55 protein-coding genes and 3 pseudogenes (1 of these 58 running past the window's edge) are annotated in these 57671 nt (G+C 37.5%); 10 read left to right on the top strand and 48 right to left on the bottom strand.

Annotation, left to right across the window (positions count from 1 at the left end; genetic code table 11):
* Positions 1-10 precede the first annotated feature (10 nt).
* A complete protein-coding gene (locus AC3ANL_RS12190; RefSeq protein WP_488329466.1) occupies positions 11-778 on the top strand; it encodes an IclR family transcriptional regulator in 768 nt (255 codons plus the stop codon).
* Positions 779-1536: 758 nt separating this feature from the next.
* Here the strand turns inward: AC3ANL_RS12190 and AC3ANL_RS12185 are convergent.
* Positions 1537-2376: a fumarylacetoacetate hydrolase family protein gene (locus AC3ANL_RS12185; protein ID WP_488329465.1), complete on the bottom strand. Its 840-nt coding sequence runs from the start codon at positions 2374-2376 to the stop codon at positions 1537-1539.
* A 171-nt stretch (positions 2377-2547) separates the two neighbouring features.
* Here AC3ANL_RS12185 and AC3ANL_RS12180 point away from each other — a divergent pair, with 171 nt between their 5' ends.
* Entirely contained in the window at positions 2548-4359 is a 1812-nt protein-coding gene (locus AC3ANL_RS12180; protein ID WP_488329464.1) for a V4R domain-containing protein, read from the top strand.
* Between the two features lie 46 nt (positions 4360-4405).
* Here the strand turns inward: AC3ANL_RS12180 and AC3ANL_RS12175 are convergent, their stop codons facing one another.
* The 8 genes and pseudogenes from AC3ANL_RS12175 to AC3ANL_RS12140 all read right to left on the bottom strand — a co-directional run bounded on the left by AC3ANL_RS12175 (position 4406) and on the right by AC3ANL_RS12140 (position 10892).
* A complete protein-coding gene (locus AC3ANL_RS12175) occupies positions 4406-5179 on the bottom strand; it encodes an SDR family NAD(P)-dependent oxidoreductase (RefSeq protein WP_488329463.1) in 774 nt (257 codons plus the stop codon).
* A 58-nt stretch (positions 5180-5237) separates the two neighbouring features.
* On the bottom strand, positions 5238-6488 hold the full coding sequence (locus AC3ANL_RS12170) for an MFS transporter (RefSeq protein ID WP_488329462.1): 1251 nt from the start codon (positions 6486-6488) through the stop codon (positions 5238-5240).
* A 67-nt stretch (positions 6489-6555) separates the two neighbouring features.
* A complete protein-coding gene (locus AC3ANL_RS12165; RefSeq protein ID WP_488329461.1) occupies positions 6556-6807 on the bottom strand; it encodes a hypothetical protein in 252 nt (83 codons plus the stop codon).
* Between the two features lie 101 nt (positions 6808-6908).
* Positions 6909-7574, bottom strand: a complete 666-nt coding sequence (locus AC3ANL_RS12160; RefSeq protein ID WP_488329460.1) for a lecithin retinol acyltransferase family protein — start codon at positions 7572-7574, stop codon at positions 6909-6911.
* 168 nt (positions 7575-7742) lie between these two features.
* Positions 7743-8360, bottom strand: coding sequence for a thermonuclease family protein (locus tag AC3ANL_RS12155; RefSeq protein WP_488329459.1), 618 nt, complete (start codon positions 8358-8360; stop codon positions 7743-7745).
* Between the two features lie 107 nt (positions 8361-8467).
* Entirely contained in the window at positions 8468-8761 is a 294-nt protein-coding gene (locus AC3ANL_RS12150) for a hypothetical protein (protein WP_488329458.1), read from the bottom strand.
* A 171-nt stretch (positions 8762-8932) separates the two neighbouring features.
* Positions 8933-9604: pseudogene (locus tag AC3ANL_RS12145) on the bottom strand (DnaB-like helicase C-terminal domain-containing protein).
* Between the two features lie 283 nt (positions 9605-9887).
* Complete coding sequence (locus AC3ANL_RS12140; protein ID WP_488329457.1) at positions 9888-10892, bottom strand: DnaD domain-containing protein; 1005 nt, start codon at positions 10890-10892, stop codon at positions 9888-9890.
* Positions 10893-11268: 376 nt separating this feature from the next.
* On the opposite strand from AC3ANL_RS12140, the gene AC3ANL_RS12135 reads away from it, so the two are divergent.
* Positions 11269-12180, top strand: coding sequence for an IS3 family transposase (locus AC3ANL_RS12135; RefSeq protein WP_488329456.1), 912 nt, complete (start codon positions 11269-11271; stop codon positions 12178-12180).
* 81 nt (positions 12181-12261) lie between these two features.
* Here the strand turns inward: AC3ANL_RS12135 and AC3ANL_RS12130 are convergent.
* The 3 genes and pseudogenes from AC3ANL_RS12130 to AC3ANL_RS12120 form a co-directional block, all read right to left on the bottom strand.
* A pseudogene (locus tag AC3ANL_RS12130) lies at positions 12262-12912 on the bottom strand (YdeI/OmpD-associated family protein).
* A 554-nt stretch (positions 12913-13466) separates the two neighbouring features.
* Positions 13467-13910, bottom strand: a pseudogene (locus AC3ANL_RS12125) (endonuclease I family protein).
* Positions 13911-14045: 135 nt separating this feature from the next.
* A complete protein-coding gene (locus AC3ANL_RS12120; protein WP_488329455.1) occupies positions 14046-14270 on the bottom strand; it encodes a hypothetical protein in 225 nt (74 codons plus the stop codon).
* 877 nt (positions 14271-15147) lie between these two features.
* Between AC3ANL_RS12120 and AC3ANL_RS12115 the strand changes: the two genes are divergently transcribed.
* The 4 genes from AC3ANL_RS12115 to AC3ANL_RS12100 all read left to right on the top strand — a co-directional run bounded on the left by AC3ANL_RS12115 (position 15148) and on the right by AC3ANL_RS12100 (position 16623).
* Positions 15148-15438 (top strand): erythromycin esterase family protein, encoded by a 291-nt coding sequence (locus AC3ANL_RS12115; RefSeq protein ID WP_488329454.1) that lies wholly within the window; start codon positions 15148-15150, stop codon positions 15436-15438.
* On the top strand, positions 15431-15658 hold the full coding sequence (locus AC3ANL_RS12110) for an erythromycin esterase family protein (protein ID WP_488329453.1): 228 nt from the start codon (positions 15431-15433) through the stop codon (positions 15656-15658). The genes AC3ANL_RS12115 and AC3ANL_RS12110 overlap by 8 nt, the downstream gene beginning before the upstream one ends.
* Positions 15659-16169: 511 nt before the next feature.
* Positions 16170-16367 carry a hypothetical protein gene (locus AC3ANL_RS12105; protein ID WP_488329452.1) on the top strand — a complete coding sequence of 66 codons (198 nt, stop codon included), beginning with the start codon at positions 16170-16172 and terminating at the stop codon, positions 16365-16367.
* Between the two features lie 121 nt (positions 16368-16488).
* Positions 16489-16623: a helix-turn-helix domain-containing protein gene (locus tag AC3ANL_RS12100; RefSeq protein ID WP_488329451.1), complete on the top strand. Its 135-nt coding sequence runs from the start codon at positions 16489-16491 to the stop codon at positions 16621-16623.
* A gap of 118 nt (positions 16624-16741) precedes the next feature.
* Here the strand turns inward: AC3ANL_RS12100 and AC3ANL_RS12095 are convergent, their stop codons facing one another.
* The 29 genes from AC3ANL_RS12095 to AC3ANL_RS11955 all read right to left on the bottom strand — a co-directional run bounded on the left by AC3ANL_RS12095 (position 16742) and on the right by AC3ANL_RS11955 (position 45632).
* The gene (locus AC3ANL_RS12095; protein ID WP_488329450.1) at positions 16742-17818 is read right to left on the bottom strand and encodes an AbrB family transcriptional regulator; all 1077 of its coding nucleotides are present in this window, start codon (positions 17816-17818) and stop codon (positions 16742-16744) included.
* Between the two features lie 45 nt (positions 17819-17863).
* Positions 17864-18088, bottom strand: a complete 225-nt coding sequence (locus tag AC3ANL_RS12090) for an isocitrate/isopropylmalate family dehydrogenase (RefSeq protein WP_488329449.1) — start codon at positions 18086-18088, stop codon at positions 17864-17866.
* A gap of 245 nt (positions 18089-18333) precedes the next feature.
* Positions 18334-18747 (bottom strand): aconitase family protein, encoded by a 414-nt coding sequence (locus AC3ANL_RS12085; protein ID WP_488329448.1) that lies wholly within the window; start codon positions 18745-18747, stop codon positions 18334-18336.
* A 460-nt stretch (positions 18748-19207) separates the two neighbouring features.
* Positions 19208-20182: an electron transfer flavoprotein subunit alpha/FixB family protein gene (locus AC3ANL_RS12080; protein ID WP_488329447.1), complete on the bottom strand. Its 975-nt coding sequence runs from the start codon at positions 20180-20182 to the stop codon at positions 19208-19210.
* Positions 20183-20196: 14 nt separating this feature from the next.
* Positions 20197-20967, bottom strand: a complete 771-nt coding sequence (locus AC3ANL_RS12075) for an electron transfer flavoprotein subunit beta/FixA family protein (RefSeq protein WP_488329446.1) — start codon at positions 20965-20967, stop codon at positions 20197-20199.
* A gap of 40 nt (positions 20968-21007) precedes the next feature.
* Positions 21008-22381: an MmgE/PrpD family protein gene (locus tag AC3ANL_RS12070; protein ID WP_488329445.1), complete on the bottom strand. Its 1374-nt coding sequence runs from the start codon at positions 22379-22381 to the stop codon at positions 21008-21010.
* A 43-nt stretch (positions 22382-22424) separates the two neighbouring features.
* Positions 22425-22820, bottom strand: coding sequence for a PaaI family thioesterase (locus tag AC3ANL_RS12065; RefSeq protein ID WP_488329444.1), 396 nt, complete (start codon positions 22818-22820; stop codon positions 22425-22427).
* 207 nt (positions 22821-23027) lie between these two features.
* Positions 23028-24212 carry an acyl-CoA dehydrogenase family protein gene (locus tag AC3ANL_RS12060; protein ID WP_488329443.1) on the bottom strand — a complete coding sequence of 395 codons (1185 nt, stop codon included), beginning with the start codon at positions 24210-24212 and terminating at the stop codon, positions 23028-23030.
* A gap of 749 nt (positions 24213-24961) precedes the next feature.
* Complete coding sequence (locus tag AC3ANL_RS12055; RefSeq protein ID WP_488329442.1) at positions 24962-26239, bottom strand: TRAP transporter large permease; 1278 nt, start codon at positions 26237-26239, stop codon at positions 24962-24964.
* A gap of 2 nt (positions 26240-26241) precedes the next feature.
* Positions 26242-26787 carry a TRAP transporter small permease gene (locus AC3ANL_RS12050; RefSeq protein WP_488329441.1) on the bottom strand — a complete coding sequence of 182 codons (546 nt, stop codon included), beginning with the start codon at positions 26785-26787 and terminating at the stop codon, positions 26242-26244.
* Positions 26768-27820, bottom strand: a complete 1053-nt coding sequence (dctP, locus tag AC3ANL_RS12045; protein WP_488329440.1) for a TRAP transporter substrate-binding protein DctP — start codon at positions 27818-27820, stop codon at positions 26768-26770. The genes AC3ANL_RS12050 and dctP overlap by 20 nt, the downstream gene beginning before the upstream one ends.
* Positions 27821-27973: 153 nt before the next feature.
* Positions 27974-28447, bottom strand: coding sequence for a PrpF domain-containing protein (locus tag AC3ANL_RS12040; protein WP_488329439.1), 474 nt, complete (start codon positions 28445-28447; stop codon positions 27974-27976).
* Positions 28448-28676: 229 nt separating this feature from the next.
* Positions 28677-29114 carry an acyl-CoA thioesterase gene (locus tag AC3ANL_RS12035; protein ID WP_488329438.1) on the bottom strand — a complete coding sequence of 146 codons (438 nt, stop codon included), beginning with the start codon at positions 29112-29114 and terminating at the stop codon, positions 28677-28679.
* A gap of 169 nt (positions 29115-29283) precedes the next feature.
* Positions 29284-30060, bottom strand: a complete 777-nt coding sequence (locus tag AC3ANL_RS12030; RefSeq protein WP_488329437.1) for an enoyl-CoA hydratase-related protein — start codon at positions 30058-30060, stop codon at positions 29284-29286.
* A gap of 28 nt (positions 30061-30088) precedes the next feature.
* Complete coding sequence (locus AC3ANL_RS12025) at positions 30089-31309, bottom strand: CaiB/BaiF CoA transferase family protein (RefSeq protein WP_488329436.1); 1221 nt, start codon at positions 31307-31309, stop codon at positions 30089-30091.
* Positions 31306-32538, bottom strand: a complete 1233-nt coding sequence (locus AC3ANL_RS12020) for a CaiB/BaiF CoA transferase family protein (protein WP_488329435.1) — start codon at positions 32536-32538, stop codon at positions 31306-31308. The genes AC3ANL_RS12025 and AC3ANL_RS12020 overlap by 4 nt, the downstream gene beginning before the upstream one ends.
* Positions 32539-32560: 22 nt before the next feature.
* Positions 32561-33946, bottom strand: a complete 1386-nt coding sequence (locus AC3ANL_RS12015; protein WP_488329434.1) for a sigma 54-interacting transcriptional regulator — start codon at positions 33944-33946, stop codon at positions 32561-32563.
* A 72-nt stretch (positions 33947-34018) separates the two neighbouring features.
* Positions 34019-34774, bottom strand: a complete 756-nt coding sequence (locus tag AC3ANL_RS12010; protein WP_488329433.1) for an SDR family NAD(P)-dependent oxidoreductase — start codon at positions 34772-34774, stop codon at positions 34019-34021.
* Positions 34775-34794: 20 nt separating this feature from the next.
* The gene (locus tag AC3ANL_RS12005; RefSeq protein WP_488329432.1) at positions 34795-35556 is read right to left on the bottom strand and encodes an SDR family NAD(P)-dependent oxidoreductase; all 762 of its coding nucleotides are present in this window, start codon (positions 35554-35556) and stop codon (positions 34795-34797) included.
* A 26-nt stretch (positions 35557-35582) separates the two neighbouring features.
* Positions 35583-36734, bottom strand: coding sequence for a thiolase family protein (locus AC3ANL_RS12000; RefSeq protein ID WP_488329431.1), 1152 nt, complete (start codon positions 36732-36734; stop codon positions 35583-35585).
* A gap of 13 nt (positions 36735-36747) precedes the next feature.
* Entirely contained in the window at positions 36748-37140 is a 393-nt protein-coding gene (locus AC3ANL_RS11995; RefSeq protein WP_488329430.1) for a Zn-ribbon domain-containing OB-fold protein, read from the bottom strand.
* Between the two features lie 177 nt (positions 37141-37317).
* The gene (locus tag AC3ANL_RS11990) at positions 37318-37746 is read right to left on the bottom strand and encodes an aromatic-ring-hydroxylating dioxygenase subunit beta (protein WP_488329429.1); all 429 of its coding nucleotides are present in this window, start codon (positions 37744-37746) and stop codon (positions 37318-37320) included.
* Positions 37743-37925: a hypothetical protein gene (locus tag AC3ANL_RS11985; protein WP_488329428.1), complete on the bottom strand. Its 183-nt coding sequence runs from the start codon at positions 37923-37925 to the stop codon at positions 37743-37745. The genes AC3ANL_RS11990 and AC3ANL_RS11985 overlap by 4 nt, the downstream gene beginning before the upstream one ends.
* A gap of 681 nt (positions 37926-38606) precedes the next feature.
* A complete protein-coding gene (locus tag AC3ANL_RS11980; RefSeq protein ID WP_488329427.1) occupies positions 38607-38894 on the bottom strand; it encodes a hypothetical protein in 288 nt (95 codons plus the stop codon).
* A 172-nt stretch (positions 38895-39066) separates the two neighbouring features.
* On the bottom strand, positions 39067-39603 hold the full coding sequence (locus AC3ANL_RS11975; RefSeq protein WP_488329426.1) for a TRAP transporter small permease: 537 nt from the start codon (positions 39601-39603) through the stop codon (positions 39067-39069).
* Positions 39604-39701: 98 nt separating this feature from the next.
* A complete protein-coding gene (locus AC3ANL_RS11970) occupies positions 39702-40739 on the bottom strand; it encodes a TRAP transporter substrate-binding protein (RefSeq protein ID WP_488329425.1) in 1038 nt (345 codons plus the stop codon).
* Positions 40740-40810: 71 nt separating this feature from the next.
* Positions 40811-42091 carry a TRAP transporter large permease gene (locus AC3ANL_RS11965; protein WP_488329424.1) on the bottom strand — a complete coding sequence of 427 codons (1281 nt, stop codon included), beginning with the start codon at positions 42089-42091 and terminating at the stop codon, positions 40811-40813.
* A 28-nt stretch (positions 42092-42119) separates the two neighbouring features.
* Positions 42120-43343, bottom strand: a complete 1224-nt coding sequence (locus tag AC3ANL_RS11960; protein ID WP_488329423.1) for an MFS transporter — start codon at positions 43341-43343, stop codon at positions 42120-42122.
* Positions 43344-43724: 381 nt separating this feature from the next.
* A complete protein-coding gene (locus tag AC3ANL_RS11955) occupies positions 43725-45632 on the bottom strand; it encodes a sigma 54-interacting transcriptional regulator (protein WP_488329422.1) in 1908 nt (635 codons plus the stop codon).
* Between the two features lie 295 nt (positions 45633-45927).
* Between AC3ANL_RS11955 and AC3ANL_RS11950 the strand changes: the two genes are divergently transcribed.
* Genes AC3ANL_RS11950 through AC3ANL_RS11940 form a run of 3 tightly spaced genes read left to right on the top strand, consistent with a single transcriptional unit; the run spans position 45928 to position 50685 of the window.
* Positions 45928-46821 carry a carbon-nitrogen hydrolase family protein gene (locus AC3ANL_RS11950; protein WP_488329421.1) on the top strand — a complete coding sequence of 298 codons (894 nt, stop codon included), beginning with the start codon at positions 45928-45930 and terminating at the stop codon, positions 46819-46821.
* Positions 46822-46832: 11 nt separating this feature from the next.
* Complete coding sequence (locus AC3ANL_RS11945) at positions 46833-48911, top strand: hydantoinase/oxoprolinase family protein (RefSeq protein ID WP_488329420.1); 2079 nt, start codon at positions 46833-46835, stop codon at positions 48909-48911.
* 1 nt (position 48912) lies between these two features.
* The gene (locus tag AC3ANL_RS11940) at positions 48913-50685 is read left to right on the top strand and encodes a hydantoinase B/oxoprolinase family protein (RefSeq protein WP_488329419.1); all 1773 of its coding nucleotides are present in this window, start codon (positions 48913-48915) and stop codon (positions 50683-50685) included.
* A 60-nt stretch (positions 50686-50745) separates the two neighbouring features.
* Here the strand turns inward: AC3ANL_RS11940 and AC3ANL_RS11935 are convergent, their stop codons facing one another.
* The 7 genes from AC3ANL_RS11935 to AC3ANL_RS11905 all read right to left on the bottom strand — a co-directional run.
* Complete coding sequence (locus AC3ANL_RS11935) at positions 50746-51570, bottom strand: HpcH/HpaI aldolase/citrate lyase family protein (protein ID WP_488329418.1); 825 nt, start codon at positions 51568-51570, stop codon at positions 50746-50748.
* Positions 51571-51627: 57 nt separating this feature from the next.
* Entirely contained in the window at positions 51628-52818 is a 1191-nt protein-coding gene (locus AC3ANL_RS11930) for a CaiB/BaiF CoA transferase family protein (RefSeq protein WP_488329417.1), read from the bottom strand.
* 20 nt (positions 52819-52838) lie between these two features.
* Entirely contained in the window at positions 52839-53336 is a 498-nt protein-coding gene (locus AC3ANL_RS11925) for a MaoC family dehydratase (RefSeq protein WP_488329416.1), read from the bottom strand.
* Positions 53337-53369: 33 nt separating this feature from the next.
* Positions 53370-54530, bottom strand: a complete 1161-nt coding sequence (locus AC3ANL_RS11920; protein ID WP_488329415.1) for an acyl-CoA dehydrogenase family protein — start codon at positions 54528-54530, stop codon at positions 53370-53372.
* A complete protein-coding gene (locus AC3ANL_RS11915; protein ID WP_488329414.1) occupies positions 54527-55915 on the bottom strand; it encodes an MmgE/PrpD family protein in 1389 nt (462 codons plus the stop codon). Before AC3ANL_RS11915 ends, AC3ANL_RS11920 begins: the two co-directional genes overlap by 4 nt.
* 413 nt (positions 55916-56328) lie before the next feature.
* Positions 56329-56961, bottom strand: a complete 633-nt coding sequence (locus AC3ANL_RS11910; RefSeq protein ID WP_488329413.1) for an isochorismatase family protein — start codon at positions 56959-56961, stop codon at positions 56329-56331.
* Positions 56962-56984: 23 nt separating this feature from the next.
* Positions 56985-57671: the end of a hydantoinase B/oxoprolinase family protein gene (locus tag AC3ANL_RS11905; protein WP_488329713.1), read on the bottom strand. The gene runs 1071 nt beyond the window's last position; the window shows 687 of its 1758 coding nt (coding positions 1072-1758); its start codon lies off the right edge, out of view; its stop codon occupies positions 56985-56987.

Here is a 57671-nt window from a genome sequence, read left to right as displayed (position 1 = left end):
GAGGTGCAATATGCGTGAAGTTAAAATGGGATCCATTCGTTCTATTGATAGAGCCATTGATATCTTACAAGTATTTGATACAGAGTATAAATTTTTTACTCTAGATGAAATTTCCAAAAAAACCAACCTCCCAAATTCTACGGTTTATCGGATATTGTGTACATTGGAGAAAAGAAGATTAATTCAATATGACCAAAAGAAATCTGCTTATCACCTAGGATTAAAGCTAGTGGAATTTGGTTTGATTGCTTCTTCCCTTTTCAATATTCAACAAGTAGCAGAAGATGAACTAATTGAGTTTCAAAATAAAACTAAACAATCCGTCATCATGGCTGTTAAATTAGAGGATGAGATTTTATATGTTTTTAGTAAAGAAAATGAACAGGGGTTAAAGTTTTCTTCAACTGTAGGCCAAAGAAGACCGATCACTTATGGATTATTAGGACCGATATTATTGGCGTTTTCTCCGCAAAGCCAAATCGATAGAGTCCTAAGTTTCCCAATTCTCCCTCAGACACCATATACTATCATTGACAAAGGTAAATGGTATCAAAAACTTGAAAACATACGGAATGAAAAAAGCTATATCGACATCAATTTTACAACTATTGGAGTTGCTGGGATTGGTGCACCTATTTTTGGCGTGGCCCAAAATGTAATAGCTGCACTTGGAGTCATGGGCCCTACTTTTCAAGTGGAGGATAAATTAGAGGAATTTAAGGAGCTAATTTTAGAAACGGTTGATAAAATATCTCGTAAAATGAGAATTAGTGAGTAACAAGTTAAAAAAGAATGAGACCTGATCTTCATTAAGTATGAGAAGAAACTATATTATTAAATAGAAGCAAGGGATCTAAAAACAGATAGGTGCCTGGCACGATCCGAAATTTGGAAGTTGTCTGACACCTGATTTTATATTTAATAAAACCATCTTTTGAATAAAAAGTCCCAAAGACAATAGTTTACAGCAGTTGATTTAATCCTTAATTTTAACAGGAGAGCGCCGCATATAGACTTTCTGAAGAACTAGATCGATTAACTTCAATAATCTTATAACCATCGTACCCATTAATAGAAAGATTGCATTCACTAATCATGTATGTTGACACTTGATTTTTCATTACTACTCATCCTTTCTTTTTGTTCTCCCAGAAGCAATATATGATGGGGAACCTTGTATAGCTTGTGTAAAAAATGTATAAAATCCCTATCATTTTCATCCTTTTCCCCGAAAAACAAAAAACACCTACAAACATTGGTATATCAACGTTTGTGGGTGTTTTATCGTTTCTCAAATAAACTCGATTTGATCAAAAAATACCGGTGGTCGGGGTCGAAATAGCCTCATAACCACTGGAGAAATGGGGTCAGTCCCAATGTCATCAACTTAAGATTTCATAAAATGTAATGGCACATTAAGTGTCATAGAATCGTAGGAAATTTACACCCATAAGGGTCCTAAATTTACTTTTTCCATTCGTTCATGAAACCCTTTTAAAGTTTTATTGATAATCATACTTGACCATTTCCCCCTTATTATTTGTAATCAACACTTACAGAAAATTTTCCAATTCTTTCAATATGAATTTGAACATGATCCCCTTTTTCAATAGGACCTACTCCTTCTGGTGTGCCCGTGGTAATGATATCGCCAGGCTCTAGTGTCATTACAGAGGAGGCAGCTTCAAAGAATTTAAAACAGTCATAAATTAAATCTTTCGTATTAGCAAATTGACGCAAATCTTCATTTACCCACAATTTAATCTCCAGTTCATTTGGGTTTGAAATCTCATCCGAAGTAACAATCCATGGACCAATTGGTGTAAAGGTATCAAATGATTTTCTCCACGGGCGGTCTTCTTTACCACGAACCGTAATGTCCATTAGAGCAAAATAACCAAAAATATATTTATGAGCTTCAGATGCTGGTATATCTTTGGCTTTTTTTCCTACAACAAAGGCTAGTTCTGCTTCATGATCTGTTCTTCGATCATAAAATGGAAGTTTAATCCTATCTTTCGGTCCAATGATAGACGATGGCGCTTTCAAGAAGAACCCAAGGTTTTCAATTGTGTATGCTGCATTATTAAACTGCTGATTCATTTCATCTTGATGTAAGAAATAATTAACTGGAGCTGCAACAATTTTTCCAGGCTTAGGTACTGGAGCTTTTAGAACAACATCTTTTAGAGGATAATTTTTAGCAAAATGTAAGGATTCCTCAATTTTAGGCTTTAAATCTTGAAAATTACTCATTAATTGGATAAGAGATTCTTGAGGTTTAATAAAATTCCAAGATACAAGATTACTAATGTCATAAATCACTTCATCTTTTACAACACCTAGTTCATTGTTATTAAATAATGCAATTTTCAAGAGACTACCCCCATTTACTTGTATGTACCTTAATGTTGCCTTTTTATGATCTAAAATTTAATACTATTTTTTATGGAATACATCGCAGAAATAAATAATATTTATTGAATTTTTAGAAAATTTTGTTTAGAATCATTTATAATAGATAAATATATAGGAGGTATATGTTTTTTGAGTACCATCCCTTTTGAAGCAAATACGTCGAGAAATATTTTAATGTCACCGAATTCCTTCCTTACGTTAAGAAATAATTTAATTAAAAATATTGGAACTTATAAAACGAATGGATTTTTATTTCATTTTGGTAAAGAAATGGGAGAGGCGGCAGCAAAAGAATATTTAGAGAATAATCCTTCCTCGAAAATACAACCACGCGGAAAAAGAACACATGTTTTATATGGTCATGTAAAAGATATTATTTATACAGAGAAAGTTAGCTGGTACCCTGATGGAAGTATTAAATATATCAACGGTGTTGGAAAATGGATAGACTCTTTTGAAGCAAGGGTACATCTTCAAAACCACGGACCATCTTCTGAATGTGTCTGCCATACAATAAGTGGATTTGTAAGCGGGGCTTTGTCGTATGAATTGGGGAAATCTGTATTAACATTAGAAACAAAATGTATTGCCAAGGGGGACCCTGATTGCGAATTTGAAATTCGCTTGGAAGAGGACTGGCACTTGGATAAAAAAGAGATGTTAACAGTTTACCAGGACAGCACCATATTATCGGAGTTAGAAATGACGTATGAAGAGCTGCTTCATCATAAAGAAACCATTGAAAAAATTTCTACCTTCCATAATAAACTCACACAAAGTGTTACAGATAGACACTCCATGGATGAGGTCATCCAGTCCGCTTATGAATTTCTATTGATTCCTATTCTGATAGAAGATATGCATGGCAATCAGTTATTGCAGTTCGGGTTTACAGAAGAACAATTGCAGCATATTAAGCAAGAGAAACAGAAGCTAAATTACGAAGAAAAAATACATAACTCCGTTTACTATAAATGTCGTAGTTATTCTAAATTAGTTTCGCCGGTACTAATTAATAAAAAACATTTTGGTACCTGCTCTTTATATTACTTTTCACCCGATCTTAAGGGTGATAATGACCACCTTTATTTAGAAATCATTTCTACTGTTACAGCTCTATACCTTTTATACGAAACCGCTCAATATGAAGAACAAGTGCGTATGAAGTTTTCTTTTTTAGACCAACTGATTCACAAACAATATCATAGCATAAAAGATTTAGAGCTTTACTTTAAATTTTTGCCTTTTAACTTTCAACCCCCGTTTTCTACGGCCGTTATCAACATTTCAAAGAAGCATAATAATGACCAATTAGTCGATTTTTATGATCAGATGTTACATTTTTCAAGACTTTTTAACCAATATACTATTCCCTCAGTCTTTGCTATTACTGGGGAACAAATTATCTTATTAAATGCTCAGCATGAACATAAGAAAGAGTTTAGAGAGAAGTTTTCAATGATCCTTAATCTGATGGAAAAACGCCATAAAAACTATCAATATTCCATCGGGGTTAGCAATACTTTTAACGATTTCGCCCAATTTGAAAGCTCCTTAAAAGAAGCTAGGATCGCACAAAAATTCCCAAACAAGCAAAGGAATACGAGTTACGAAGATTTAGGAATCCTCGGTGACTTTGTTACGAACATGAGCATAAAGCAGCTTCATGAAATGGCAAAGAATATGTTAAAGGACTTATATGATTTTCAAAATCCTAAAAAGAAGGATCTACTGTATACCTTATACAGATATTTATCAAACGGACAAAAATTAAAAGATACGATGGAAGAACTTTCATTGTCTATTGGAGGGATCCAATATCGAATTAAGCAAATTGAGGCAATCATCGAAAAAAATTTAAAAAATGCCTCTAACGCCGCCTATCTCTTATTAGTGATTGAAGCGCTGATTTTGCTGGGTGAATTGCAGTTCGAGGAATAGTGCATAAAAAAAGCAAGAGTCCCCACCCTCTCGCTTTTTTTTAGTATTATTTAGCTAAATATCCTCCGTCTACATCAATATCAGTCCCAGTAACATAACTGGATTTTTCTGAGGCTAAATATAAAACTGTATTTGCAATATCAGCGGGTTCAGCGTATCGTCCTAGTGGAACTGACTGTCTAACCATTGCCTGATACTCTTCTGTTTTACCAGGTGACAATGATGATTCTACAGATCTCATAAAGCGAGTATTCGTTGGTCCTGGACAGATCGCATTTACGCGAATACCATGTTCTGCATATTCCATCGCAGCGGCTTTCGTCAAGCCAAGAACAGCGGCTTTTGAAGCGATATATGCACTTGTAAACGGCAATGCCGCTTTTGCACCAGCGGATGCTGTATTAATGATGGCACCAGATTTTTGTTGCTGCATCACTTGTAATACATATTTTAATCCATAAAACACACCTTTAATATTTATATTAACTACTTTATCAAGGGCATCCGATGGATAGTCTGTTAATAAAGCGAAGGCTCCTTCTACACCAGCATTGTTAAAGAAAACATCAATATTTCCAAATGTTTCTTTCGTTCTTTCTACATAATTAGAAACATCCTCTTCTTTAGAGACGTCAGCAGCTAGTAATAAATATTTCCCTTCCTCAAGTGACAATTCCTTTGCAGTTGCTTGAAGTGCATCGTAATTTAAGTCGACTAAAGCTACATTGGCCCCTTCTTTTGCGAATTTCCCAACTGTTTCCTTTCCGATTCCACCTGCTGCACCTGTAATAATAACAACCTTATTTGCAAATTCCATCATAATGATTACCTCCATTAAATTAGTATAATAATTGGTGAATTATATTAGAAATGATTTATTAATCATTAACTACCGGTTGAACTCCCTGAATATTAATTTTTGTTTTCTTTGGATTGGTTTCAATTAATATAAAGCCTAATAAAGCACATGCAGCAAATACTCCTACAATAATTACCATGATTACTTGGATTCCGTGATCATTTGCTAATGATCCAGCAAAACCAACTACTAAAGATCCTACCAATTGACCAATACCTTGGATTAATGAAGTAGCAGTTGTCGCAAATTTTGGAGTGACACTTTCAATTGGGATAACACTATTAAAGACAGCTGTTAGAGATAAACAAATGCCGCCGATTGCAACATAAAGGATAATTGCTAATTGACTCCCTTGCGTTAAATACAACATGAGCGGAGTTACAACGGCTAACGTATAAAATCCGATTAAGGCAGGCTTACGACCGATTCTATCAGATAAAGCTGGCACGAATATTTGCCAAAAAATAGTGATTGCTCCTGATAGAGTCATAACCAATCCCATTTTTTCCACTGGCATATGAATCCCATTAGTTAGATAGATTGGTAAATAAGAAAGTGTAATCCATATTCCTGCAAAAGCAAACATACCAATAATGAGACATGTTACAATATTCCTATTTTTAACAAGTTCCATGATGTTTATCTTTTGTTTCTCTAATGGTTTTCCATCATTTTCATTCACTTTATTACTTGGTTCCTTAACCAATTTAGCAATAAAGAAGGAAATAATTAATGTTGGTATCGCAACGATTAAAAAGGTTATTCTCCAGCTAGTCACCGTGGCCAATTGAGTAGCGATCATTGGTCCTAATGTGGAAGAAATAACTGCTGATCCTGCATAAACAATTCCCACATTACGTCCAAATTTAGTAGGACTAGAAACGGCTGCAAGGATCGTTATCATAATTGGGAGCACGGCGCCTTCGCAAATTCCCAATAAAGTTCTAATCACTAACAAATATTCAAAAGAATGAGCCATTGTTGTTAACCCACAAAATAAAGCTGTGCCTAACGTAAATACTACAAGTAATAATTTTTTTCTACCCAAACGATCGGCTAAAATCCCAAATAATGGAGCAGAAATAGAAAAACCAATCATTTGCAGCATGCTTATTTGTCCGATTTGCGCAGTATTTAATGGAATTTCCTCAACAATTAAAGGAAATAGTAAAGCTAAAGCGGATTGATCAAAGAATACAAATCCCCAACAAAGAAAAAATAGAAACGCCACTTGTTTTTCATTTTTTCTTGAATGATTTAAATCTTGCATATCTACGCCTTCTTTCTGATTAATTAATCGTTTGAAAAACTATTTACAGCTATAAAATTAACAATTGTCACCCTACATATAGAAGCCCTTTTTTTATCCCTTTAATAACTGCTTCAGAACGTGTAGATACGTCTAACTTTGAATAGATTCTTTTGATTTTGATCAAGAGCCTTTGGAATGCTTCCCTGGCAAATGGCTGGACATACGTCCCCGGCTTTTTAGATTCCGGTGTCATCTCTTCTGAAACAATCGGATTCTTACAAAAATTCGGAACTTCCTTGGGGACGGTTCTCATGGCTTTTATGTAATGGGGACACAAGAGCCCTTCCTCCTGTGCTCTTCCCCACATGATCTCGAGTCCACAAAAAAAGGCCAGGTACAAATCTAGAGGATTTGTGCCTGGCCGATTGGCGGGCCAAACTATATTCTCCAACTCTTCCTCTCAATAGATCCGAGAAAGGCGTCCACTTGATGGCTCTTGCTGAGGTCTGTTTTGCACCAAATGGCAAAATGCTCACAATTATTGAAAGCAAGATTATAATTGGTTTCTCCTAATCGTGATTTGGCTCTATTAACCGTTTCCTCTGGAGAGAAAACGGATTGTCGTTCAAACAATTTTTTATAGTCGGGTACCAAACTGGCTGTAATAGGTTTGGATTTTACTGCCATGTTTTTATACGTACAATCAAGAATAAAGAATTCATCAGCATTTCTCAGGAAGTGGTCCATTCCGGTTTCCATTATTTTATTATCTTTCATACTGATGTCAGAATGCAGAGATGTGTAGTGGATAACACGGTTATCACCAATATAGACACCATAATGTTCATATATCCCCCTGGATACTCCGATGACGTCTCCCTTCGCTAACGTTTTCTCTTCGTTTAAATCATTAAGAAAATTAGATAGTTTTTTGCTGATTTTTATCACATCTTCAATGGTATCCTTGATGTCCTCTAAATCTATGGGGCCAGTTTTGATTCTGACATTACCGTTTTCATCCTTTTTAATCCTTGGAATACCGGAAGTCGTCCTTGTTGTTGGCATACCAGGAAAAGAAGAACCAAAAATTTTCCCAAAAACCATTTTATCATCCCCTTTCGTTAATAGTTTAATTTTTCGATTAATCGTGGCTTATTCCCTTCTACAAATATAAAAAATGTCCTATTAACATGGTTTAAAGAAATTATAAAAATTTGGATTCATTCCCCATTTTTTATAAAGTTTCTTTAAATATAAAAAGTGGAGATAAAGTTACCTCCTCGGCTCACACCCATTAAAACCCCTATACGTCACATAATCTTTCCTGCTCCAAATTCTTAGTTTGTTTTTCTTTGCTAGATTCTCATTTGTTCTAAATAGTTTCAGATACTTATAAGGCGGATCCATGATATACGCAATCCGTGCATATCCTGCTTTTATCAACGTTTCTTGAACAGACTTTCCATCTACAAACACATAAGCAAGCAGTCTTCCATATGCATCCCTTGTGTTTCCCTCCTCAACCTCCAGCGATAGACTCCCTCCCTTTACTAACTCGTTATTCCTTTGGAAAGCTTCCATGGCAAAAGGTTGGACACACTTTCTAGGATTCTTCGATTCCGGGGTATCTACTAATAAATAGCGAATGGTTTCAATTCTTCCCTTTACCCTCACCCTAATCGTGTCCCCATCAATGGTTTCTATTAACGTGATCGGGATTTGATTCGTTGGGATTCCTGACGCCTCTTCTACTAGGGATTCACTATTTTGAACGCCATCTTGCTGGAACCCAATGTTATTTTGATTAACCACATCCTTCAGTTCCATTGAATGAAACGATAATACCGTTGCTGCTGCTAGTAAACTTACTGCCACTACTCTTTTTCGCATCAATTCTCCCTCTTAAAACAACCAGCTATAGCTGGATCTCATGTCCCGAAACGAAATCACACCATTTCCTCTAGCAAGCAGGTAATCTAGCGGATATTCGTGGCAGTTCAGTGGGTTTGATGAAAGGTGTTGATATAAAATTGGATTGCCTCTTGCTTGCTGTCAGCAAAGATAAAGACAAAATCCTGCTGGTCCATCTTCAGTGAGTAGATGCAAATCTTATGAAAATCTAACACATTGGTTTGAATAATTTCCGCAACTTTATTATGATCTGCTTGATTGAAGTCTATTTTAGATATGTCGTCACCTAAAGATATTTTTTGTTCTGCTAGTAAATGATGGATGTAATGGGCCAATGAGGTTTCTTCAAAACGAAAACAATCTAGGTTAAGATCTTCCACAACTATGTGATAACACTTCGAAACAAGATTTTTTTCATCCGTGGGCTTCGTTTATAATTGGCTGTTTGAAGTTTATTCAAGTGCAAGATTCTGTTCCTTAAGGTCCTCAATCGCCCCTGTATGCTCGTTGTAATTCACTGCGATGGTTCCAACTGGACCATTTCGATTTTTCTAGACAATGATTTCAAGGTAATGATCCGGAGTGTCCTTGTCATAATTTGCTTCACGATACAAGAACAAAATGACATCGGCATCCTGTTCCACACTGCCCGATTCCCGAATATCAGACATCATCGGCCGTTTATTGGCTCTTGATTCCACCGGTCGATTTAGCTGCGCCAAACAAATAACGGGGCAATCAAAATCCTTCCCCATCGACTTGAATGATTTCGATATTTCTGTTACTTGTAAATGGGCATTCCCTCCGCAAAATTGGCCAGAACTTATCAGTGTTAGTAATCGATCAAAAGGATCTGTTTCTTATTTGGAAAATTGATTCATCAGCTTTCTCGTTTTCGCCCTCATTTCGGCAATCGTTTGTCCAGCTCCATCAAAAATTTGAATATTGGTTTCAAGGAGGTCACCAATCACATCCGACCATTTATTCTTTTGATTTTGATTAAGCATTCTTTTCGGATCCCGCATTTTTGTACGGTTAAAGCCCCCTGTCGAAGCCATTAATCGTGAGGTTATCAACCTTTCAGGCATTTCTAAGGAAAAGACCAGCGGCAGAAACCCGGCCCAACCCGTCATTTTTGCAAAATGAAGCATCACATCGGTTTTTCCCATCGAGGGTCTTGCTACTAAAATTGTCACTTCTCCGCACTGAAAGCCGTCGGTCATTTCGTCAAGCTTTTTGATACCCGTTGTGACACTTTTAAATGTTTTTTGATACTCCCAGGGGGCCTCATAGATAGTTCCTAATGCTTGATGTAAGGGCGTGTGATCATCCATCTTCGTTTGGTTAATGTTATTTAATTTGGCAATGACTTTTGTAATCTCCCAATCATTCATAGCGGCCATTCTTTATGCCGTGCACTTTCCAGCTGTTCAGGTTGAATCACGATATCCTTGAGTAAGTACTCCGCCTTTATCATGCTTCCTAAGAATGCTTTTTCAGCCATACTCATCCCTCTTCACCTGCCGTAAGATCAAGTTCAAAGCTGTGGGGAATATCTCTTCCAGTTTGACACGATTCAGTTGCTTGCCTATGCTTTATTGGAGACTTTTGATTTTCCTGATAGCTATCAATTTCTTCAACGGTCAATAACGATTCATTTTTCCAGTTTTTCAGAATACCAACGATATAGTTCAGCTTTCGCTTGTTATTGGCACACGCAATCTTCATGGCTTGTACAATCATCTCTTTTGGTTGTAAAAAACGAGAATCATCCAACCAAGCTAACAGCTGCTCTTTTCCATTCACGTTTGAAAAACCAAATCCATTAGCGTCCCAAAACTCGACAATTTCTTTCACATTCTCTGTTTTTTGATGACTTTGTGATAGATTCTCGATTTTCGGATGGTTCTCTCTATTTGGAGGAAACGCTTGCTGTTGTTTTTCTTTTTCATTTTCTTTTTGTTTTTCTTTTTGTCCACCTACCGTATCACGAGACGTAAACGTATCGTCATATTCTTCATATTCAGAATCTAGATATGTATCATTTTCAACTTGGTCTGTAATTTCCTGGTCAAAAAACATCTCTTCATGTTCACAAAAGGATTGATAAAGACTTCGAATTTCTTCTTTAAGAATAGGCTCCGAAATATATTGAATAAGGGAGGTATCCTCGACCTCTTTTAATTCGTAATAAATACAATCCATGACCGGTTTACCGGCCTTACGCAGGTTATCTATCCCCCAGTTTTTAATCGCGAGTTCTCTTGTTTTTGGATTGTAACGAATCAACTTGTGATGCAGGGTAAATCGTTCCATTAACGATTGAACACTCTCTATCGAATAGCCGAGATCAAAAGCCATTTGTTTTTTGGTAATTTTATAGATCCCAATTTGAGTCGTTTGTGGATTCGTAAGCAGATAAAGGTAAAAATACTTATCCTCCGGGGTCATCTCTTCTGAAACAATTGGATTCTTCCAAAAATCTGTCCGCACCATTCGGTATCTTGCCATCTTCAACCAAATCCTTTCTTCAAATAAAATTCCATTCATAGAAGATATATAGATTTATGAAGAAAACGGACAGGATGCTTTTTATAAATATGTGAATATTTAATGACAAACTCATTCTGCTTTATGAAGAGAACAGGTTCTTCTGAAGTACAAACAGCCCTCCAATTCGGGTTAACTAACCCTCCTTTGATAGCTTCATGGAAGAAAGCTTTTCATGAGGGGGGGTTGAAGGCCTGAATAAAATTAAAGGACGGCCTTCTATGTCTGACAAAGCAAAGAACAAAAAGAGCACGGAACCAAAAGAAATGAGCTATGAACAAAAGTTGGAAAGAGAAAACGAACTCCTACGTTTAGAGGTAGAATACTTAAAAAAGTTATGAGCTTTTCAGATGGATCCGAAGGGCTATCTCGAAAAGCACAAGCAGCGTTATCATTCGAACTCAAAAAAACCTTCAAACTAAAAGATGTTATAAAAATAGTTGGTATTCCAGAATCCTCCGACCATTATCATATTAAAAACATGAAGAAGGAGAATCCAGACCAGGATTTGGAGGATATTATTCAATCCATTTTCGAAGAACATAACGGAAATTATGGTTATCGTCGTATTCGTTTAGAATTGAAAAATCGTGGAATTAAAGCGAATCATAAGAAGGTTCAACGTATCATGAATAAGCGTGGGCTCAGGGGAGATAAGTTCAGATTAAAATCACGGAGGTACAGCTCTTACAAAGGATCGACGGGAACTGTTGCCAAGAACCTTATCAATCGCCGCTTTCATACAAATGTGTGTCATCAAAAATTAACGATAGATATTACGGAATTCAAGTGTTCAGACAGTGTAAAACTATATCTAAGTCCAATTATGGATATGTTTAATGGGGAAATACTATCGTACGGGATTAGTATGCGCCCAACCTTAGAATTAGCCTTCAAACCTCTCAAGGAGGCTCTAGAAATTGTAAAAGATTCAAAGTTTAGAACAACTGTATATTCTGATCAAGGGTGGCATTATCAACATAATAAATGGGTAAAAACACTCCAAGAAAACAAGTTGTTCCAGAGTATGTCGCGAAAAGGCAATTGTTTAGATAATTCGCCCATGGAGAACTTTTTCGGATTACTGAAACAAGAAATGTATTATGGGGAAGCACTGTGCTCTTTTGAGGAATTAAAAAAGAGAATTGAAGAATATATCAATTATTATAATACCAAGCGCATAAAGCAAAAATTGGCAGGCATGAGTACGGTTCAATACCGTATCCATACCAGCCTATTAGCTGCTTAATATAAAACTCTAACTTTTCGGGGTCACATCATTATTGGATAGTGCCTGGCACTTTTTTAAGTTTAGTTAGCATTTGTGGACCTAATTTTTATTTTGCCGAAATAAATCAACCGATTTATATCCTTGTGATAAGAGTTCGACCATTTCTGCTTTTCTTTTTTCTTGTGTACTCTGTTGTTTAGCAGAAAAGATATAGCGAGCCCAACCTTTTTGATAACCTGGTGTTAATTCCCTAAAAAATTTGAGTTCATTTGGATAATCCGTTAGAACTGCTTCGATATCTTTTACATTATCCTCATAATAGGCTACAGACTGACTTGGAGCGGATGATTTCTGGGTTTTCTTTTTTTCCCGCTTTAAACCAACGACCGTAAACACATCATCCATGCCGACCATCCGCGAAAATTTTAAATCGCTTTTTTCTACATATCCTTCTTCGTCCACTTTCATGGCTGGAAAGATTTGATCTCTATGTACATAGGTTTCATACCGCTTATTCCCTTTTTTCGGATAAGCAAAAAATAAGTAGCCTTTTTCAAGTAATTGTTGCTCCTTGATGATGCTATGAGTCTATTTCACCATTTCGTCAATGGTTTCTACAAAGATGAAAATAGCATCATGGCCTCCAGATAATGCCATCTGATATCCATTAAATACTTCATAATCACTTGGTTGATTAAGAACGACCATATTTGTATACTTGGCAAGATTTAATTTGTTGATAATAGTCATCATAAACTCCTTTTCTTTACTAAATTTTATTTTATCATTTTCAATAACCTGATACACGAATAAGCCTTTACTTATTTTGCTAGTGTATAAATTAATGATGGAAGCAATTTTCCGATTGTTCCTTTATAAATATAACTGGATTCGTCACCTTCGTACTGCGGTTCGACAAAATCAGAGTTGATAAGAGCCTAAGTCGAAATGATGTTAAACCTATCAATCTTTAAATCTTTTGGAGCGGACAAAACTCCAAGAGAACTATCTTCCTAACCACTCTCAGCTAATAGCACAAGGTTTCCTCTTAATTCTTCTTAGTTGATTAGAAAAGATGTAATTTATTCACGAAGACATTCCCCTTCAATCAAAAGGAGCATGACATCTAGTATTAACTTGGGCATAAAAAAAGAATGCACTTCTTCCAACACATCAGGGAAGAATTTGCATACTTGAGCAAATAAAAACATTACATGATTACACCAACTAATGCAATCCATATCCAATTTTGTTTTAGAACGTGAGGGAATAAGGAAAAAGATAACCCCTTTCCCTCTCTTGTCCTATTCGCTAATCATTCTTTCTGCTATCTCAGGAAAGTCAATAAACGGATTCCGGTTCCCTTGTAAATCGAAGATGGCCAAGTTCCGATGCTTTTCATATAGAGACACCGGAAAGTCCTTATGCCACCTTAGTAACAGCTCCATGTTCACTAAATCGTGATTGAGAACCCCATGCTAACGGGTTAAAAAATAAAATGTGGCCCTTACGACAATTCCCTTTCCGTATTCAGGTTCAAACTTTCCTTCATCCGACTTTCCACAGCCTTCCTTAATTCCTAAAGTAAAGTTTTCCGGAACGTATTCAGGAAAATCAGCATACGGATTGTTTCCGCGGCGGCTGTTACATATGGGTTCACAGGCGAATAAATGATGCAAGTCCCCTCTCATGGGCTCTTGCTTCTTAAACCATGACTGAGGGACCACATGTTCACAATTTAATGTCATATCATTCGAAAAACTAGAAATATCACCACTTGTCGTTTGTTCAAGTATACGAATATCCTCTTCAATGACAGCAAGCGGATCCATTCCTTTCCCGGAATAGATGCTTTTAAGTTTTCCATTCTCTTGAAGATCGACCTAGGGATAAACATAACGATGCGGCGAATAATTTAGTTTATTTCGATGTGTTTTTTCTAATAAGTTCTGAAGACTGTTTCTATCAAATGAAGTATTTTTATAGTATGATTGTTGGATTTCCATGTCCTTTTGTTCCTCATAGTAGCTGCGGCTCTTGCTGTTTTCCAAATAGACTGCCCTTGCGGTCTCCCGTTCTTTGGCTAGTAATTCCATACTGTTGATCATAACCTCACCTCTTCAGGGAAAAATAGTTTTAAGAACTAGATACACATACTTTAGCTATTTCTAATAGTCACCTGCAGGATGAAATTGAGGCTTCACTGATGTTAGTAATAGTTTAACAATTTAAAATTTTATTAAATAGTTACTTATGGAGTGTTTTGTATTCTAATTTGTTTAGTTATTTTTTATTGGTTTATATTGACCTCTATGGAATTATTTTTGGAATTTGGTTAAGAAAATGTATTTCAAATTGTAGGAAAACAATGCTGGGGTATCACTACAATTACTATGCATTTTTACTTACAATTTTTGTTACAAAATGGTTATTGGCTACCTTGATGATTCATTTTTTAGGGATGACGGTCGTCAATAAGCCCTATTGGCTACTCTGATGACTCATTTTTTAGAGTGACGGTCGTCAATAAGCTCTATTGACTACCTTAATGATTCATTTTTTAGGGTGACAGTCGTCAATAAGCTCTATTGGCTACCTTGATGATTCATTTTTTAGGGTGACGGTCGTCAATAAGCTCTATTGACTACTCTGATGATTCATTTTTTAGGGTGACGGTCGTCAATAAGCTCTATTGACAATCTTGATGATTCATTTTTGGGGTTCACGGTCGTCAATTAGTCTAGTTAATTTAACAAAACCTTGCAATCCAAAATAATGTACTGTTTGGATTGGTTACACTTAATTTGATAGAAAAAGAACCGCCGCCGCGCTTCACCCATGTATGAATCCTCTGAATTTTTGCATCCTATTAAGTAATATTGATTTTTTCGGAGGGAGAAAAATGGAGAAAGTGTTTGTTGAGGCGATACGGGATTTTGCGGTACCGTTGACGATACCGAGTCGTGGAATATTCGTGACCGTCATATGGTTGAAGTCCTTAACCGAATCATGGCTTTCTTTTCCAACAAGGCAAAAGGAATGGTCTGGGAGCACAATATTCATGTAGGGAATGCCGGAGCAACGGATATGGCAGACAAAGGAATGGTCTATGTTGGCCAAATTTTAAGAGAACAAGAAGGGAACGAACAAGTATATATCGTAGGCTTTGGGACAAACCGGGGCTCTGTCATTGCAGCTGACCGATGGGGCGATGATTTTAAAAATCATGATCACGCCGCCAGCTGGAGCAGGCAGCTGGGAAGACCTAATGTATAAGGCGGGTGCGTTTGATAAGGTCTTAATTTTTAATGACAAAAACAAAGAACTCTTTAACCATCCGATTGGTCACCGTGCGATTGGAGTCGTATACAACCCGAAATACGAACATCTAGGTAACTATGTTCCATCCAGGATGTCGAAAAGATACGATGCCTTTATCTATGTTACTAACACAAATGCACTCAAACCGCTGGAAGTAGAAAGTGCCTTTCTATAGACAGAAAGTCTAGTGCCAGACTCCCGGTGAATTACTGCATCCGGGGTCTGACACCAGCTTTTTTTCGCTAGTTTTCTGCCCAAGCCCCACGGAAGGTGTACACAGCATGGCGGACTATTTGACAGTTTTCCTTTGTATATCCCCAAGGTTTCAAAAGTTCCCACGTGGTTATCTCATTATTAAGCTCCTCAACTGTTTCACCCGACATCGCCATAAATTCCCATCGTCTTCTTCCCGGCCCTCCTGGAACAATTGTGGAAGGCCGTTTAGGATCACTAAAGCTGCCAGAAATTTGGTTCCAACCTATTCTGTTATGTGGAATAATTATTAGCAGCATCAAATTTATTTCGGCAGGAAAATAATTAGGAATCAATTGAACAGATTATCCGGCAAACCCTTCCCATTTTCGGTCTTCATTTTGACGGAAACCTTTTTTCCATCGTGAACATATGAAAAATACCGGAATTGGCGTGCCGCTGCGCAAAAACTACAAAAAGATTTAACCAAGTATTTGAAAAAGCAATGGCCTAATGAATCATTTGAGATCATCATTGGCTTTGGCAGACCTGTTGAAAGTCTTCAACATTTAACAGAATCATATAAACGTACAGCTCTCGTTATTAAATATGCCTCGTTCAACCCTGATAAGATCGATTTTTATTCAGAAACTGCTGCTTGGAGCCTTACTTACAGAGGTATTATTAAATGAACCCGACGTGGCAAAAGAGTTTATTGAGAGGCACTTAGAACCGCTAAGATCATTAAAATGGAATTAAGAAATACATTAGAATGTTATCTATTAAATGAACGTCATATAAAAAGAACAGCAGATGCCTTATTTTATCCATCCTAATACACTAAAGTTTAGAATGGAAAAAATTGAAAAAGAAGATCATCTTGATTTATCTAACTATGAAACCCGCTTAAAACTCATTGCAGCATTCCGGCTGGAAAAACTATGTTAGGAATCATTTCCATTATAGTATTGCCGCAACAGTTCATCTATTCTTCGTGCACCTTCTTCCTATTTTCTTTATGACTTTTTCAAGCCGTTAAAGGCATCTTTACACGATCGTTGAGTAATTAGTTATCCTGTTGTTTTCTCTTTTTTATCCACTTTTGCAGAAATGGAGTGACTACTAGCAATATAAAAAGAATACGAAATAATTGATAACCGCTAACCATGGAAACATCAGCATTTACAACAGTTGCTGTTATTCCCATCTCGGCAATCCCTCCAGGAGCGGTACTTAGGAAGCCAGTTGCAAGAGTCATCGGTGCAGCCAGTTTCAAAACAAAGGCAAGCGCTAAAGAAGAGGCTATCAAGGAAATACTCCCTATTATTGAATAAACACCAAATATTTTTATGTTGTCGAGTAATTGAGGCTTTATCAGTAATCCTGTATTAATACCAATGGCCACTTGAGATAAGAGAATAATAATGGGCGGTAAATGGGGTGGTTGATCTCCCAAAATGATCATAACTGCTGCGGTTGCAATGAGTGGCCCTGTTAAAACGCTAGTAGGAAGTCCAATTCGTTTTCCAAAGAGGTATCCAAAAATAGAAACCAAACCATATAAAAAATATTGAACCCAGTCTCCATTAAAAAAAAGCATTGTATCAGTTGGTTTTGACACATGTAAATGGAGAGTACCCCCGGTCATGCTGTGAATGGTTATAAAAGGGACAATAAAAATAACAGACACAACACGAATGACTTGTATAATGACAACGACCGTAGGATCGATTCCCTTTATTTCTTTGCTGATGGCTAACATTTGAGTTAATCCACCAGGGATACTTCCAACAACCACGCTATCCATATCTAGTTTCAATCGGTGTGCCATGAATATCCCCAGACCTACACTAATGAACACTATGAGTGTTGTAGTAACCGCCATGAAAGGAAGCTGCTTCAAGATCTGAAGAGCTGCTTCTTTCGTAAATGAAGTCCCAATCATGTATCCAAGCAAAAGAAGAGCCATCTCAAAAAAAATAGGCGGGAAATATAAACTTCTTCTTGTGGTTAGTCGCCAAGTAGTAACTGCAGTTAAAGGACCTAATAACCATGGCAAAGGTACTTGAATAAGTAAAAATAATATACCTCCTACAAAAGCAATTCCTATGGTTTCGAACATTGATAAGTACTGTTTTTTCATTTTTTATTCTCCACTTTTATTGTTAAGAAGCTATCGTTTTCCCAACTAATTACCAACGGCTTTTAATTGCAAAATTCGGGCGGCGGTAAGTGTGGCCATCTTTTCCGTTTTTACCTTAGTAGTCCCCTCAGTATAAAAATCAGAGGTTCTATAACCGTCACTTAACACTTGATCAATGGCTCGGTTAATAGCGGCAGCTTCTTCCGGCAGGTTTAACGCTACCTCCAACATCATACAAACGGAAATGGGGGCGAAGGTTACGTATATCACCCCAGATGATGTCACCATAGCCGCTGTTAAGCAACATACCGACGAACCCTTCACTGTGCATAAAACCGATCCCGATTTCATCTACGAAAAAGAATACAATTTCGATTTGACCAATCTAAAACCGCAAGTGGCCATTCCACATAGCGTCGACAATGCGAGAGATGTGGAAGAAGTAGCAGGCATTAAGATTGACCAGATATTCATCGGTTCATGTACCGGCGGTAAATTATATGATATTGAGATAGCTACCAGCGTACTAAAAGGGAAAAAGATTCCTCCATTACGGTCAATGTTGTCCGTTCTTCCATCGACAATTCCTCTACGACTGGGCCAGAGAATTCAATGACTTTATATGTGCCAAATTCGGTGCCTAATTGCCCTAGCACATACAGGGCGGCATCCTTGGCCAAAACGCCTGGTTTTAATTTACCGTCCAAGCGGACGTTAATCACTTCTGGCACATTGAACCAAGTGCTACCATCGATTAAGATAGCAGCTACATCAGTGGCGCCCCAAGCCCAGTGGAAAAAGCTCCATATGCGCCATGGATGGCCGTATGCGAGTCGGTAATGACAATAACATTCCCCCCATTTCCGGCAGCAGGTTATGCGCAATACCTTGGTTGATGTCAATGAGATGGCAATTTTGCTCGGTGGCAAACTCTCGAAAAGACCTATGGGCTTCGGCTACTTTCAAATCACTGGCAGGTGAGTTATGGTCGAGAAAGATATAACCTTTTCTGGGACCCAGACCTTGGTACCACCCATTTCATAAAACGATGTCATGACTATTCGATAAACATCGTTTATCCCGACCAAATCAATTTTTGCAGTTATGATTTCTCCAGGATGGACCTGTTTTTGGCCGGCAGCAGCTGTCAGAAATTTGTGTATTGCAGCACATTAATCCATATTGCTTTACATCTATCGTTCAATTCTTGATTAAATTCTGGCTTTTCCCAGGTTTAATATACTCATAGCGAGTTCTTACGAGGGGGCCGAATAAATAAACCGCATAAGCTGTTACAAGTAAAAAAGCGACCAAATGGATTATTGCAAAAGGCTCCATTCGTTCCCCTCCTCTACTGTTTACTTTTCAACAATAACGAAATTTCCAATCTTATTGAGTGACTGCAACCTTCTTGAATTCTTCAATTAACAAAGGAACAACTTCAAATAAGTCTCCAACAATACCGTAATCTGCAATTGCGAAGATGTTTGCCTCCGGATCTTTGTTGATTGCTACTATAATTTTTGAATTTGACATACCTGCTACATGTTGAATAGCTCCTGAAATACCACATGCGATGTAAAGATCAGGCGTTACAACTTTACCGGTTTGTCCGATTTGCATTGAGTAGTTACAGTATTCAGCATCACATGCACCACGTGAAGCACCAACTGCTCCCCCCAATAAGTCAGCTAGTTCCGCTAATTGTTTGAAACCTTCTGCACTCTTCACCCCGCGGCCACCAGAAACAATTACCTTGGCTTCAGATAAATCGACACCAGCAGTTGTTTTACGAACTACTTCTTTAACAATCGTATGTAAATCTGTAAGTTCCACTGTTTGTGTTCCAACCGCCCCAGACCGCGATGGATCTTGTGGTAAAGCTTCAATATTATTAGGACGAATCGTGACAAATACTGTTTCCGTATTCACTTTTATTTTTTCAAATGCCTTACCTGAATAAATAGGGCGAATAAATAACGCTTCAGTCTTCTGACCCTCAACTTTTATAACATCAGATACTAGACCTGCTTGTAAACGTCCGGCTAAACGTGGTGCCACATCCTTACCAATAGACGTATGAGCTAAAAAAACTCCTTTTGGCTGCACTGATTGAATAATTTGTAACAATGCCTGAGTATAAGTTTCCGGTGTAAACTGATTTAATTCACTATTTTCTACAACGATTGCACGATCTGCACCATACTGAATCATTTTCTCTGCATACTGTTTTACATTTCCCCCCAGAACAACGGCAATAAGTTCCGCTTCATCATTCCACTGTTTTGCTGCTGCAATTGCTTCTAATGATACATTCCGTAGTTGCCCATGACGCATTTCGCCGACAATAATCACTTTATCCATGGTATATCAACTCCTTACATTACTTTGACTTTCGAGTTAATTAGTGTAACTAATTCTTGAACCTGCTCATTTAATTCACCAGATAAAATTTTTCCTGCCTGTTTAGCTTCCGGTAAATACGTTTCAACAGCTACGGTAAATCCCTCTATGTCATCTTCTTCTAAATCTAAATCGTTAAGCTCTAATGACTCGACTGGTTTTTTCTTCGCCTTCATAATTCCCGGAAGTGAAGGATAACGAGGTTCATTTAAACCTTGTTGACACGTTACAAGAAGAGGTAATGATACTTCAACAATTTCATGATCTCCTTCAACATCACGTTCAATCGTTGCGTTATTTCCATTAACCTTCAACCCTGTGATTGTAGTTACAGCATTAATATTTAAAAGTTCAGCAACTAACGGCCCCACTTGTCCTGAACCACCATCTGTTGATAAATTACCCGCTAAAATAATGGATGGTTCTTTATCTTCTAAATACTTTGCAATGATCTTAGCAGTCGAATTCGCATCTCCATTTACAATGTCTTCATCGCTAATTAATACGGCTTTATCCGCTCCCATGGCCAATGCTGTCCGCAGTTGGTTGTTAGCTTCTTCATCACCAACTGTAATAACCGTTACTTTACCTCCATGTGCATCACGCAGAACAATAGCCTCTTCTACTGCATACTCGTCATAAGGATTGATAATGTACTCGACACCATCATCTTGAATAGTTCCACCAGAAATAGTAATCTTTTCTTCCGTATCAAAGGTACGTTTTAATAAAACGTAAATATTCACTTTAAAATCCTCCTTGTCGTGTAGTGTTGAAACTTTAATTTTATAAAAATCGGCAAATCTCTTGAACGGACTCAACAGCCTCTAAATGATTCAGGCTGTCTAGCACCGATTTAGCCTGTTCATTATTTAAAGTTTTACTTACACAATCTAAAAACTTTTCTTCCAATTCATCGCTTGACAGTGGCCATTCGGCTGCACCTTTTGGCCACTTGATTTGTTCTTCGACAACTGTACTATCTTGAAGCCGGATTCTTACAATGACATGCCCTTCTTCGATTGCACTTTGTTTAATTTCAATTGATTCATCTTCCTCACGAACTACCTTTTTCATCATTTCTTGAATTTCTGGTCTTAAAACTTCTTCAGTACTAAAAGATGCTGTATTTACTTTTCCATCGTAAATCATGGCGGCAATCGGGAATTCCACACTAAATTTACCTGCTAGTCCTGTTTGAGGTAAATAGTGTATTAAAGGAACAAAGCCATTTTTTGGGGCAATAACACATATTTCTTCAATTTGTTCAGGTGTAACCTTAAACTTTTGAAGTAAGATCTTTGTACTATCTATTGCTCTGTGCGAGCCATAGCAGCATGGATATTGTTTAATAGATAATTTCGTATTGGTAATCTCAAATGATTCCCCAATCGACTCTTTTACATTTATTTCGCCTTCTTTAAGATAAAGGGCAAAGAGTCCTAATGGTGCTTCTAAAATCGCTCGATCTGCTGTAAAGCCTTTTTTGGCTAACTTTGAGGAAAAGATTCCCGAACGGGCTGCATTGCCGGCATGGAAAGGTTTCGTCATCGTTCCAAAGTTTTGACGGGAACCACTCATATGTGAAACCGCAATACCAAGTGCATGTTCAATCTGTTCTTCCGATAAATTATACAATTTTGATGCCGCGGCCACGCATCCCAAGACTCCCATCGTTGCTGTTCCGTGCCATCCGATTTTATAATGGTTATATGTAATTGCTTTGCCAATGTAAGCCATTACCTCAAAACCTACAAAATAAGCTAAAATCATATCTTTTCCTGATGCACCAACCTCTTGAGCTACCGCCATAATGGCCGGCACAAGCGCTGCACTGGGATGTGCTTGTGTAGCTTTGCTATTTACATCATCAAAATCAAGCGCATGTGACATTGTTCCATTAACCAATGCTGCTAAGGAGGCAGTTGTTTTTTGATTGTGACCCCAAATTGTTGCAGCACCCTGTGCTTGTTCTTCCTTCACTACTTCTAAAATGATTTTGCTGCAATCTTCATCTTTGCCGGCTAAAGCAACACCAATGGTATCTATAAGGGCATTTTTTATTATTGGAATTGCTTCTTGAGGAATATTTTCAAAAGTATAGTTTTGAACAAAATCAGCTACCTCTTTCGTTAAAACCTTTGTTTTACTCTGTATCATTTTCACCCTCCTCTAAATACAGACTTATCAAAAGAAACAAAAATTAATTATCTAGTTTTAAAATCATAAAAGATGCCGTTCCTAGTGCTATTAATTGATTTTTAGAATTATAAATTTCGGCTTGGGCGACTGCCAAAGTTTTCCCTTTATGTTTCATTTCACCTTTACCTATTAAATATTCTCCCGTTCCGGGTAATAAATAATTTATTTTTAATTCTGTTGTCACGATGGTTTGATTTTCGGAAAGGGTAGAGGCTACTGCGGCACCTGTAGTTGCATCGACTAAAGTGGCCAAAACGCCGCCCTGAACTGATTCATTTCTATTATATAATTCTTGAAATATATCAATCCGAAGTTCCGACTGCCCATCACCCTCTGAAACTATTTTCATCTGGATATATTCCCAGAATGGGCAATACGTATCTTTATTCATCTTCATCGATTGCTATCCCTTCTATATATCAAATACACCTTGGCGTATTGCTTTTTAATAAAGTTAAATTAGCATAATCACCCATATAGTTCGGTTTATCCAAATAAATGGTGGAATATCAATACAAGTTTGATGTGAAAAATGAAATAACTCTTTATGTAAAAAGCCATTTTCGTAGCATTTTACCAAACTTGTATTCTATTCCCCTAATATTTAGTGCGATTTAATAATGTCACGCGCAATTGACCAACGATGGACTTCTGATGGGCCTTCAACGATACGGTAAATACGTAATAAACGATACATATATTCCAGTGGTAAATCTTTCGTTACCCCTGTTCCACCGTGTGTTTGAATAGAACGGTCGACAACCTCTGTTGCCATTTCTGTAGCAAATATCTTTACCATAGAAGTTTCTTTCGCAATATTTTTTACACCTTTGTCTAATTTCATCGCTGCATCGTAAATCATTAATTTGCTCGCATGAATACTGGTATATGAATCTGCAATCCACCATTGAATTGCTTGACGGTCTGATAAATATTCACCAAAAGTTTTACGAATTTTCGAATAATCAACCATCATATTTAATGCACGAGTTGCCATTCCGACACTTCGCATTGCGAGCTCAATACGACGAACACCTAAGCGATTTTTTAATGGTTCGAAACCTCCACCAATTTCGCCTAAAACCTTACTATCATCAAGTTCAACATCATTATAGTAAACTTCGTATGGATGGAATTCCCCGATTGTTGCCATACCACGCGTTACTTCTAATCCCTTCGTATGACGATCAACTAGAAACGCAGTAATACCACCTTTACGCCCTTTTTCTGGATCTGTTACAGCTAACGTGATTAGAAAGTCTGTAGTGGCAGCACCAGAGATAAATGTTTTTTGACCGTTTAATACCCATTTACCATTCTTTCGAACTGCACGCATTTGAATAGCCCCTGCATCTGAACCTGCATTTGGTTCTGTTAAAGCTAAGTTTGATTTTTTCTCACCACGTGCATAAGGTAATAAATATTCTTGACGTTGTTCTTCATTACAACATTGAATTAAAAAGTGTAAATTCGGTGTTTCAGGTGGTAAGATAAACGGAACAATCGATTGACTTAACTCTTCCAATACGACCATTTTCGCTGTATAACCCAAACCGATACCACCATATTCTTCAGGAACATCAATTCCCCATAGACCTGCTTCTTGTGCCTTCTTTAATAAGCGAGCGTTTACATCAGGAGGTATAATCGGGTCATCACCTAAACCTCTATTTGCTTCCCGTTGAATAACCAATTCTTCTAAAGGAAGTAACTCTTTTTTCGTAAAATCTCTTACCAACTTTCGCAGCATTTGCAATTCATCAGATAATTCTAGTGTTAAATTACTCATAAATACCACCTTTCTTTTTTTAAAAATTATAATTATTAATGATGTGAATCTTATAAACATTCTATCTTTTAAAATAACTTCTTGTGATAATTATAATTATAATAAATATTGGAGTAAATAATTTTTTAAATATTATAATTATTCAAATAATTTAAATAACGGAAAATGGAATGTTTTTAATATGCAAATATTAATCAAAAAAGCATTCTGTTAATTGGCAACATGATTTGCATTTATACTCCACATAAAAAAGTGGGCGACTTCTGCTGAATAAAGTTAATAGTCAAAATACAAAGATTATATTAAAGTAAGCTTTTGCATAACCATCCATTATTCTTCTTCCGTTCTTGAATAAAGAACTTCTTTTATCTTCCAATTATCTAAATCATTTTTTAGATGCACAAAACTGGTAATATCCCACTAGGATGACCCAATCTTACATGTGTTGGATTTTCAAGCTCTGAGAGTACATCTTCAACTACCGTTCCAAGTATAAGTGCAGCAACAGCAGAACTGTCTGCTTTTATTACCTCTTTTCCAGTAATAGGTACTTAGTCTATCAGTGGAGACACCATAACTTGAAACGGTGTCATAATTGTTTTCAGATAACCTACACATATTTACCGCAATTTTCCTTATTTTATTAAAATAGTAGAAAAGCAGACTTTCACGCCTGGTCTCTTTTAGCACCGAATGTGAAAGTCCGCCTTCTGATTGTACTAATTTATTATAAAGGATATATCTTTTGACTATTTTACTGAAGATAAATTTGGTAGCCACAATGCTAATTCAGGAAAAACTGTTAATAATATAATAAATAGTGTCATTAAAATCATGTAAGGTAAAGCTCCTCTTGCCGTTGTCCCAAAACTAATGGATTTATCAACACCTTGAAGAACAAAAAGGTTCATCCCTACAGGAGGAGATATTAAGGCGACTTCCAAATTTACGACCATCATAATACAAAACCATATTGGGTCAAAACCCAACCCTGTTACGATCGGGAATAGCAGTGGAAGCGTAATAACTAAAATGGACACTGTTTCCAAAAAAGCTCCCAAAATAAATAAGAGTAGGTTTATCGCTATGAGAATGACCCATTTAGAAACAGGCAAACCTGTAACCCATGTCGTTAATGCCTGTGGAATCTGTGAAAGTGTAAGAGCATATCCCAATAGCATGGCTCCGATAATAATAAACATGATCATGGTTGAACTGGATGCTGTACTCAAAATGATTTTCTTTATATTCGAAATACTCATACATCTATAAACAAAGTGTGCAATAATTAGGCTTAAAAACACACCAAGAGCCGCTGCTTCCGTTGGTGTTACAAAACCTGAATAAATTCCTCCAAGAATTAATACAGGCAAAGAAACTCCCCATATTGATGTTCTGGTAGCTTCCCATTTTTCTGCCCAACTTGCAGGTTCCTGCTTCAAATGCCTAGTCTTAATCGAAGAATAAACGACAAAAACGAGCAAAAGCAAAATCCCGGGAACAACACCTGCCATAAATAACTTACCAATGGAGGCATTGGTGATTAATCCATAGATAATCATCGGTCCGCTAGGAGGTATTAATATTCCTAGCGTCCCCCCTGCAGCGATGGCACCTACTGCAAGTTTCTTATCATATCCTCTAGAAGTCAACTCTGGGTAAGCAACCAACCCTATCGTCATACACGTCGCAACACTAGATCCCGATATAGCGGCAAAAACCCCACAACACAATAATGTTGCTATAATCATCCCACCTGGAAGATGTCGCACCCATCTGTTTGCCATTTCAAAAAGATCTTTCCCCACCCCACTAAAAATCAGGATTTGACTCATTAGAATATACAATGGAAGTGCAGAAAACTCTTGATTATTTAATGTTTTATAAGCAATGATAGGCACTTGATTTAATGCATCTATTCCTCCAAGGAAGAATATTACTCCAATGCCTATGATTCCAAGTGCAAATGCAATTGGAAGACCGAGAAGGAGAAAAGATATCAAACCGCCTCCCATAAAAAGAGCCATTTTTACTCGCCCCCCTTTCCATTCTTGTAGTCAACCAAATTCAAAATGATGCTAAATAAAAATAATAGACCTCCAATAGGAAGAAGGAAGTAGGGTATATACATTGGTGTACGCAAAATCGTATCAGACATCGTTCCCAATACGTAGGCATGCTGAACATATTCCCAACTTTTCCATGTAAAAATAATACTAAATAGTAATATTAATAACGCAGATACTACACCCATTACTCTTCGAACCTTTGGAGAAACGTTATTAATCAAAAGATCAACATTGATATGTTCACTTATTCTTAATGTATACGGTGCACCTAGAAAACAACTTCCAATTAAAGCATAAATGGTATATTCTACTGTCCATATTGTAGGAGAATTGAATATATTTCGGGCAATAATCTCGTATACAACCATTGCTGATGAAATGACAATTAACATTCCTGCGATGAATCCGCCACCATAGATCATACGGTCAATCGCACGATACAACGCCTTGCCTATGCTTTTCTCTTGAGTCGTTACTACCGGAATATTATTCGATAGATTCTGCAAGTTTTAGCAGCTCCTCTCCGACTGCTCCCGCTTGTTTAACATATATATCCCTAACAGGTTGGGATGCTTTTTTCCACTTTGGAATATCAGCCTCAGGAACCTCGTAAATATCCATGCCAAGTTCCTTCAACTTGGTAATTGCCTCCTCATCTTTCTTCACAACTGATACGCGAATCTCATCCTGGATTTCCTTAGCTGTGCTTGACAGTAAATCCTGTGTCTTTTGAGGAAGTTTATCCCAGAAAGGTTTATTTACCGCAACAATAAATTTAACATACGAATAATTAGGAAGTGTTATATATTTACTAACCTCATTAAACTTCCTTTCATACATACTTGTAGGACCGCTCGTTGATCCATCAATAGTACCTTTTTGGAGACTCATATAAACTTCGCCCCCACCCATGCTTACAGGTGCTCCTCCTAGAGCTTTAATCAGCTCTCCCTCCAAACCAGCTGCCCGAACAGTTAGCCCTTTCATATCTTCTGGTAATTTCACGGGTTTCTTGGTGAATGTAATACCATTTAAACCGAAATCAGCAAACATGAGGATTTTTGCACCTTTTTTCTCCATTTCCTCATTCAATATTTTTCCAATCTCACCATCTACAGCTTTATTTGACTGATCTTGTGTACTTAAGGCAAACGGTACATCAAATAGGGACATTGCCGGAACAGTGCTCGACCATAACGAAGAGTGAACAAAGCCCATTTCAATTCCACCTGTTAAAAGTGCATCATTCATTTCTTTATCAGTAACTAACTGACCTGCCGGATAAAACTGAACATCCACTTTACCCCCAGAACGTTCCTTAACTTTTTTGGCAAAGTCCTCCATAGCTACAGAAAGATGATGATTTATCGGTAACGAAGAGGCCAGGCGAATCGTTGTGCTTTCGTAGTCGGCTTGACCAGTCTCTTTACTAGTTGCCTGCTCTTTATTTACTTCTTTTGTTGATGAACATGCAGATAATAACAACATCGACCATATAAGCACTATTGATAAAACTCGAAATTTATTATTATTAATCATATTATTATTACACCCTTTCAGTCGCAGATTACAAAAGTTTAATATTTTTATAATGTGATTTTTTATTACACATCTGTAAAATTTTGTTTGATAGCGGTTTCAATTTTCCCTTAACTCAAAATCAATTACTTAAATAAAAGAAAATTCATGGATCTATATCTTTAAATAAGCCCAGCCATCCATTAATCTACGTGCAGTTCTTGAAAAAGTGACCTCTTCTACAACCCACCGCGTTGAATTCTCCTGCACAATAGCGGAAATTGTTATCATCCCACTGGGATGAGCAATTTTCACCTCAGATAAAGAATCTTCATGTGTACTTGCTTGTGTATTTACAACTGTCCCCTTTATGAAGGAGGCAACAGCCGCACAACAAGCTCCCGTACCAGGGAATGCTTTATGAACTTTGTTAAAACCAACTATTCGAGCAGAGAAATCTACTTGTGAGCCTGAAATCACCTCACCTGTCGAAAAAACTTGATAATCAAGAGGCTTCCCAATCATCACTGGGTAGGGAATGAGTGTTTGATTCTCTAAACCAATTTTCTCAGCTGCTATTTTCCTAATTTCCTTAAATAACAATAACTGATGTTCCTGAAAATCCTCAGGTTTTTCCGTTCCATTCATTCCAATATCCTCTGCTTTAAAGAATACGCAAACATTGGCTAAATCTACGATTTAGATATCTATCATTCACCTTCCTCGGGATTTATACTTCCTACCACTATTTACCTCCATTTTTTTGGATTTATACAAATTGTAATTTATATAAAAAATGTTGTAAATAATTTTCTAAATATTATAAAATTTTTAATTAATATAATAATATTTAAAACCGTTCAAAGATTTATTACTTCTAACTAGACACACAATTCGACTCCTGAACTATTCCGGATTCTATTATGGCAGCCTTTATATCAAGTGGAATTGAAATTGCTTTTAACTTAGGTGCTATAGAAGCAATTGCTCTTGTTTGATATCCAATAGAAGCTATTTCTTCACCATTTACTATTTCATGTCTATATTTAATTACCTTATCTCTTAATTCCAATATTGATGTTTGTATTACTATACGATCATCAAATTTTACCGGTCGTCGAAAAGTACAGCTGGACTCAACTACGGGTATACTAATTTTATCGACAGAAATTAATTTAGAGAGTGGAAAACCAATGAATTCAAAATAGTGATGGGCTGCCTGATCCATCCATTTGTAAAAATTGGGGTTAAATACAATGCCGGCAGCGTCGGTTTCTCCCCACTCAACTTTAAATTCATACCTATGAAAATTCATTCTTTCCTTCACCCCCAACTATCTGAAGTTTTAAAAAACATTAATGCCTAAGTCCTCCAATACATAAGTAAGGAACTAGTTCATAGATTTAAAAATACATTCTAATCATTATTAAATGGAGGCCACTGTGTATTAGTAGTCTTATCGATTAAATTAAATTCTAAGTTCATTACTCACCTTTATAATTCGGTTTGCGTTTTTCAGCGAATGCTACACGGCCTTCGATACGGTCTTTTGTATCACGAAGCATACCCCATGCCAAGTTTTCAAGTGCCATACCTTGCTCTAAAGTCATTTCTATACCTTCGCTGACAGCCATCTTTACCGCGCGAACAGATAATGGTGCATTCTCACAAATCTTTTCAGCAACTTCGATGGCGCGATTTAATACTTGATCGTTTGGTACAACTTCTGCGATTAAGCCTAAGCGATATGCTTCTTGTGAATTGATACGATCAGCTGTTAATAACATTTTCATAGCTGCACCATATGGTAAACGACGTGCAATCCGTTGTGTACCCCCTAATCCTGGCATACTGCCAATTTTCACTTCTGTTAAACCATATGATGAAGATTCACCACCAATAATGAAGTCACACATTAACGCCATTTCTAAACCGCCACCCAAGCAGTAACCATTTACAGCAGCAATAATTGGTTTATATTGTTTAAATCGTGGAACAAATTCTTTTTTTCCTAAACCATTTAATGTAATTTGAGCAAAACTTTCTTTCGGAGGCATAGTTTTCTTTAAGTCAGAACCTGTGCAAAATGCTCTTTCACCTGTACCTGTAAATACAGCTACCCAAAGATTTGGATCATTCTCAAAATCATACCAAGCTGCTTTTAGTTCAATTTCTGTTTCTGGATCGATTGAGTTCATTGCTTCAGGTCGATTTAATTGAATAATTGCTACTCTTCCACGTTTTTCATAAATTAGACTCATGTTTTTCTCTCCTTGAAATGTAAATTTATTATTGAAAAATACCTTGATCTTTCAACGAAACAAATTCTTCATCACGAATTTTCAAAATATTCTTACATACATATTCAGTATCTGCCCCTAATAAAGGTGCCGATGATTGAATAGTGATTGGTGTTTCTGACAATTTAAATGGCACGTTATTATAAATCGTTTTTCCCATTTCCGGGTGATCAAGCATAATAAAGTGGTTACGCTGTCTTAATTGTGGATCTTCATCCAATAAATTTTTAGCATTTTGAATAATCCCAGCAGGTACTCCTACTTTTTGAAGGGTATGCATTACTTCTTGTGGTGTAAACATCTTCGTCCATGCATTTATAATATTGTCTAACTCGGCAGCGTTAAGCTTTCGATCGTCAAATGTCAAAAAATTCCGATTTTTCTTCAGCTCATTTATTCCTGTAATACTTACAAAAGCATTCCACTGCTCTTCTGTTTTACAAGAAATAACGCACCACTCGTCATCTCCTTTACAACGATAGGCTCCATTAGGAGCAGCATAATCGACAAAATTCCCATTACGTTTTGGGGAATTACCGTTATTAGCAGCTTCCATAACCGCAACAGCTAATACATTTAAAGCGGATTCAGTTTGTGCAAGTTCAATATATTGTCCCTTCCCTGTAAGATTGCGATAGCGTAATGCAGAAAGAATTGCAAACGCAGCATGTGTCGGGTTGGGTATATGATCTGGATAGTTCGTACCAGTTCCAATAGGTTCTCGCTCCGGTAATCCTGTTAAATGATTTAAACCAATTAAAGCATTCATCATAGCACCGAAACCTGAGTAATTTTTATGTGGTCCAGTTGTCCCTTGCATTGGCATACTAATGAAAATAATATCTTCTTTTATTTCTTTTAAAACATCATAGCCTAAGCCCCATTTTTCCAAAGTTCCAGCTGTAAAACTATTCGATACAATATCAGCAGTTTTAACTAGCTCTTTAATTAAGGTCTTTGATTTTTCCTGGCTCATGTCTATTTGGAAACTTTTTTTACTCGTGTTACGATTAGCGAAATAACCACTACGGTTTACACCTTTGACACCATCTTTAAATGGTGGCGTAGTCCGTAAAACATCAATACGTTTACCCGATTCAACTTTTATGACTTCTGCTCCGGCATCTGCCAAAATTTTTGTTGTAAATGGTCCTGCTCCTACCCAAGTAAAGTCAACAATTCTTACACCTTCTAGAGGAAGTTTCGTCATATTAATACTCCCCCTTCTTTTAATTCCTTAATTTCTTCTTCCCTAAAACCCGCTTTCATTAAGACTTCCTCAGTATTTTCGCCTAATTTCGGTGCCGGTTTACGGAGTGACCATTTCATTTCAGAAAAGAGGTATGGTGGTCCGGTATAAATAAGGTCTGCATCAACTTCTTCGTGAAATACTTTTTTGAAGAAATCTCGGCTAGTTAACTGTGGATTCTGCAATAAATCTTGTAAATCATTCACAGGACAAAGTGGTACTTTTCGCTTTTGACCTTCCTCATACATCTCTAATTTTGTTTTATCTTTTGAGAGTTCATTAAAGAAATATGAAAACTGTTCTTTAGCCTCATCTTTTCTACGCCATTCAAAATCATACCATTTGGCATCATGTAAGACTTCTGTATGTTCAATACCGCTGTCTTCCATCCATTTCACAAGATTTTGCCAACCACTAGTACTTGATAGACCAGCTGTCATAACATATATTTGTCCATCCGCACAAGGATATAATCCCCACCCGGCTTCCTTATCAGCTGCACCAGTTCGTTTACGTACAACACCTTCCAAATCATATAACTGAGCAGCATTTTCTAAAGCCATCGCCACAGATTCCTGCATTGAAACATCAATATGCTGCCCAACCCCTGTTTGATCACGGTGATAAATAGCTAACATCGTACTTACTGCTCCAAATAAAGAGGTAGAAAAGTAGCCTTGGTTTCCATATGGCAATACTGGAGATGTATCTGGATACCCTCCTAAATACATCAAGCCGCCCATCGCTACCCCAACAATATCTGTCGCTACATAATCCTTATAAGGCCCAGTCTGACCGAACGGTGTAATAGATGTCATGATTAACCTTTGGTTAATCGCTTTCAACTCTTCATACCCCAGTCCGATAGATGCCATGTATCCTGGTGCAAAGTTCTCAACGATTACATCAACTTGTTTCACAAGCTCTCTAACTATTTTTTGACCACTTTCTGTTTCAATATCTAATACAACAGATTTTTTATTCGTATTAAGATAATAGAAATACAGACTTCTTTCTTTATCTATCACATTTTGATAATACGGACCTATACTTCTAGTTGAATCTCCTTTTGAAGGTTCGATTTTGATGACTTCAGCACCTAAATCCGCAAATAGTTTAGTAGTGTAACTACCGAATTCATTTGTAAAATCTAGGATTTTCAGATCACTAAACGGAAATTTACTCAACACCAAATACCTCCCTTTTTCAGTACTAAATTTCATAATCTCGCATTTTATTATAAAGTGTCCCTAACGATACTTTTAAAACTTTTGCTGCCTGCTTTTTCCCTTTTAATGTATGTCCATAATGGTTAAGAGCTTTTATGATCATATTGCGTTCGACTTCTTCTAAGGACATAATACTCTTATTGAAATTTTCACTATATTCACTTGGCAGTTTATTCATTACAATTTTCTTCGTAATAGTTTCTTCTTGCACTTGCATGACGATTTGTCTTATAACACTCTTTAATTCTGTAACGTTACCAGACCACTCATGATGCATTAAAATTTCCACAGCTTCTTTTTCAATCTTCTTTATATTTTTTCCGAATTTTTTATTATAATATTTTAAGAAAACATTCACTAAGTTGGGGATATCCTTTTTGCGATTTCTTAATGGTGGAATATCAATACATGTTTGACTTAAATAATGAAACATCTCTTCATGTATAAACCCATTTTCATAGCATTCTTCTAAGCTTGTATTAAAAGAGGCTACTATTCTTAAATCAATCGAATAAGGAGTATGTCCACCGACCTTAAGCGCTTTCTTTGCTTTCACAGCGCTTATCAATTCTGCCTGAATAGGAATTGATAACTTATCAAAATAATCAAGATATAAGGTTCCTCCACTCGCTAGCTCTAAAAAACCAAGTTTATCTCCTATTGCCTCCGGAAAAGCATTTTTCTCATAACCAAAAAGTCTGTATTTAATCTCGTTATCCGTTAGTTCTGTACAATCAAAGCGGATAAACGGTTTATTATTACGAGAGCTGTGTAAATGAATCGCTTCCGCTAACATATCTTTCCCAACTCCCGGTTCACCTTGAAGAACAATCGGCACATGTGAATCAGCGATTTTTAATATTTCTGCTACAATACCTTTCATATTTTCTTCTTCTGCAACAATATCTGAAATGACATATCGAGCAGTTTGACGGTAAATTTCAACCAGAAAGGATTGTTGCTGATTCAAACGAATCGATAAATCCACCACTTGCGAAATATCTTTCAAAATCAGTACAGCGCCTACAAATTCTCCATCAATGAACAGCGGATAACCACTTGTAATTGCTTTTCCTTCTTTACCTGGGGTAGTTGTCAAGGTATTTATTTTAGGTCTTTTCGTCCGTAGGACTTCGGCTAATACGCCTTCTGGATTTACTTCGATAATATTTTTATACAGGCGTTCACTAATATCTAACCCCGACATTTTGTGAAAGTTTTGATTGACATAATGTACGAACCCCATTTCATCACAAACCTCAATACCTTCTTCCATTGATTCAAGAACGGGTTCAAACAATTTCATTTTTTTATTTAGAGAACCTACTATTGTTTCCATAATTAAAAGTTCATTGCTGTTATTATTCATAATCAATCCGCCTTTTTTCAAATTCCGGAAGTATTGAGGTAGGATAAAATTACCCAATAGTAATGAGAGTGCTTAACTAGCAGGTGCTGCAAATAAACTTTTCCCTCCGCATGCATACATTACTTGACCCGTAATATAGGATGCTTCTTCCGCACAAAAGAACTTAGCTAAATTCCCAATATCTTCTATAGTACCTACCTTACCAGATGGTTGTGCTTGTAGTAAACGTTCTTTTACTGCTTCATCTAACTTATCAAATAGTGATGTTTGCACTAATCCAGGTGCAATACAGTTTACTGTAACACCATATTTCCCTAATTCAACAGCTAAAGAACGAGTTAAACTGACTACCCCACCTTTTGATGCCGCATAATTTGCCTGCGCAAACCAACCTAACCAGGCACGTGACGCAATATTAACAATACGTCCATAGTTCTGCTCACGCATGTAGTCTGAAGCAACTTTTGAACATAAGAATGTTCCTTTTAAGTTAACATCAATGACTAGATCCCAATCTTCTTCGGTCATTTTCTTTATACTTTTATCACGCTCTATACCAGCATTGTTAACTAAAATATCAATTCGTCCAAATGTTTTAACTATTGTTTCAAACATTTGCTTTACTTCCTCCATTTTTGTAATGTTAGCTACGATTCCGATTGCGTCGCCGCCTTGCGCTTTGATTTCATCTACCGCTTGGCTGACACGCTCTTCGTTTAAATCATTAATGACAACCTTGGCTCCGACTCTAGAAAAGTTTTTGGCAATACCAAAACCAATGCCTCCAGCTGAACCCGTAATAAGTACTACACGATTATTAATATTCATTACATGTTACCTCCCTTGAATTAAACGGATAAAGAAGAGAATAAACTCTTGCCTCCACAAACAAATAATGTTTGACCAGTAATATAACTAGCTTCATCTGAAGCTAAATATGCGACACTATAACCGATATCTTTAGGCTTACCAATAGAACGAGTTGGTTGCATATTCATTAAATTATCCTTTACTTCTTGTGGGTTACTTTCAAATAAAGGCGTTTGAATAATACCTGGACAAACAGCATTTACAGTGATTTGATATTTTGCAAGCTCTAAGGCTAATGTTCGGCTTAAACTGACCATCCCTCCTTTTGATGCTGCATAATTTGATTGTCCCTTACCACCGAGCCATGCACGTGATGAAATATTGACAATTCGACCATATTCTTGCTTAATCATATGATGTGAGGCCGCTTGACAAGTTAAAAAAGTCCCTTTTAAATTTGTGTCTAAAACTTTGTCCCAATCTTCTACCGAAAGGCCTCGAATTGTTTTATCACGAGCGATTCCTGCATTGTTAACTAAGATATCAATTTTTCCTAGTTGTTTTACGGCCTCATCAATTAAATATTTCGCTTGATCTGGATTCGTAATATCAGCTTGAATTCCAATCGTCTTATCTTCACCATATTTATTATTAATTTCATTTACAACTTGATCAATTCGCTCTTGATTAACATCATTAATAACAACCTTGGCACCTTGGCTTGCTAATTCATGCGCTATTCCCTCACCAATTCCTTGACCTGATCCAGTGATTACTGCGATTCTATTTTGCACACCCATTAAGATTTCACCTCATTATATGTTAATTAGCTTACGGCTGAGAAGATATGAACCCCACAAGCCCCATTATCTACTCCAGAAATACCTCCACCCGTTACATGTGTTAAACCATAACGCGGGTTGTTCACTTGACGTTTACCAGCCTGCCCCGTTAACTGCCAGAACATTTCTACAATTTGAGCCACACCTGTAGCTCCTAGGGGGTGTCCTCTGGAAATCAATCCCCCACTAGCATTTACAGCTACCTGTCCATCAATATAACTTTTACCATCTTTTATGAATTCCACGCCTTTTCCATGTTCACAAAAGCCCATTGCCTCATAATATAAAATTTCAGCAATCGTAAATGCATCATGTAATTCGACAAGATTTATATCCGATGGTTTTAATCCAGATTGATCGTAGGCTGTATGTACAGCACGATACGTAATCTCAGCCCAAGTTAAATCGCGGTAGCCTCCTTTAAATAATCCGGAAGTAATAACAGAAGCTTCTGTTTTAATCGAAACATCCGAGAATTCTTTTGCACGCTCGGTAGCACAAACAAGTACCGCTGCCGCACCATCACCGCTGTTAGCTGAACATTGTAATAATGTGAATGGATCTGCAATTAAACGAGACTCCATGACTTCCTCTAAAGTAACTGACTTTTGGAATTGCGCATACGGATTAAGGGCACCATTCGCACGATTTTTCACTGAAACTAAAGCAAGGTCTTCTGAGCTTGCATCAAAATCATACATATAACGTTTTGCACGCATCGCATAAACGCCTGGCATTACAATACCGTGATTTCCTTCAATTTCATTTGGCGGAATTGGAAGGGCACCACCACCAAGTGCTGTTAACTTTTCTACACCAACAACTAGTGCTACATCGTATAAACCACTTGCAATGGATTGGTAGGCTAGATGATAGGCTGTAGCTCCACTTGCACAAGCATTTTCAACATTATAGACAGGAATACCAGTCATACCTATTTCCTTTAAATAGCGTTGAGCCGGTAAAGGTCCACCAAGACTGAAAACATTTGAACCATATACAGCATCAATTTTCCTACGATCTACGTTCATATTTTTCAAGAGCCCAACGACCACATCTTGACCAAGCTCCTCCAGTGATTTTTCACTTTTTCCGAATTTGACCATATTTGCTCCAACTACTGATACACTACGCATATTAATCCTCCACCTACTTTACTTTAAATTTATAACTATATATTTCCGTTCCGTCTGCTTCCTTGCCAATTCTACCGAAAATCGTTTCCACTTTGCTTCCAAATTGAATATCTTCGCCTACAATTTGTCCACAAACTCGTACATTTCCGGGATAATCAATATATGCAATATTAAGTGGTGCATCAAAACGTTTACTTGTAACTGTTAAAGTGGTGAAAGAATAAACTTCTCCTTCTCCTTCTAATTCTTTAATTTCATTTTCTTGACTAAAACAATTCGGGCAAACCCCTTTTATCGGGAACCATTTACTGCCACACTCTTGACATTCACTTACTAATAGTTTTACTTCAGAGCCTTCGCGAACCATCCAGCCCTCACCGAAGACTTGTGCATGTTTAGTTTCCATACTATTTCCTCCAATCTCTTTTATAAAATTTTGAAACATTTTAATTTTTAAAAACTCAAGCTTAACATATGCGAATATCAATCACCTCTCTATAGTTTTCGGAATAATGCATTAATTATAAATTTTATACAAAATTTATAATTTTTTAATTATTCTGTTACAATTATTATAATTAAATCAAAAGCTTGCGTAAATATAATTTGAAAATTTATAATGTTTTGAAAAAATATAATTAGCAGATAATAAGCTACCAAAATAAGTGCCAGGCACTTGTTTTGGTAGCTTATTGAGTCTTAAAAAAAGCAAATGGCGCTGCCTTGTAGCCGGGTTTTCTACCCAAGCAGATTTTGTGTATAATCGATTCACTCTTGCAGTTAATGACATTTTTGTATCTTCAAAAAAGGCACTATCATCAGCTAAATCGATGACATCAAGCCCTCCTTCTACAGTCTCCCGCAGCGGCATTCGATAAACAATGTCATCTGTTAATAAATTTAACCAGTCCTTTAATTTCCGATGATCCAAAAGATAGGACTCTTGATAGAGGAAATTCGTAATCTCCAATTGGATTTCAGGCGTTATTTTGTTTATCAATTCGGAACTCATTTCGATTTCTCCTTTACAAACATGCCTTTCGAAATATAGTCTAGCCAATGCTCATGCATACTTCTGGCAATCGCATCAAGATAGGTTGTCGGATACGCAGTCCCAGGGCACGGAAAATTATCATCTGGCTCAACTAGTCCCAGTCCCATTAAATAGTTATTGACATTATTGTAATTCAACTCTTTATCCCGAATCATCAAGCCTTGACTTAGCTCAACAATCCGAGCCCAGTTTTCTGTATCATCCTGTTCAAGCGTGCCGGACGGTCCAAACGACGATAAATAGCCTTTATATGAAGCTGTCTTATATTCGAGTCATCTCTTCTGAAAAAATTGGATTCTTCCAAAAATCTGTCCGCACCATTCGGTATCTTGCCATCTTCAACCAAATCCTTTCTTCAAATAAAATTCCATTCATAGAAGATATATAGATTTATGAAGAAAACGGACAGGATGCTTTTTATAAATATGTGAATATTTAATGACAAACTCATTCTGTGGTACCTATCACTCCACTGTAAGCTACGGAAAACTTGATGTAAAATGAATTCAAATCCTACCTTAATCAACTTTTTTTCAAAAACAAAATAAACCTAAATTATTTACCATAAAGCCAAGATAAAACAAAAAGGCATGAGTTCGGGTCAATACCGATCTCATGCCAAGGTTGCAGCTATAAATGAAGCTACTCTAATAAGCTTTTACCCTTCCAATAATAAAGAATGTGAAAATAAAGCGCCAGGTACCATGCAGTAATTGGAAAGTGTCTAACGCTTATTTCGGTATCATACGAAGAGAACAAGTTGAGCAATAATACTTAAACATGAAAGAGGCTGCCATTTTGACAGCCTCCCCTCTATACTAATAATAACATTCCTCTAAATTCCCTCTAATCTGTAATTTAACAATTTCGATTAAGGAATCCACTAAAAAAACCCCGTGTTCTTGATAGTAGACCTCCTGGAATTTCACGATTAATTCCTTCCGCCAATTCTTACCAAAACCATTTAATTGGAGATAAACTGACTCGTTCTTATATCGGCAAACTAGCCCTTTTTCAATATTCCAACTGGATTCTAACGTACCTTCAGAATCTTGGAGGTTTTGTTCATTAAACAACTCTATAATTAAATCAGCAAAATATCCCATTAGCAGATCTTCATTAATCGTATGCAGGTCGGCGCGAATCCCCTGCTTTACAACATGTGTAGATGTCTGTGACTTCTCTTGTAACGTATGAATCTGAATTCTCCCCTCTCTGAAAATCAATCAAATAGATAAAATCGGACAAACGTTAGAGGAGATTGAATGAATCCATAGGTTAACCTCCTACTTCCACACTTGTGACACGTTCTTGCTCTTTATCCTGGTCAACCGCATCCGGCTTCACCTTTGGCATTTCTTTTATAAAAGATTCAAAATAATACAAGGCAAAAAATATCATCCCAAACGGAACCACAAGAAATACAATCCACATTGGTAGTCTTAACGAGGAATTAGAGGTAATTCCTGTATCAAGTAAGTGTTGGATATAGTTAAAACCGATATAAACCAAAAACCCTGCATAGAGAAAACCGATTAGATTATTAATGATAGATGTTGCTTTTTTCATTCGTTTTCCTAATTTCATAATAAATAAATCAACAAAAATGTGATTTCCTTCCTTACCGCTTTTTCCAAGCGTTAAAAAAATTGCCCAAACTAATGAAAACACGATTATTTCCTCAGATACAGAGAATGACTTTGAAAAAAACTGTCTGCTAATTGCTTCAACCAACATCCAACTACATGAGAAAATAAATAAAATAACAGCGATAGTGGTAACAATTTTATCTTCAATAAAATTTATTATTTTCAAATTTTTATATCCTCCTGAATATTAAGTTAGTTTCTTTAAGTACTTATAAGGAAAGAAACTCCTTCATCCCCCTGTGAACGTCGGATGAAGCTGGTGCTTTACTCGTATTTTTTCGTTAATTCAGTAAATTCCTTCAAAGCCTCTGGATAGCGTTTCTCGAATTTTTTATAGACCTCTTCTGTTGTCAATTTCCATTCATCTACACCACTTTCAGGAACATAATTAACTTTACCCCAGTCATCCGTTACCTTCTTGATATATTCTTTATCCAATTCCATTGATTCTTTCCATTGAGTCCCCGTGATTTCATTTATAGTATTTTGAATGATAGTTTGGAGATCTTTCGGAAGTCCTTCAAACCATACTTTATCCGTAGCAATAGAATAAGTGAATATCTGCATACCAGGTACAACTAGACCGTACTTTGCTGCAGACCCAACCACATCTTGCCATCCATCAGGTGAAGTGTTTACACCATCGATAACTCCTTGGGAAAGGGAAGTTGCTATTTCTGTTGCAGGCATTGAAACACCACTTCCTTTAAATGCCTCAATTGTGTCAGTCGCTACCTGCCCAGAGACTGTTCGAACTTTTAATCCAGATAAATCCTTTAAATTCTTTAATTCCTTATCTTTCGTTAGAATAATCCCTTCAGCTGTTCGCATTAATCCTAAAACTTTAATCCCTTTATTGTCTACAAATGAGTTTAGTAAGCCCGTTAAATCTGTTCTATATTCAGGGTTTTCCAAAATGGTTTTATCATTAAGTCCAAACGGCAAACTAACTATTCCATATTTTTCATTAAGTGATTCTAAGTGGGCACTTACTGGCCAAACCATCTGAACGGATCCCGTCCCTAAAGCTTGAATAGCCTCTCCATCTTTAAATAATTGCCCTCCAGAATATATTTGTACTTTTAATTGTCCATTACTTTTTTCTTCCACAATTTTTTTGAATTTTTCCATATATTTATGCTTAAAAAAGGTCTCAGGTAATTCGTGCGTCATAATAATTTTATAGGTCTTCTTTCCGTCTGCAGCACTGGATGCCTTGTCTTTTCCACAGCCTGCCAGTCCCATGAATAGGGCAATTACGATGACTAGCATCGTTGAGATTACCTTTTTACTAAGTTTCATAGTTTACCATCCCCTTATTATAAAAGATTTATAGGTATTAAATTATTACCAATCGTTAGTTGAACATATTACTACAGATTGAATAACAGTAAACTAATTTGCGGGATATAGGTGACTACTATTAATGAAATAAACAAGATTACATAGTATGGTCCCACACCTTTTGCAACTTCTTCAATTGGCATTTTCGCTAAACCACTCATCACAAATAGATTTAGTCCAACAGGAGGGGTTAAAGTTGCAATTTCAATATTCATCGTGATAATAACAGCAAAATGAATCGGATTTATTCCTAAAGCAATGGCAGCTGGGAATAGTATAGGTGCTACTAAAACAATTACCGTGATTCCATCCAAGAACATGCCAAGTATAAATAAGAGAACATTAACAAGAAGTAAGAACTGCCAAGGTTCAAGTCCCAAGTCCGTGATCATCGTAATTAATCCTGCCGTTAAGCCCAGGCTTTTTAACATAAACGCAGTTAAAGATCCACCGATTAAAATCAGATAAATCATGCCAGATTGCAAAAGTGATCCTCTGCTTACTTCCCAAAGATCTTTAACTCTGATGGCTCTGTAAATAAATACCGCTAGAACAGCTGAATAGAGCACAGCAACCGCAGATACCTCTGTCGGGGTAAAGAAACCAAGATAAATTCCACCCAAAATCAATACCGGCAGCAATAATACGCCAGAAGATGATTTTAATTGCTTTAATGGGACAACCTTTTTGATAGAAGCTAAACTAGATGTTGTCTCCCAGCCATTCTTTTTACAAAGCCAGTACGTAAGAGCCATTAACATGGCTGCCTGCATAAACCCTGGAACGATTCCAGCAGTGAAAAGATCAACGATTGGAATTCCCACCATACTACCGATGATTATAAAGCTGAGACTTGGTGGAATCAGCAGCCCAAGTGTTCCTCCCGTAGCTACAAGGCCAGCTATAAATCGTTTTGGATAACCTCTTTCACTCATTACTTCTACTAAGTTTTTTCCAATCGCTGCTGCTGAAGCAACGCTTGAACCGGATACAGCAGCAAAGAAAACGCTTACTAACATAGCCGCCATCGCGGTACCGCCGTGAATTTTACGCGTAATAAGATCAGTAAAATCCAATATTTTCTGCGCCAAGCTCCCCTTCATTATGATGTCACCAGATAAGATAAAGAATGGGATGGCAGCTAATGCATAACTATTAGAAGATTGAAAGGTTTGTTGAGCAATAATATCTAAACTTGTATCTTGGAAGAGTAATAAAATAATTAAAGCGCTCGCACCTAACGCCACACCAATATTGGTACCAATAATAAGTAAACCAAAAAGAATGATAACAAAAATTGTAATTTCCATAGATATCCCCTTTCAAATATGAATTCCATCAGCTAACTTCTGTAGTCTTCGTATCAAGCTTTAAAAATATGGTTAACCCTCCGATCAGCAGGACAGCTATTCCACATATGATCCACATGGTTTCAAATTGACCTGTTATATCGATAATCCACCCTGATAATGGAGTTCCGAATATCGCCCCTGCATATACCGTGGCTAACCCCACACCGCTTGCTAACCCAATTTGTTCCTTCTTGACCACCTCTGAAATCATTAACACGAACATGCCATTCCAGCCCTGTGTCGTAATTCCTAATAATAAAGAGAGGACAGCAATTAAAAAAACTGGAAAATCTGACGATATGACATCTAATAATAAAACCAAAGCACCTGAAATCAAACCTATGAGGGCGATAATCACTCCTCTATTCCGATTAAAGTATTGATCACTAATGACTCCCCAGCCAGCTCTCCCGATCGCTCCGCCAATTTGTAATAAAGCTAAACAAAACAAGGAAAAGGACAAAGTGACATGGATTGATTCATGTAAATAGAGAACTAAATAGGTCATTACACTTAATTGAACCCAGATAAAAATGGTAATAATCGCAATTATTTTCAATAATTTTTTGTTTCTAAAAATATTTTTCATGTTTTCGATGAAATTTGCTGGTTTATAATAAATCTCTCGTTCATCCAACACCTTAAAATGAAAGAGGCAGATACATACTAACAGGCTTGCAATGCTTAAGAGACTTGTTCGCCAACCCGCATAGTTAGCAATGACGGGAAGCAGCAAACTGCCCAAAGCACCTCCTAAGGATACGCCCATCTGTTTTAGTCCCATTGCTGTCCCCCGGTTATGTAAATCAAAGTTTTCCATAATACTTTTGTTTGTTCCTGGTGTAATCCCTCCATATCCGATTCCCAGTAAAAATAGGAGCACCAAGATAAAAAAGAAACTATTGGATACAGAAAATGCAAAGATCACAAATACAAGTAACAAACAGAAAGAAAATAGAGACTTTCTTGCGCCAAATTGATCGGTAATCAAGCCAGAAGGTATGGCAATAAGCGAAGAGCCAAGGAATACGGCAGAAGTCATCCAGCCAATTTGGGTATTGTTTAATGAAAACTCTTTAACCATCAGCGGGATTAAAGGGACATACCCGTAATAAGCAAGGGCCGTAATCATTTGGATGATTAAAAGCCAAAGTAGGTATTTATTCATAATCACGTATGAATGTGTACTTTTCACGTTTTCCAATTTCATTTTCTATCTTTTCACCTACCTTTAACTTGTTTTTTTATATACTTGCAATAACCATGCCAATTAATTGTTAATATTTTTATAATATACAAAAATTAGAATTTTCAATCTAATAATACAAGTACTTACCTTATGCACACTATGGTTTATTCTTTTTCAAAAAAATAATTAGTTCCAATTTACCCCGCCTAATATTGTTAATTAGAAGCACCGGTATCAGTGATTCATCTCAATACGTTTCACTATTCGTTTCACTGTTCCAAACAATGAAACATATTATTTGCCTATTGCTACAAGTATATTCGAGTATTTTTATAAAAAAGAAAAATCCCTGCCTATACTGGTTATAGGAGGGATTACCTAAAATCATTTTTATAAAAGTAACTACATATTAGCGTCAATATCGTATTGTTTTAGCTTCCTCCAGAGTGTGGTTCTGGACATACCGAGCTTCACAGCAGCTTGATATTTATTGCCCTTCGTTTCAAGGAGAACATTAATAATTTTGAGCTTTTCTAGCTCAGGCTGGGTGGCGTTTTCATCATATACAAGTTCATTTTTGTTCACAAAACCAGTAAATAATTGGTTTTTCTGTTCAAAGAATTCACTTAATATATCAGTAAATGATTTAATTAAATCAAATGTGGTATTGGAGATAGATTTAAGCGCACAAAATCTCTGCGCGAAATTTTCCATTTCCCGTACGTTTCCTGGCCAATTGTAAAGTAATAGACTATCTCTTGCCATATTAATTAAATAAGTTGCTTGGCTCGAATCCATTCCGTACTTAACTAGTAAATGATTAAGGATAAATGGAATATCCTCTTTTCTTTCCCTTACAGACGGGACATTGATTTGAAGGACATTTATTCGATAATATAAGTCCTCCCTAAATATTTTTTCCTTAATTAAATCAATGAGCGGTTTATTTGTAGCGGTGATCACTCGAACATCTAATGGAATTATGTTTCTGCCACCTAACCGAATGACTTCTTTTTCTTGAAGCACTCGCAGAAGTTTGGTTTGAATATCCAAAGGGAGCTCCCCTATTTCATCAAGAAAAATCGTGCCTTTTTGGGCCATCTCGAAATAACCAGGCTTTCCTCCTTTTCTTGCTCCCGTAAATGCGCCCTCCTCGTATCCAAATAACTCACTCTCTAGAATATTTTGCGGGATCGCTGAACAATTAACAGGAAGAAATGGCTGCGCCTTTCTACTACTATATTGATGAACACTGTGAGCAATTAGTTCTTTCCCTGTGCCTGATTCACCAAAAATCAATAATGGTGCATCTGTTTGAGCATACTGCTGTGATTTGATGATGACCTTTTTCATTTTTTGGGAGATATGAACAATATTCGTAAATTTATATTTAGAATTTAATGTATCATCCTTTATATTTTCACTACTAATTCGAGAATTAGCACCTTTTACGGCAAGTAGAAAGGAATTGCTACTTGCACTATTAATAATGGGTTCAATGAAAATTTGTTCTGTTTTATATGAAATATTGACAGGGTCCTTTAGATCTTCCTTTATTTCTATATTAATCAAGGTTTCGATTTGCTCACCAATTATCTCTAGCTTACTTTTTTTCTTTACGTATTTTAAACCATAAATATTAGTATCGATGATTCTATGATTTTGATCTAGTAAAAAAATGGGATTGCCAGCATGTTGCAAAATTACATCCTTGATTTTTCCGTAATTAACCATTTTACTTTTTGTCGTTGCTAATTGGTAAGCCTTAATAATTTCCAGCTTTAAAGAATCCTTGGAATAAATAAAAACATTATTGATCCCCTTCTTATCAGCAACCTCACAAACGGAACTTGTTCCAATCACAACATTAAAACCCATTTGAAAGTGTTCTGTCATTAACTGCTCTGCTTCAGATAAATTCGAAAAGGGAAGCCTTTTCAATTCAATATTTAAGATTTCTTCATACTTTTCTAGATTATAGCTCTCATCTAGGAAATACATCATCATAATTTTGTTTCCGAACTTTTTTGCTTGGACCAATCCTTTAACTAGGTCGGCTTCAGTGAAGTGTATAGGATAAAATGGAACAAGATATTTTAACTCATAATAATCCTTATTAATCATCTCAAGATGGGCACCACTCGTAATAACCAAATCATAGCGAGAAAACATTTCATGGTCGATTTTATGTAACTCCCCGAAGTTAACCTCTAATACTTCTAAACTTAGTGGTAAATTTAATAGTTCGATTACTTCGTAGTATAAATCAGAAAAATTTTTATGTGTAATAGCTAAGATTTTGGTTTGCAAAAACTATTCATCCTCCTCTTTTTTGCATATCATGGTACGAATTTTCCCTAGCAAATCTTTCGATACCCTAATAGTAACAAAAATTTATAATAATCTGAATAATTTGTTTCAAAAAAAGTTCCATATGTTTCAAATACTGTTAAAATTTTAAACAGTAAACAGTAGAATAGACCCTTTCCTTCTGTAACATGATGTAAAGATATTAGGAAAGGCCTACATGATTTGCATTTTAAAAAAATTGGCACAATTTTTGCATTACTATTATCGAAGTACAAATATAGGGAGGTGAATAAATTTGTGTAAATTAAAAATAGCAGGCTTACAAATTGGCAGTTATTCGGGAAGTTATGAAAAGAACTGGGCGATACTAACAAAAAAGACAGAAGAACTGATTTTGCATGAGAATCCATATTTAATCGCCTATTCAGAGCTAATGACCGCGCCATATTTTGCTGCGGTTCAAGATGAAAAATTTTTCAAGTATGCTGAAACGATGAATGGTCCAACAGTGAAAAAAACGACTGAAATGGCGGTTACATTTGGTGTTCATATTTTAGGGACCTTATTTGAAAAAGCCGAGGAAAATGGACAGTTAAACTATTATAACTCCGCCTTTATCTGTTCTCCAACGAGAGGATTAATCGGAAAGTATCGTAAGGTACATTTACCAAAGTTAGAGAGTCCTAGTCTATCTACCGATGAAAAATATTATTTTGAACAATTTGGAGGGGGCGGAAAAGAGTTTCCCGTGTTTACACTCGATAATGGAGTAAAGGTTGGTATCTTAATTTGTTTTGACCGATCATTTCCTGAAGCATGGAAGGCCGTTACCCTGCAAGGAGTGAATATGGTAATTGTTCCTACTGCAACCTTTGGGTTTAGAAAGGATTTGTATGTTCGAGAATTACAAATTCGCGCGATGGAAAACAATATTTTTGTCTTAGGGGTAAATAAAGCCGGAATGGAACAAATTCAAGAAGAAGCAAATGCCCGATATCACTTCGGTCATAGTTGTCTCATTGACCCTTTTGGTGAAATAATTACCCAAATTGGAGATGAGGCCTGGTCTTCACTTGTCGGTGAAATCCACCTTTCCGAAACAGCCAACAGCAAAGCAAGAATTGATTGGAATAAGGAAAGAAAGCCGGACATTTATCAAAAATATCTAAATAACTACTTAAAAGTATAAGGAGGTTTACGATGATTAGAGTTGGAGTAGATGTTGGAGGTACAAATACTGACTTAATTCTGACCGGTGTGGGACAGAAACATGTATATCACAAGGTTCCTTCTACCAAAGCCGATCAGTCGATCGGAATAATTCAAGGGGTAAAAGAAATTTGTGATAAAGCTGGTGTTCAGCCGAGCGATATCGATATGTTTTTACATGGAACAACGGTTGCAACAAATGCACTGATTGAGCACGAGGGTTCCAAGACAGGACTAATCACCACAGAAGGATTTAGAGATATCCTTCATATCGGCAGACATAGACGACCACATAATTTTTCCATCATGCAGGATATCCCCTTCCAGGTTAAACCACTGATCGAAAGAAAATATCGTAAGGTAGTAAAAGAGAGAATTATTCCTCCAGGAGAAGTTTTTATTCCACTGGATGAAAGCGATGTCATTCAAGTGATTCAAGAGCTTAAAGACGATGGTGTAAAGTCAATTGCTGTAGCATTCTTATTCTCATTTCTAAATCCACAACATGAAAAACGTGTAGGGGAACTGATTGCTGAGTATTATCCTGAGGCTGAGGTCTCCCTATCTCACGAGGTTATATCACAATACCGCGAGTTTGAGCGTTTTACAACGACCGCCATCAACGCGTTTACTAAGCCGAAAATGAGATCCTATATGAAATCATTAGAAAAAGGCTTAAAGGAGATTGGCTGTGGGGCGGAAATCTTAATTATGCAATCAAATGGCGGTATTAGCGGTATTGAAGGTGTCTCTGCAAAACCGGTATCTACCTTAATGTCAGGACCGGCGGCTGGGGTAATTGGCACCCAATTTATTGGGAATCTCCATAACCACACAAAATTAATCGGGCTAGATATCGGTGGAACGTCAGCAGATATCACTGTGATTCCAGAGCAGTTGCTAGAAATTGATTTCCAAAACTGTCAAATCGCTGGATATCCGGTTTTATTCCCTCAACTTGATGTTATTTCGATTGGGGCTGGAGGCGGAAGTATCTCTTGGGCAGATAGCGGCGGCGGTTTTAACGTCGGTCCTCGCAGTGCTGGTGCCGAACCTGGACCAGCTTGCTATAATCGCGGTGGTACAGAAGCTACAGTCACAGATGCAAATGTGGTGCTCGGCAGAATCGATCCTAACAATTTCCTTGGCGGCAGAATTAAGCTTCAAAAAGAACTGTCGGAAAAAGCAATGGGAAGTTCGATCTGTGAACCATTCAATATGGACTTAAACGAAGCCGCCCTGTCAACTCTTGAAATCATGAATGCCAACATGGTAAAGGCGATACGTCTCCACTCAATTCAAAGAGGATACGACCCACGTGAGTTTGCTTTAGTAGCCTTCGGCGGTGCAGGTCCACTTCATAGTTGTGATGTGGCCGATGCGCTTGATATCCCCACGATTCTTGTTCCTCCTGCACCAGGGATAACTTCAGCAATGGGTCTTTTATCGACCGACTTAAAGTTTGATTATATCCGAACCATTGGCGTTTTGCTTGATTCGGCAGAAGAATCAAGAATCAGCCAATATTACCGTGAAATGATTATGGAAGCGGAACAGCAAATTCAAAAAGACAGCCAGCAAGGCAAGGAAAAGCGGGAAACCATTACCATTCAACAAATAGATTGCCGCTATGCCGGACAAGGGTATGAATTGTCGATTGAATTTAATGGTTTTACTGACAATTGGCGCTCAGAAATTCAAAGGAAATTTGATGAGGCGCATAATGAAACATATGGATTTGCCTTTGAAGGAAATCCAATCGAGATTATTAATCTTCGCGTGCAAACTGTAGGGGTGATGCCAGACTTAGACGTTTCAAATGTCGATGAATTATCGGACCAATCCGTTGTCGCTTCCAAGATCACTAGAGCGGTATTTGGAACACCGAAGAATTATCAGGAATATGAAGTATCTCAATTTGAACGGGCGGACCTTCCTAAAGGATATATTTTAGAAGGACCGGCCATCATTAACACACTAGATAGCACAGTGGTAATTAAACCTAACTGGCAGGGTGAAGTATTATATGATTCTACGATTAAGTTAACTAGAAAAGGAGTGAATTCATAAGATGAGCAAAGTTCTAGATCCAGTATTATTGCAGATTATTGGCGGTGAGCTAGATAGTATTGCAAAAGAAATGGCCTATAAATTGGTGCGCAGCTCCTATTCTGTTATCATTCGTGAGTCTGAAGATATGGGGTGTGCCATTCTCAATCTCGACGGAGAAGAAATTGCGGAATCCGATAACACTCCGTTCCACGTTGGCTCATTAGTCGCCTATACCCGCGGTGCTTTAAAAACGTTAAAAGAACGGGGCGTTGAGCTGCAGCCTGGTGATGTATTAATTCATAATCATCCGTATTTAGGTGCGAGCCACTCACTAGATTTAGGTGTCATTGCCCCTATCTTTTATAACGATGAGCTCGTAGGTTTTTCAGGAAACACGGCCCATGCACTTGATATCGGGGGTGCACAGCCGGGCGGCTCGATGGATCTTTTTGATATGTTCAGTGAAGGACGAATTTTCAATGCTAATTTTCTCTATAAATCCGGTGTCAAATGTGATGATATGTGGCACTTTATTGAAGGGAACACACGCGCCCCTAGAGAAGTAGTTGGCGACTTAAAATGCCAGGTCGCAGCGGCTCAATACGGAGTGAAGCGCTATACACAATTAATCGATAAATACGGCATCGAAACGGTTAAACTCTATTCTGAAGAGCTGATTAATTACTCTGAGAGAATGCTTCGTGCCGAAATTGAAAAAATTCCAGACGGAGAATATTACGCGGCGGGATATTTAGATGATGATGGCATCCATCGCGACCAACCAGAAAAAATCGGCGTGAAGGTCATTGTGGAGGGTAGTAATATAACAGTCGATTTATCTGAAGCTCCGCCACAGCGTCCAAATGCGCTAAACACCCCATTTGAAGGAAGTACGTGTGTTGCGGTATACAGCTTATTTAGATCCTTATTACTGGACACATATTTAACCGATAAATATATACCGGCTAACTCGGGCGGATTCCGTCCGATTGAGGTTGTTGCACCAGAAGGAACTATTTTTAATCCTAAATTTCCTGTTGCTACACAAATTCGCTTCTGCCCTGCTAACCGCGTGGCCGACCTGATTCTTCAGGCCTTAGCTCCTGTTATGCCAGATCGGGCTACGGCAGGAAACAGTGCACAATTAAATGGAATGTATATGAGTGGAACCTATGACAATGGTGACTATTGGATTACCATTGAGGTAGATGAAGGATCGTATGGAGGAAGACCTGGCAAGGACGGCATGGATGCGGTTGATTGCTTATCAGCAAACATTAAAAACCAGCCTATTGAAGAGCTTGAGCTTCACCTTCCATTCCGTTTCTATCGCTACGAATTAATTGAAGAGAAATTTGGAGCAGGAAAATACCGCGGCGGTACGAGTGCTGTTCGTGAGTATGAATTCTTGACACCTTCGGTAATTACCACCGAATCGGAACGGCATAGTGAGATTGACCCGCCGCCAGGCGTACATGGCGGGAAGCCTGGATCACCTGGTGCCTTTTATAAAGTCCATTCTAATGGCGAAAAAGAAAAGTTATACTCCAAGAATAATGCTGCTACCTTTGATAAAGGCGACCGCCTCTTAATTTATGGGGTAACAAGCGGCGGATATGGCAATCCAATGGAACGGGATGTGAATAAGGTACTTAATGATTATCTAGATGGGCTAATTAGCTTGGAGCAGGCACGCGAAGATTACGGTGTCGTGATTAAAGGCAAAAAGATTGATATCGAAGAAACGAAAAAAACCCGCCCTATTTCAGCTCCTGTAGAAGTAACAAAATAAAAGATAAAGCGTCGGTACTACAGCTATTTGCTGAAGTACCGACGCTTTTTAATTCTTTACTTATTTTGCAGCAATTAACCGTTTCGCTAGTAAATATACAGGCCGATCGATTAACTTCCCTTCTAAGTCCAAAGCCCCCGAATGGCTGGCAGATTCAAAGACATCAATCACCTTTCTGCTCCATTCAATTTGTTTTTCAGTCGGTGTATATACTTCCTTGACCCAATCAATTTGCTTCGGGTGAATCACCATTTTTCCATAAAAGCCAAGCTGCTTCCCTTTTTTCGTATCAGAAATAAAACTTTCCTTATTATTTATGACTGGGAAGACGGCATCAATGGGTGGAGCAGCCCCTAATGCTCTTGACGATAATGCTAGTTTAGACATGGCATAAGCGCGCTCTATCCCCTCCTCTGACCAATCCACCCCGATATCTAAGGCAAAATCAACAGAACCGAAGGCGACCTTCTGGACAGACTGGTGACTGTTTAATACTGCTTCCACATTCATCACCCCTGCTGCTGACTCTATTAACGGAATAATCTCTAACTCTCTCCCTAATAGCTCCGCGGCGAGCGTGATTGAGGCTTTGTCCTCACTCTTTGGAATCATAATTCCAGCTAACCTTTTCAGTTCCTTGACCATTTGTAGATCATCAAAAAACCATGGCGTCTTATGCGAATTGATACGGACGTAAAGCTTAGCTTTATTCGTAATTAATTCTTCCGCGTTTAAAATCTCGTATACCAGTTTTCTAGCTATATTTTTTTCTTCAGCGGGTACGGCATCTTCAAGATCAATAATTACCGCGTCCGCTTCGATATTTAGCCCCTTTTGGATCTTTCTCCCACTATTTCCTGGAGCAAATAAATAAACCTCTCCCACTCTTCTCATCTCCTAAAACAGAAGGAGTAGAGACATATGTTCTACTCCTTCTTTATATTAAATAATTCCAGAATTTTTTAACTGCTCAATATATTCAGAGTCATAGCCAAGTAATTCACCATAAATTTCTTCATTATGCTGACCTAAACTTGGCCCCGCCTGAAACTCTTGTTTATCATTTGATAGTTTAATAGGTGTTCCCAACATCTTCACTGGACCAAACGTTGGCGTCTCAACTTCAACAATCATATGCCGTTCCTCAACCAAAGGCTGCTTCAGTGCTTCCTCTACTGTATTCACAGGGGCGATTGGCACCTTTCCCTTTAATTTTTCGAGCCAGTACTCGGTGGGTTGTTGTTGGAAAAGAGAAACCAGCTTTTCTAGTAACTCTTCCTTGTTATTAAAACGAGCTTGGAAGTTTTTATACCGCTCATCACTTGCCAACTCTGGGACTTCTAAACCTTCGCAGAGGATTGGGAAAAACTTCTCTTTATTGCACATGACAACCACATAACCATCCTTTGTTGGGAACTGTTGGGACGGCACAAGGGTTGGATGGGCAGAATTGGCGGTCCGAACAGGCTCGTAACCTTTATTTAAATGCCAGATTGCCAGATAGTTTAACACAGATATCGAGGTATCAAATAAACTAACATCAACATCGGCTCCCACCCCTTGATTTTGAGCTTGATAGATTCCGATCATTAATCCTAACGCAGCCATCATCCCCGTAGAAAAGTCAATAATCGATAACCCATATTTAGATGGCGGTCCGCCTGGCTCACCTGTCAGGCTCATATGTCCATTCATCGCTTGGAGCAAATAATCATAAGCAGGTTCCTTCGCCATTGAACCCGTGGTACCGAATCCGGATAAAGAACAGGTGACAATTTTCGGATTTATGTGTTTAAGATTTTCATAATTAATTTTCAGCTTTTCAGGGACATCACCGCGCAGATTATTGAATACTGCATCTGATTTTTTAACAAGTTCCTCAAACATTCTTCTTCCCTCTGCTGATTTCAAATTCAGAGAGATACTCTTTTTATTACGATTAAGTGATTGGAAAAATAAACTGTCATCATTCTCAGAAAATGGAATGACATAGCGTGAAACATCACCTTTTGTACCAGGATCCTCAATCTTAATCACTTCCGCACCTAAATCGGCCAGGTGAAGTGTGGCGTAAGGTCCAGCCCCGTACTGATCAACAGCAATAATTCTCATTCCTTCAAGTGGTCTCATCATTTTCCCTCCTTTAAAGGACTTTATGAATTATTCCTATGTGTATGTGGACGAGGTGCATATTCTCGTTTAGGAACTAATAGTTTCCGTTTATAGCTCATTACATCGTCACCATGTTGATTACTAACTCGCGTTTCAACATAGACGATACCACGGTCATTTTTACTTGTCTCCCACTTATCTAGAATGTTCGTTCTAGCATAAAGAGTATCTCCATGGAATGTTGGTTTTAAATGTTTAATATTTTCATATTCAAGCATGGCAATTGCTGCACCACTAATATCGTTAACTGTCATTCCAACCGCAATCGAAAAAACCAGCGTGCCATTTACTAAATTTTGTTTAAATTGTGTTTGCGATGCGTAATGGGCATCGATGTGAAGCGGATGCTGATTAAGCGCAAGTAAACTAAACATCATATCGTCCGCTTCAGTAATCGTTCTTCCAGGCCAGTGCATAATCACGTCTTCTACATTAAAATCCTCGTATACTCTTCCAAACGGTGTATGAATTTCTGCCATAAATTTATATCCTCCTCAAATTAAATAAAAAAATTAAATTTTATATTTTTGAACTAATCCTTTACTAATGATGATCCTCTGCATTTCATTTGTTCCCTCGCCAATCAGCATGAGCGGTGCATCGCGGTAATATCTTTCAATATTAAATTCTTTTGTATAACCATAGCCGCCGTGAATTCTCATTGCTTCACCCGCAAGTTCATATCCAACTTCGGTTGCGAATAATTTGGCCATTCCTGCTTCTAAATCACAACGTTCGCCATTTTGAAGCTTAGTGGCAGCATTTAAAGTTAATAAGCGTGCTGCTTCAAGCTTCGTTCCCATCTCACCCAGCTTTAATTGAATCGCCTGATGCTCACAAATTGGAACACCAAATGTTTTACGTTCCTGAGCATATTTAATCGAATCTTCGAAGGAGGCACGAGCTAAACCAACCCCGCGCGCTGCCACATTAACACGACCTAACTCAAGGCCGCCAAGTACCTGTTTAAAACCTTTTCCTTCTTCACCGCCGATTAACTGATCAGCTGGGACGCGGAAATTTTCAAACGTGATTTCACATGTTTTTACTCCTTTGTAGCCCAACTTATCAATATCACGCTGGACTTCAAATCCTTCGCCGCCTTTTTGGATTAAAAACAAGCTAATTCCTTTATAGCGAGGCTGAACTTTTGAATCAGTTTTAGCAGCTAAAATAAATGTATTTCCATAACGAGCATTTGTGATCCACATCTTACTTCCGTTTACAATATAGTGCTCACCGATATTTTCAGCCTTAGTTGACATGTTCTGAACGTCTGTACCTGCCTCTGCTTCCGAAAGCGCTAAGCCGCCACGCCACTCACCCGTAGCAAACTTGGGAAGGAATTTGCGTTTTTGTTCTTCTGTTGCATATTTTTCAACGATATAAGCCATGATTAGATGACTGTTTAAGATCCCTGCAACACTCATCCAATTACGAGTAATTTCTTCAATCACCAGCGCGTAGGTGACAAAGTCAACGCCAAAACCTCCGTAATCCTCCGAAATGGTTAATCCAAAGAAACCCAATTCTTTCATTTTTTCAACAATTTCATGGGGATATTCATCAGCGTGGTCCAACTTGCTTGCCACAGGGGCAATTTCTTTTTTACAAAAATCTTTCACAAGATCAAGTACTTGTTGTTTATCTGGAGCTAGGGTAAATAAACTCATGCATAAATTCCTCCTCTTAATAAAACAGATAACGTGCTGACTTTCGCTAATTCTTCAATCGTACGGACACCCTTGACTAAATTTTTTTGTTGATTTTCATCAAAAACAGGAGCAGTAACATAATTGAATTTTGTTATCATTTCATCCCAAGATAATGGATTTTCCGGGTCTCCTTTAGGAAAATCAATTCTAGCGGAGAATGAACCCTTAGTTGTTTCAATCTCGACTCGAGCAGGCCATTTTGTAGGGAATTCCTTCTCTAAATCTTCACCTCTGAAGCAATACACTTTATTCATCATTTCTTTTACTTCTGGCAGGGTGACCACTTTATCATCATATTGTTCTAGTAAAGTTTTTCTGTAGAGGACAGCTGCCGCTGCACCAAAGTGCATACTAAATTGTGCATCAACGGAAGATTGAGGATTCCGCTTCTCATCTTCTGGCAATGCTACAATCGGAAGTCCTGTTTGAACAATATAAACATTGATTCTATTAATATCAGCTGCTTTTAAATCATGTGTATGAACAATATCGAGTACTAAATCTAGCGGACCTTGCTTATAACGACAGCAGGCATGTGGCTTAATACTTGTTTTTAAGATAAAGTTATCCTCATTTGAATAAACCGCTTTCAAGGAATTAGGATCAAAATCATTGGAGTATGCCCTTGCAAATCCCTTATCTCCCTCAATTATTGAATTAGGGCCTGAAAAGCCAGCTTTGGCGAGTTCTGCTGCAATAATCCCATTGTGAGCGGCCCAACCTGGATGAAGTCGTTTTGTCCAGGAGCCGGTATTTAAAAATTCCATCGATGCGGCCGCTTGGCTGCCAACGATCCCTAAAGCATTGACGGTTTGTTCAACTGTCAGTCCCATCAGTTTGCTAGCTGTTGCTGCTGCAGCAAATGCACCAACTACGCCTGTCGGATGGAATCCACGTGCATAAACACTTGTTGGATTAAGCGCTTTCCCAAGCTGCCCCATGACTTCGTAACCAATAACCGCGGCAGTAATTAAATCTTTCCCTGACTTCCCATAAGCATCGGAAAGTGCAAAAGCCGTCGGAAAAACAGCAACAGCTGGGTGCAAAGAAGCTTCATTAATTACATCATCAAGCTCTAAGCTATGTGAGGCAGCCCCATTTGCCAGCGCTGCATATTGTGGTAATGGACTTAATTCCTCGGCCCCAATGACTACCCCGTTTCCTTGTCCCCCGTGCGAACGAATGAAGTCATGGATCGGTTGACTGGATTCGAAGTGGTTCCCTCGTGCTGCTAAACCGACAAAGTCTAATGTTAAATATTTCGTTCTGTCGATAACCTCTTGACTTAAATCATTAAATTGTAGTCCATGAATCATGTTTGCTAAAGATTCAGCGATTTTCATTTTCTTCCTCCTCGTAATCAAAATGTTAAAATACTGTGCTTACTTCTTATTAAGCAAGTTCCATGCCAACTTAATTAACTATCACGGAATAGTTCTAATTGTTGTCTTAGATCTTTTGAAATATAGGAATTTCCTTAATTTATTTTCCGAATTTTATCTGATGGTTGATTACTTAATCTGCTTCCTAGACAAAAAACGTTTCATTTGTTTCATTTTCTAAAGTTGATGAAACATTTAATTAAACGTACCCTGCGACCATTGATTGATATTGTAAACAAGAGGGTTTCCCGCTGGAAAATGTTTTAAAGTGCAAGCTGCTTTTTAGAGATTGCCAAAAATAAAAGCCGCTTAAAAAATAAGCGACTTTCACAGCTGTTGTGTTCTATGGATGCTCTCATTTGGAATAATAGAATTTAAGTAAAATGGTTGATAATCTGACTGTTAGATAGAATATCGCCATACCGATTATTAATATCAAACAAATTTGCGCGATGAGGCTCTATTCCTTGGTCACCCACGCATTCTTCCGCAATAATCGTACGAAATCCATAGGAAAACGAATCAATTGCTGTAGCTCTGATACACCCACTTGTAGTGCACCCAGCTATAATCAACGTATCAATACGACTGCTAATTAAGATATTGGTTAGATCTGTGTTAAAAAACGCAGATGGCATCTTTTTTGTGATGACAATATCTTCGGGTTTTACTTCTAATGCATCATCTATTTCTACCCATTTAGATCCAAGTGTAACATTTGCCAGGGTACTAACCTTTAAGGGCCATAGCCCCATATCTTTTTGATCTTCACGATAACCGACTACTGTATGAATGATAGGAAGCTCTTCCTGCCTGGCAAGTGTTATTAACTCTTTTGTTTTAGTAACGGCTGCTGTTATTAATGGACTTCCCCCTATTAGAGATTCTTCACTGGTAAATGCTTTCTGGAAATCAACAATTAGAATGGCAGGCCGTTCTCCTATACCCACATTCCCATGACCATACCCTGCTTTTTGGTAAGCATTATTTGGCTGTGATGAAGACATGCTTTCTACCCTCTCTCTACTTGTTAACTATTTATTATTTTTTTTCGTAAATTCTGAGTTGCTTGTAAATCAATAACGCCGTTTGGCGCAATCACCACTCCATAAACACTATGTGCTGTCTCCCTGCTTATTAATTCATCTAGAACATCTTCAAAGACTTCTTCAGGCTTTCTTTCTAATGGATTGCCATATCCTCCAGCACTTGGCGTCTTAATAAGCAGTCGATCGCCTTCATTGATTTTAAAATTGGTTACCTTTGCATGAAGGTTTTGCTCTTTTTCAGTATTATGATTTAATACTAACGCACCTGTTTTTCCATCCTGCCCCTGCCATACTCCTTTTGGCGGGTCATAATGACGATCGCCTTCGCCAGTAAATAAGGTATTAGTGAAAAATTCCCATTCTCTTGCAATCCCAATACCGCCACGCCATTGTCCAGCAGCTGGTTCTTCCTCTCTCAACTCATAGCGATGGCAGCGCATTGGCGTTCTCATTTCTAACTCTTCAATCGGGTTATTTCGAGTATTAGCAACCAATGTATCAACACCGTCTAATCCATCCTTGCCGTTTCTTCCACCATACGATCCCTCATTAATCTCAATACTAATCCAATAGGCACCCGACTCTGGTTCTACACCAGCATAGGAATTAGCATGAATATGTGCTGAGTTTCCGGCGGTTGTTTTATTCGGCAAGATTTGCGAAAAGGC

It is taken from the genome of Neobacillus sp. DHD-1R (genome assembly GCF_057747995.1).
This window is presented reverse-complemented; position numbering and strand designations above follow the sequence as displayed.

Bases quoted from the DNA above. Each gene is read 5' to 3' on its own strand.
- AC3ANL_RS12190 (WP_488329466.1), top strand. From the start codon at position 11: ATGCGTGAAGTTAAAATGGGATCCATTCGTTCTATTGATAGAGCCATT.
- AC3ANL_RS12175 (WP_488329463.1), bottom strand. From the start codon at position 5,179: ATGATGGAATTTGCAAATAAGGTTGTTATTATTACAGGTGCAGCAGGT.
- AC3ANL_RS12170 (WP_488329462.1), bottom strand. From the start codon at position 6,488: ATGCAAGATTTAAATCATTCAAGAAAAAATGAAAAACAAGTGGCGTTT.
- AC3ANL_RS12160 (WP_488329460.1), bottom strand. From the start codon at position 7,574: ATGGTTTTTGGGAAAATTTTTGGTTCTTCTTTTCCTGGTATGCCAACA.
- AC3ANL_RS12155 (WP_488329459.1), bottom strand. From the start codon at position 8,360: ATGCGAAAAAGAGTAGTGGCAGTAAGTTTACTAGCAGCAGCAACGGTA.
- AC3ANL_RS12140 (WP_488329457.1), bottom strand. From the start codon at position 10,892: ATGGCAAGATACCGAATGGTGCGGACAGATTTTTGGAAGAATCCAATT.
- AC3ANL_RS12135 (WP_488329456.1), top strand. From the start codon at position 11,269: ATGAGCTTTTCAGATGGATCCGAAGGGCTATCTCGAAAAGCACAAGCA.
- AC3ANL_RS12120 (WP_488329455.1), bottom strand. From the start codon at position 14,270: ATGATCAACAGTATGGAATTACTAGCCAAAGAACGGGAGACCGCAAGG.
- AC3ANL_RS12115 (WP_488329454.1), top strand. From the start codon at position 15,148: ATGGTTGAAGTCCTTAACCGAATCATGGCTTTCTTTTCCAACAAGGCA.
- AC3ANL_RS12110 (WP_488329453.1), top strand. From the start codon at position 15,431: ATGTATAAGGCGGGTGCGTTTGATAAGGTCTTAATTTTTAATGACAAA.
- AC3ANL_RS12100 (WP_488329451.1), top strand. From the start codon at position 16,489: ATGCCTTATTTTATCCATCCTAATACACTAAAGTTTAGAATGGAAAAA.
- AC3ANL_RS12095 (WP_488329450.1), bottom strand. From the start codon at position 17,818: ATGAAAAAACAGTACTTATCAATGTTCGAAACCATAGGAATTGCTTTT.
- AC3ANL_RS12080 (WP_488329447.1), bottom strand. From the start codon at position 20,182: ATGGATAAAGTGATTATTGTCGGCGAAATGCGTCATGGGCAACTACGG.
- AC3ANL_RS12070 (WP_488329445.1), bottom strand. From the start codon at position 22,381: ATGATACAGAGTAAAACAAAGGTTTTAACGAAAGAGGTAGCTGATTTT.
- AC3ANL_RS12065 (WP_488329444.1), bottom strand. From the start codon at position 22,820: ATGAAGATGAATAAAGATACGTATTGCCCATTCTGGGAATATATCCAG.
- AC3ANL_RS12060 (WP_488329443.1), bottom strand. From the start codon at position 24,212: ATGAGTAATTTAACACTAGAATTATCTGATGAATTGCAAATGCTGCGA.
- AC3ANL_RS12055 (WP_488329442.1), bottom strand. From the start codon at position 26,239: ATGGCTCTTTTTATGGGAGGCGGTTTGATATCTTTTCTCCTTCTCGGT.
- dctP (WP_488329440.1), bottom strand. From the start codon at position 27,820: ATGATTAATAATAATAAATTTCGAGTTTTATCAATAGTGCTTATATGG.
- AC3ANL_RS12040 (WP_488329439.1), bottom strand. From the start codon at position 28,447: ATGAATGGAACGGAAAAACCTGAGGATTTTCAGGAACATCAGTTATTG.
- AC3ANL_RS12035 (WP_488329438.1), bottom strand. From the start codon at position 29,114: ATGAATTTTCATAGGTATGAATTTAAAGTTGAGTGGGGAGAAACCGAC.
- AC3ANL_RS12030 (WP_488329437.1), bottom strand. From the start codon at position 30,060: ATGAGTCTAATTTATGAAAAACGTGGAAGAGTAGCAATTATTCAATTA.
- AC3ANL_RS12025 (WP_488329436.1), bottom strand. From the start codon at position 31,309: ATGACGAAACTTCCTCTAGAAGGTGTAAGAATTGTTGACTTTACTTGG.
- AC3ANL_RS12015 (WP_488329434.1), bottom strand. From the start codon at position 33,946: ATGAATAATAACAGCAATGAACTTTTAATTATGGAAACAATAGTAGGT.
- AC3ANL_RS12010 (WP_488329433.1), bottom strand. From the start codon at position 34,774: ATGAATATTAATAATCGTGTAGTACTTATTACGGGTTCAGCTGGAGGC.
- AC3ANL_RS12005 (WP_488329432.1), bottom strand. From the start codon at position 35,556: ATGGGTGTGCAAAATAGAATCGCAGTAATCACTGGATCAGGTCAAGGA.
- AC3ANL_RS12000 (WP_488329431.1), bottom strand. From the start codon at position 36,734: ATGCGTAGTGTATCAGTAGTTGGAGCAAATATGGTCAAATTCGGAAAA.
- AC3ANL_RS11995 (WP_488329430.1), bottom strand. From the start codon at position 37,140: ATGGAAACTAAACATGCACAAGTCTTCGGTGAGGGCTGGATGGTTCGC.
- AC3ANL_RS11990 (WP_488329429.1), bottom strand. From the start codon at position 37,746: ATGAGTTCCGAATTGATAAACAAAATAACGCCTGAAATCCAATTGGAG.
- AC3ANL_RS11980 (WP_488329427.1), bottom strand. From the start codon at position 38,894: ATGGGATATTTTGCTGATTTAATTATAGAGTTGTTTAATGAACAAAAC.
- AC3ANL_RS11970 (WP_488329425.1), bottom strand. From the start codon at position 40,739: ATGAAACTTAGTAAAAAGGTAATCTCAACGATGCTAGTCATCGTAATT.
- AC3ANL_RS11965 (WP_488329424.1), bottom strand. From the start codon at position 42,091: ATGGAAATTACAATTTTTGTTATCATTCTTTTTGGTTTACTTATTATT.
- AC3ANL_RS11960 (WP_488329423.1), bottom strand. From the start codon at position 43,343: ATGAAATTGGAAAACGTGAAAAGTACACATTCATACGTGATTATGAAT.
- AC3ANL_RS11945 (WP_488329420.1), top strand. From the start codon at position 46,833: ATGATTAGAGTTGGAGTAGATGTTGGAGGTACAAATACTGACTTAATT.
- AC3ANL_RS11940 (WP_488329419.1), top strand. From the start codon at position 48,913: ATGAGCAAAGTTCTAGATCCAGTATTATTGCAGATTATTGGCGGTGAG.
- AC3ANL_RS11930 (WP_488329417.1), bottom strand. From the start codon at position 52,818: ATGATGAGACCACTTGAAGGAATGAGAATTATTGCTGTTGATCAGTAC.
- AC3ANL_RS11925 (WP_488329416.1), bottom strand. From the start codon at position 53,336: ATGGCAGAAATTCATACACCGTTTGGAAGAGTATACGAGGATTTTAAT.
- AC3ANL_RS11920 (WP_488329415.1), bottom strand. From the start codon at position 54,530: ATGAGTTTATTTACCCTAGCTCCAGATAAACAACAAGTACTTGATCTT.
- AC3ANL_RS11915 (WP_488329414.1), bottom strand. From the start codon at position 55,915: ATGAAAATCGCTGAATCTTTAGCAAACATGATTCATGGACTACAATTT.
- AC3ANL_RS11910 (WP_488329413.1), bottom strand. From the start codon at position 56,961: ATGTCTTCATCACAGCCAAATAATGCTTACCAAAAAGCAGGGTATGGT.